At 63.3% G+C, this 55,342-nt stretch carries 56 protein-coding genes, 1 tRNA gene and 1 pseudogene (2 of these 58 only partly in view); 31 read left to right on the forward strand and 27 right to left on the reverse strand.

All coding sequences use genetic code 11. From position 1 onward, the window contains the following. Positions 1-685 carry the 3' portion of a magnesium transporter gene (gene mgtE / locus LB533_RS21740; protein WP_224678218.1) on the forward strand. Its footprint begins 680 nt before the window's first position, so 685 of the gene's 1,365 nt are visible here — the last part of the coding sequence; its start codon lies off the left edge, out of view; its stop codon occupies positions 683-685. A 51-nt stretch (positions 686-736) separates the two neighbouring features. Here mgtE and gor read toward each other — a convergent pair whose 3' ends face one another. The 3 genes from gor to rpiA form a co-directional block, all read right to left on the reverse strand. Beyond that, positions 737-2,128 (reverse strand): glutathione-disulfide reductase, encoded by a 1,392-nt coding sequence (gene gor / locus LB533_RS21745; RefSeq protein ID WP_140638135.1) that lies wholly within the window; start codon positions 2,126-2,128, stop codon positions 737-739. Between the two features lie 118 nt (positions 2,129-2,246). Then, positions 2,247-2,843 (reverse strand): DUF2059 domain-containing protein, encoded by a 597-nt coding sequence (locus LB533_RS21750; RefSeq protein ID WP_140638136.1) that lies wholly within the window; start codon positions 2,841-2,843, stop codon positions 2,247-2,249. Positions 2,844-2,865: 22 nt separating this feature from the next. Beyond that, positions 2,866-3,561 carry a ribose-5-phosphate isomerase RpiA gene (gene rpiA / locus LB533_RS21755; RefSeq protein WP_140638137.1) on the reverse strand — a complete coding sequence of 232 codons (696 nt, stop codon included), beginning with the start codon at positions 3,559-3,561 and terminating at the stop codon, positions 2,866-2,868. 384 nt (positions 3,562-3,945) lie between these two features. Here rpiA and LB533_RS21760 point away from each other — a divergent pair, with 384 nt between their 5' ends. Both LB533_RS21760 and LB533_RS21765 read left to right on the forward strand, forming a co-directional pair. Next, positions 3,946-4,629: a phosphoglycolate phosphatase gene (locus LB533_RS21760; RefSeq protein ID WP_140638138.1), complete on the forward strand. Its 684-nt coding sequence runs from the start codon at positions 3,946-3,948 to the stop codon at positions 4,627-4,629. A gap of 124 nt (positions 4,630-4,753) precedes the next feature. Beyond that, positions 4,754-4,828 (forward strand) — tRNA-Val (locus tag LB533_RS21765). A 107-nt stretch (positions 4,829-4,935) separates the two neighbouring features. Here LB533_RS21765 and LB533_RS21770 read toward each other — a convergent pair. Continuing rightward, the gene (locus LB533_RS21770) at positions 4,936-5,889 is read right to left on the reverse strand and encodes a DUF817 domain-containing protein (RefSeq protein ID WP_224678219.1); all 954 of its coding nucleotides are present in this window, start codon (positions 5,887-5,889) and stop codon (positions 4,936-4,938) included. A 133-nt stretch (positions 5,890-6,022) separates the two neighbouring features. Here LB533_RS21770 and LB533_RS21775 point away from each other — a divergent pair, with 133 nt between their 5' ends. Further along, entirely contained in the window at positions 6,023-6,280 is a 258-nt protein-coding gene (locus tag LB533_RS21775; protein ID WP_140638140.1) for a PepSY domain-containing protein, read from the forward strand. Between the two features lie 168 nt (positions 6,281-6,448). Then, complete coding sequence (locus tag LB533_RS21780; protein ID WP_140638141.1) at positions 6,449-6,958, forward strand: hypothetical protein; 510 nt, start codon at positions 6,449-6,451, stop codon at positions 6,956-6,958. Here the strand turns inward: LB533_RS21780 and LB533_RS21785 are convergent. Further along, entirely contained in the window at positions 6,927-8,825 is a 1,899-nt protein-coding gene (locus LB533_RS21785; protein WP_140638142.1) for a murein L,D-transpeptidase, read from the reverse strand. The genes LB533_RS21780 and LB533_RS21785 overlap by 32 nt on opposite strands. A 210-nt stretch (positions 8,826-9,035) precedes the next feature. Beyond that, positions 9,036-9,245, reverse strand: a complete 210-nt coding sequence (locus tag LB533_RS21790; protein WP_224557241.1) for an SDR family oxidoreductase — start codon at positions 9,243-9,245, stop codon at positions 9,036-9,038. A gap of 46 nt (positions 9,246-9,291) precedes the next feature. On the opposite strand from LB533_RS21790, the gene LB533_RS21795 reads away from it, so the two are divergent. Further along, positions 9,292-9,681, forward strand: coding sequence for a rhodanese-like domain-containing protein (locus LB533_RS21795; protein ID WP_140638143.1), 390 nt, complete (start codon positions 9,292-9,294; stop codon positions 9,679-9,681). A gap of 7 nt (positions 9,682-9,688) precedes the next feature. On the opposite strand, the gene LB533_RS21800 is transcribed toward LB533_RS21795, so the two are convergent. Beyond that, positions 9,689-10,600, reverse strand: coding sequence for an alpha/beta hydrolase (locus tag LB533_RS21800; RefSeq protein WP_140638144.1), 912 nt, complete (start codon positions 10,598-10,600; stop codon positions 9,689-9,691). Between the two features lie 47 nt (positions 10,601-10,647). Between LB533_RS21800 and LB533_RS21805 the strand changes: the two genes are divergently transcribed. After that, positions 10,648-11,100: a MarR family winged helix-turn-helix transcriptional regulator gene (locus LB533_RS21805; protein WP_056587725.1), complete on the forward strand. Its 453-nt coding sequence runs from the start codon at positions 10,648-10,650 to the stop codon at positions 11,098-11,100. A 21-nt stretch (positions 11,101-11,121) separates the two neighbouring features. Here the strand turns inward: LB533_RS21805 and LB533_RS21810 are convergent, their stop codons facing one another. Beyond that, positions 11,122-11,733 carry a pyridoxamine 5'-phosphate oxidase family protein gene (locus LB533_RS21810; RefSeq protein WP_140638145.1) on the reverse strand — a complete coding sequence of 204 codons (612 nt, stop codon included), beginning with the start codon at positions 11,731-11,733 and terminating at the stop codon, positions 11,122-11,124. A gap of 63 nt (positions 11,734-11,796) precedes the next feature. Then, on the reverse strand, positions 11,797-12,150 hold the full coding sequence (locus LB533_RS21815) for a gamma-butyrobetaine hydroxylase-like domain-containing protein (protein ID WP_140561222.1): 354 nt from the start codon (positions 12,148-12,150) through the stop codon (positions 11,797-11,799). A 196-nt stretch (positions 12,151-12,346) separates the two neighbouring features. Here LB533_RS21815 and moaA point away from each other — a divergent pair, with 196 nt between their 5' ends. The 9 genes and pseudogenes from moaA (at position 12,347) to LB533_RS21860 (ending at position 20,026) form a co-directional block, all read left to right on the forward strand. Beyond that, entirely contained in the window at positions 12,347-13,342 is a 996-nt protein-coding gene (moaA, locus tag LB533_RS21820) for a GTP 3',8-cyclase MoaA (protein WP_140638146.1), read from the forward strand. A gap of 179 nt (positions 13,343-13,521) precedes the next feature. After that, the gene (locus tag LB533_RS21825) at positions 13,522-14,442 is read left to right on the forward strand and encodes a DMT family transporter (protein ID WP_140584427.1); all 921 of its coding nucleotides are present in this window, start codon (positions 13,522-13,524) and stop codon (positions 14,440-14,442) included. Positions 14,443-14,624: 182 nt separating this feature from the next. Then, complete coding sequence (gene mobB, locus LB533_RS21830; RefSeq protein ID WP_140638147.1) at positions 14,625-15,134, forward strand: molybdopterin-guanine dinucleotide biosynthesis protein B; 510 nt, start codon at positions 14,625-14,627, stop codon at positions 15,132-15,134. Positions 15,135-15,292: 158 nt separating this feature from the next. After that, positions 15,293-16,078, forward strand: coding sequence for an ABC transporter substrate-binding protein (locus LB533_RS21835; RefSeq protein ID WP_140498631.1), 786 nt, complete (start codon positions 15,293-15,295; stop codon positions 16,076-16,078). A gap of 73 nt (positions 16,079-16,151) precedes the next feature. Then, positions 16,152-16,868 carry an ABC transporter permease gene (locus LB533_RS21840; protein WP_140525212.1) on the forward strand — a complete coding sequence of 239 codons (717 nt, stop codon included), beginning with the start codon at positions 16,152-16,154 and terminating at the stop codon, positions 16,866-16,868. Further along, positions 16,865-17,689: an ABC transporter permease gene (locus LB533_RS21845; RefSeq protein ID WP_140638148.1), complete on the forward strand. Its 825-nt coding sequence runs from the start codon at positions 16,865-16,867 to the stop codon at positions 17,687-17,689. The genes LB533_RS21840 and LB533_RS21845 overlap by 4 nt, the downstream gene beginning before the upstream one ends. Positions 17,690-17,793: 104 nt before the next feature. Then, positions 17,794-18,663 carry an NAD(P)-dependent oxidoreductase gene (locus LB533_RS21850; protein WP_140638149.1) on the forward strand — a complete coding sequence of 290 codons (870 nt, stop codon included), beginning with the start codon at positions 17,794-17,796 and terminating at the stop codon, positions 18,661-18,663. Between the two features lie 7 nt (positions 18,664-18,670). Then, positions 18,671-19,413, forward strand: a pseudogene (locus LB533_RS21855) (DNA alkylation repair protein). Positions 19,414-19,459: 46 nt separating this feature from the next. After that, positions 19,460-20,026, forward strand: coding sequence for a DUF3299 domain-containing protein (locus LB533_RS21860; protein ID WP_140638150.1), 567 nt, complete (start codon positions 19,460-19,462; stop codon positions 20,024-20,026). Positions 20,027-20,072: 46 nt separating this feature from the next. On the opposite strand, the gene LB533_RS21865 is transcribed toward LB533_RS21860, so the two are convergent. From LB533_RS21865 to LB533_RS21880, 4 genes are all read right to left on the reverse strand, one after another. Continuing rightward, entirely contained in the window at positions 20,073-20,564 is a 492-nt protein-coding gene (locus tag LB533_RS21865) for an Lrp/AsnC family transcriptional regulator (protein WP_006205209.1), read from the reverse strand. A 108-nt stretch (positions 20,565-20,672) separates the two neighbouring features. Continuing rightward, the gene (locus tag LB533_RS21870) at positions 20,673-21,353 is read right to left on the reverse strand and encodes a uracil-DNA glycosylase family protein (RefSeq protein ID WP_140638151.1); all 681 of its coding nucleotides are present in this window, start codon (positions 21,351-21,353) and stop codon (positions 20,673-20,675) included. Then, entirely contained in the window at positions 21,293-21,904 is a 612-nt protein-coding gene (locus LB533_RS21875; RefSeq protein ID WP_140638152.1) for a glutathione S-transferase, read from the reverse strand. The genes LB533_RS21870 and LB533_RS21875 overlap by 61 nt, the downstream gene beginning before the upstream one ends. Positions 21,905-21,953: 49 nt before the next feature. Next, positions 21,954-22,577: a thermonuclease family protein gene (locus LB533_RS21880; RefSeq protein WP_140638153.1), complete on the reverse strand. Its 624-nt coding sequence runs from the start codon at positions 22,575-22,577 to the stop codon at positions 21,954-21,956. A 75-nt stretch (positions 22,578-22,652) separates the two neighbouring features. Between LB533_RS21880 and LB533_RS21885 the strand changes: the two genes are divergently transcribed. Together LB533_RS21885 and LB533_RS21890 are read left to right on the forward strand one after the other, a co-directional pair. Next, positions 22,653-24,173, forward strand: coding sequence for a sensor histidine kinase (locus tag LB533_RS21885; protein ID WP_140638154.1), 1,521 nt, complete (start codon positions 22,653-22,655; stop codon positions 24,171-24,173). 34 nt (positions 24,174-24,207) lie between these two features. After that, positions 24,208-24,738, forward strand: coding sequence for a GNAT family N-acetyltransferase (locus LB533_RS21890; protein ID WP_140638155.1), 531 nt, complete (start codon positions 24,208-24,210; stop codon positions 24,736-24,738). Positions 24,739-24,773: 35 nt separating this feature from the next. Here LB533_RS21890 and LB533_RS21895 read toward each other — a convergent pair whose 3' ends face one another. Further along, positions 24,774-25,772, reverse strand: coding sequence for a nicotinate-nucleotide--dimethylbenzimidazole phosphoribosyltransferase (locus LB533_RS21895; protein ID WP_140638156.1), 999 nt, complete (start codon positions 25,770-25,772; stop codon positions 24,774-24,776). Between the two features lie 161 nt (positions 25,773-25,933). On the opposite strand from LB533_RS21895, the gene LB533_RS21900 reads away from it, so the two are divergent. Both LB533_RS21900 and LB533_RS21905 read left to right on the forward strand, forming a co-directional pair. Beyond that, positions 25,934-26,167 (forward strand): DUF1289 domain-containing protein, encoded by a 234-nt coding sequence (locus tag LB533_RS21900; protein WP_140638157.1) that lies wholly within the window; start codon positions 25,934-25,936, stop codon positions 26,165-26,167. A 13-nt stretch (positions 26,168-26,180) separates the two neighbouring features. Next, positions 26,181-26,885, forward strand: a complete 705-nt coding sequence (locus LB533_RS21905; RefSeq protein WP_140638158.1) for a TIGR02281 family clan AA aspartic protease — start codon at positions 26,181-26,183, stop codon at positions 26,883-26,885. 20 nt (positions 26,886-26,905) lie between these two features. Here the strand turns inward: LB533_RS21905 and dusA are convergent, their stop codons facing one another. Together dusA and LB533_RS21915 are read right to left on the reverse strand one after the other, a co-directional pair. Beyond that, entirely contained in the window at positions 26,906-27,904 is a 999-nt protein-coding gene (dusA, locus tag LB533_RS21910) for a tRNA dihydrouridine(20/20a) synthase DusA (RefSeq protein WP_140638159.1), read from the reverse strand. A 451-nt stretch (positions 27,905-28,355) separates the two neighbouring features. Next, positions 28,356-28,658 carry a DUF982 domain-containing protein gene (locus tag LB533_RS21915; RefSeq protein ID WP_140638160.1) on the reverse strand — a complete coding sequence of 101 codons (303 nt, stop codon included), beginning with the start codon at positions 28,656-28,658 and terminating at the stop codon, positions 28,356-28,358. Positions 28,659-28,987: 329 nt separating this feature from the next. Here LB533_RS21915 and LB533_RS21920 point away from each other — a divergent pair, with 329 nt between their 5' ends. Continuing rightward, on the forward strand, positions 28,988-30,445 hold the full coding sequence (locus LB533_RS21920; protein ID WP_224678220.1) for an NCS1 family nucleobase:cation symporter-1: 1,458 nt from the start codon (positions 28,988-28,990) through the stop codon (positions 30,443-30,445). 37 nt (positions 30,446-30,482) lie between these two features. Here LB533_RS21920 and LB533_RS21925 read toward each other — a convergent pair whose 3' ends face one another. From LB533_RS21925 to tpiA, 5 genes are all read right to left on the reverse strand, one after another. Continuing rightward, positions 30,483-31,022, reverse strand: coding sequence for a DUF1697 domain-containing protein (locus tag LB533_RS21925; protein WP_140638162.1), 540 nt, complete (start codon positions 31,020-31,022; stop codon positions 30,483-30,485). Positions 31,023-31,048: 26 nt separating this feature from the next. Continuing rightward, positions 31,049-32,686: a CTP synthase gene (locus tag LB533_RS21930; RefSeq protein WP_140638163.1), complete on the reverse strand. Its 1,638-nt coding sequence runs from the start codon at positions 32,684-32,686 to the stop codon at positions 31,049-31,051. Between the two features lie 213 nt (positions 32,687-32,899). Beyond that, positions 32,900-34,024 carry a L,D-transpeptidase gene (locus LB533_RS21935; RefSeq protein WP_140638164.1) on the reverse strand — a complete coding sequence of 375 codons (1,125 nt, stop codon included), beginning with the start codon at positions 34,022-34,024 and terminating at the stop codon, positions 32,900-32,902. A gap of 336 nt (positions 34,025-34,360) precedes the next feature. Beyond that, the gene (secG, locus tag LB533_RS21940) at positions 34,361-34,816 is read right to left on the reverse strand and encodes a preprotein translocase subunit SecG (protein WP_140638165.1); all 456 of its coding nucleotides are present in this window, start codon (positions 34,814-34,816) and stop codon (positions 34,361-34,363) included. A gap of 171 nt (positions 34,817-34,987) precedes the next feature. Continuing rightward, the gene (gene tpiA, locus LB533_RS21945) at positions 34,988-35,755 is read right to left on the reverse strand and encodes a triose-phosphate isomerase (RefSeq protein ID WP_140638166.1); all 768 of its coding nucleotides are present in this window, start codon (positions 35,753-35,755) and stop codon (positions 34,988-34,990) included. Between the two features lie 143 nt (positions 35,756-35,898). Here tpiA and LB533_RS21950 point away from each other — a divergent pair, with 143 nt between their 5' ends. From LB533_RS21950 to glp, 5 genes are read left to right on the forward strand one after another with little or no spacing between them, the layout of a single operon-like run. Continuing rightward, positions 35,899-37,791: a SurA N-terminal domain-containing protein gene (locus tag LB533_RS21950; RefSeq protein ID WP_140638167.1), complete on the forward strand. Its 1,893-nt coding sequence runs from the start codon at positions 35,899-35,901 to the stop codon at positions 37,789-37,791. Then, positions 37,788-38,798: an anthranilate phosphoribosyltransferase gene (gene trpD, locus LB533_RS21955; protein ID WP_140638168.1), complete on the forward strand. Its 1,011-nt coding sequence runs from the start codon at positions 37,788-37,790 to the stop codon at positions 38,796-38,798. The genes LB533_RS21950 and trpD overlap by 4 nt, the downstream gene beginning before the upstream one ends. A gap of 4 nt (positions 38,799-38,802) precedes the next feature. Beyond that, positions 38,803-39,615, forward strand: coding sequence for an indole-3-glycerol phosphate synthase TrpC (trpC, locus tag LB533_RS21960; protein WP_140548397.1), 813 nt, complete (start codon positions 38,803-38,805; stop codon positions 39,613-39,615). Positions 39,616-39,617: 2 nt separating this feature from the next. Further along, the gene (moaC, locus tag LB533_RS21965; RefSeq protein ID WP_140638169.1) at positions 39,618-40,118 is read left to right on the forward strand and encodes a cyclic pyranopterin monophosphate synthase MoaC; all 501 of its coding nucleotides are present in this window, start codon (positions 39,618-39,620) and stop codon (positions 40,116-40,118) included. Next, on the forward strand, positions 40,118-41,323 hold the full coding sequence (gene glp / locus LB533_RS21970) for a gephyrin-like molybdotransferase Glp (protein WP_140638170.1): 1,206 nt from the start codon (positions 40,118-40,120) through the stop codon (positions 41,321-41,323). The genes moaC and glp overlap by 1 nt, the downstream gene beginning before the upstream one ends. A 36-nt stretch (positions 41,324-41,359) precedes the next feature. Here the strand turns inward: glp and LB533_RS21975 are convergent, their stop codons facing one another. Next, the gene (locus LB533_RS21975) at positions 41,360-42,199 is read right to left on the reverse strand and encodes an alpha/beta hydrolase (RefSeq protein ID WP_140638171.1); all 840 of its coding nucleotides are present in this window, start codon (positions 42,197-42,199) and stop codon (positions 41,360-41,362) included. A gap of 166 nt (positions 42,200-42,365) precedes the next feature. Here LB533_RS21975 and LB533_RS21980 point away from each other — a divergent pair, with 166 nt between their 5' ends. Together LB533_RS21980 and kynA are read left to right on the forward strand one after the other, a co-directional pair. Beyond that, on the forward strand, positions 42,366-43,991 hold the full coding sequence (locus LB533_RS21980) for an AMP-binding protein (protein WP_140638172.1): 1,626 nt from the start codon (positions 42,366-42,368) through the stop codon (positions 43,989-43,991). Then, complete coding sequence (gene kynA / locus LB533_RS21985; protein ID WP_140638173.1) at positions 43,988-44,824, forward strand: tryptophan 2,3-dioxygenase; 837 nt, start codon at positions 43,988-43,990, stop codon at positions 44,822-44,824. The genes LB533_RS21980 and kynA overlap by 4 nt, the downstream gene beginning before the upstream one ends. A gap of 63 nt (positions 44,825-44,887) precedes the next feature. On the opposite strand, the gene kynU is transcribed toward kynA, so the two are convergent. Together kynU and LB533_RS21995 are read right to left on the reverse strand one after the other, a co-directional pair. Continuing rightward, positions 44,888-46,135, reverse strand: coding sequence for a kynureninase (gene kynU, locus LB533_RS21990; protein WP_140638174.1), 1,248 nt, complete (start codon positions 46,133-46,135; stop codon positions 44,888-44,890). 2 nt (positions 46,136-46,137) lie between these two features. Further along, entirely contained in the window at positions 46,138-46,809 is a 672-nt protein-coding gene (locus LB533_RS21995; protein WP_140638175.1) for a TetR/AcrR family transcriptional regulator, read from the reverse strand. A gap of 465 nt (positions 46,810-47,274) precedes the next feature. Here LB533_RS21995 and lexA point away from each other — a divergent pair, with 465 nt between their 5' ends. Further along, complete coding sequence (gene lexA / locus LB533_RS22000; protein WP_140638176.1) at positions 47,275-48,015, forward strand: transcriptional repressor LexA; 741 nt, start codon at positions 47,275-47,277, stop codon at positions 48,013-48,015. On the opposite strand, the gene LB533_RS22005 is transcribed toward lexA, so the two are convergent. After that, a complete protein-coding gene (locus LB533_RS22005) occupies positions 48,009-50,459 on the reverse strand; it encodes a ComEC/Rec2 family competence protein (RefSeq protein WP_140638177.1) in 2,451 nt (816 codons plus the stop codon). The genes lexA and LB533_RS22005 overlap by 7 nt on opposite strands. A 103-nt stretch (positions 50,460-50,562) precedes the next feature. Between LB533_RS22005 and gltX the strand changes: the two genes are divergently transcribed. Both gltX and gltA read left to right on the forward strand, forming a co-directional pair. Beyond that, complete coding sequence (gene gltX, locus LB533_RS22010) at positions 50,563-51,987, forward strand: glutamate--tRNA ligase (RefSeq protein ID WP_224678221.1); 1,425 nt, start codon at positions 50,563-50,565, stop codon at positions 51,985-51,987. Between the two features lie 183 nt (positions 51,988-52,170). Continuing rightward, positions 52,171-53,499 (forward strand): citrate synthase, encoded by a 1,329-nt coding sequence (gene gltA / locus LB533_RS22015; protein WP_140498678.1) that lies wholly within the window; start codon positions 52,171-52,173, stop codon positions 53,497-53,499. A 73-nt stretch (positions 53,500-53,572) separates the two neighbouring features. On the opposite strand, the gene lpxB is transcribed toward gltA, so the two are convergent. Together lpxB and LB533_RS22025 are read right to left on the reverse strand one after the other, a co-directional pair. After that, positions 53,573-54,751, reverse strand: a complete 1,179-nt coding sequence (gene lpxB / locus LB533_RS22020; protein WP_224678222.1) for a lipid-A-disaccharide synthase — start codon at positions 54,749-54,751, stop codon at positions 53,573-53,575. Next, positions 54,744-55,342 carry the 3' portion of an LpxI family protein gene (locus tag LB533_RS22025; RefSeq protein ID WP_411970904.1) on the reverse strand. The gene runs 301 nt beyond the window's last position, so 599 of the gene's 900 nt are visible here — the last part of the coding sequence; its start codon lies off the right edge, out of view — the gene reads right to left on this strand; its stop codon occupies positions 54,744-54,746. The genes lpxB and LB533_RS22025 overlap by 8 nt, the downstream gene beginning before the upstream one ends.

Below are 55,342 nucleotides of genomic sequence, written 5' to 3' on the forward strand. Positions count from 1 at the left end.
CCATGGCAAGATCCTCGGCATCGTCACCATCGACGACATCATCGACACGATGATCGAGGAGACGACGGAGGACGTGCATCGCTTCGGCGGCATGGAGGCTCTCGACGAGCCCTACATGAAGATGAGCTTCCTCGCCATGATCCAGAAGCGCGCCGGCTGGCTGTGCGCGCTGTTCATCAGCGAGATGCTGACGGCCAACGCGATGCAAAGCTATGAGAGCGAGCTGGAAAAAGCGATCGTGCTGACGCTCTTCATTCCGCTGATCATGAGTTCCGGCGGCAACTCCGGCTCGCAGGCGACCTCGCTGGTCATCCGCGCGTTGGCGTTGCGCGAGATCGGCCTGCGCGACTGGTGGCGGGTGGCGCTGCGCGAATTGCCCACTGGCCTCCTGCTCGGGGCGATACTCGGCGTCGTCGGCATCTGCCGCATCGCGCTCTGGCAGTATTTCGGCTTCTACGACTACGGACCGCACTGGCCGTTGATCGCCGCGACGGTCGGAGCGGCATTGGTCGGCATCGTCACCTTCGGCTCGCTGTCGGGCTCGATGTTGCCGTTCGCCTTGAAACGCATCGGCTTCGATCCGGCCAGCGCGTCGGCGCCGTTTGTCGCCACGCTGGTCGATGTCACCGGGCTTGTTATCTATTTCTCGGTGGCGCAGGTGATCCTGCGCGGCACGTTGCTGTAGCAGCTCTGCCCAACTGCGCCGCGGCAAGCATCCTGCCGCGGCGCGTCTGTGTCAGCCGACGCGCTCGCCATCCTTCACGCGGTAAGTCGGCCTGTACATGGTCACAAGCTCTTCCGCGGCCGTCGGATGCACGGCCATGGTGCGGTCGAAATCATCCTTGACCAGCCCGGCCTTCAGCGGAATGGCGAGAAGCTGCGCCATTTCGCCGGCATCCGGCCCCAATATGTGCGCGCCGAGCACCTTCTTCGACGCGCCATCGACCACCAGCTTCATCAGCATCTTTTCGTCGCGGCCGGACAAGGTGTGCCGCATCGGCCGGAATGTCGCGCGATAGATCTCGATGTCGGGGAAACACTTGACGGCTTCGTCTTCCGACAGGCCGACCGTGCCGATCTCGGGTTGCGAGAACACCGCGGTCGCGATCGTGTCGTGGTCCGGCGCGGTCGGGTTGCCCTTGAAGGCCGTCTCGACGAAGCACATCGCCTCGTGGATCGCCACCGGCGTCAGCTGCACGCGATTGGTGACGTCGCCGATCGCCCAGATATTTTCGACGTTGGTGCGGGAGTACGCGTCGACCTGGATCGCTCCGGTCGCGGTCATCTCGATGCCGATGCCTTCCAGCCCCATATTCTCGGTGTTGGGGATGCGGCCGATGGCGAGCATCACCTGGTCGACCGTCAGCGACTGGCCGCCGGTGAGCAACGCGTCGAGCCGGCCGTCCGGCCGTTTGCGGATCCATTCCGACACGGCGGGGCAAAGGATCTTGATCCCCTTCTTCTCCATCGTTTCGTGCAGCATGCGCCGCAGGTCCATGTCGAATCGGCTGAGGATCTCCTTGCCGCGATAGACCAGCGTGGTGTCGACGCCCAGGCCATGGAAGATGTTGGCGAATTCGACCGCGATATAGCCGCCGCCTTCGATCATGATCGACTTGGGCAACTGCTTGAGGTCGAAGGCCTCGTTGGAGAAGATGCAGTGTTCGTGGCCGGGCAATGCCGGGTGCGGCGCCGGACGGCCGCCGGTGGCGATCAGGATCTGGTCGGCGGTGACGGTACGGTCCTGGTCCAGAAGATGCACCACATGCGGGTCGACGATCATGGCGCGCGTGTGAAAGGCTTCGCCGCCGGCGCCCTCGACGTTCCTCTTGTAGATCGCCTCCAGACGGCTGATCTCGCGATCCTTGTTGGCGATCAGCGTGGGCCAGTCGAAACTGGCTTCCGGCACCGTCCAGCCATAGCCGGCGGCATCGGCGAAATGCTCGGGAAATTGCGAAGCATAGACATAGAGCTTCTTCGGCACGCAGCCTCTGATGACGCAGGTGCCGCCGAAGCGGTACTCCTCGGCGATGCCGACGCGCTTGCCGAGCGCGGCGGCGACGCGCGCCGCCCTCACCCCGCCCGAACCGCCGCCGATGACGAAAAGATCATAGTCGTAAGCGGCCATCGCGCGGCTCCTTGAGCTTCGGAAAATGTGAGTGACAGGTAGGCCGCAAAGCATCAAAAGAAAAGCCCGGACAAGCCGGGCTTCACAGATGGCCGCAGGGCCGTTTGAGATGGCAGGATCAGTTCTGCGTGTCGTCGGCAGGGGCCGACCCATCGGCGGGGGCGGCGCCATTCGCGGGCGCAGCCGCATCGGCAGGCGCTGCCGGCGCTTTCGCCTTGGCCGCCGCGGCCAGCGTTTCACCGACCTGCTGGGCGAGGTCACGAGCAAGCCCGTTCTGCCAGATATCGGCCGCCTTCACCAGGTCGCGCGTCACGGCCGGGCCGCTCTCGAGGAGCTTCTTGCCGGAGTCCGAATTGTAGAAGGTCGCGATGTCGTTGAGTTCCTGTTCGGAAAACACTTTCGCATAGGCAAGGGCCGCTTCCTTCTCCAGGTCGGCCCGGCGCGAGGCCAGCGCCAGCGCCTTCTCGCTGATCGTCTTGGCGATCAGCTCCTGCATGTCGGGGTTCTTCTGGATGAGCTGCGATTCGAGGGCGGCGGCGGCCTGCGGCAGGATGTTGTCGAACGGGTCGGTCGCATGGATCGCGGTGACCGCGGCGCGCGCCGCCTTCAGGTGCGCTTCCGTGACGTCCTGCGAGAACGCCGGCGAAGAAAAGGCGAAGACGGCCGAGGCCGCCAGAAGGACGGACAAGCGGCGAACCCGGTTATGCAACATCATGGTCGATAGAACTCCCTGTTTTTCAGGCGGCATGGACGGTTTGGATGCCATCGCCCCCGGCGATGATGGCCGCTGACGCCAGCCCGATGAAAAGACCGTGCTCGACCACGCCGGGAATGGCGTGGAGAGCATTCGATAGCGCTCTTGTATCCGGAATGCGGCCAAAAGATGCATCGAGGATAAAGTGGCCGCCGTCTGTAACAAAAGCCTGGCCGCCCGTCATCCTCAATGTAACCGGACCGGAAAGGCCGAGCCTTGCAGCCGCCTTGCCGATCGCGATTTCGGTTGCGCGCAAGCCGAACGGGTTGACCTCGATGGGCAGTGGAAAACGGCCGAGTGTCTCGACCATCTTGGAGCGATCGGCGATGACGATCATGCGAGCGGAAGCCGCCGCGACGATCTTCTCGCGCAGCAATGCGCCGCCGCCGCCCTTGATCAGCGTCAGCGCCGGGTCGACTTCGTCGGCGCCGTCCACGGTGAGATCGAGTTCCGGCGTCTCTTCCAGCGTCGACAGCGGCACGCCAAGCTCGCGGCACAGCAAGGCGGTGCGCTCGGACGTCGGTACGCCGATGATGGTCAGGCCGGCGGCCACCTTGTCGGCAAGCAGCCGCACGAACTCGTCGGCGGTGGTGCCGGTGCCGATGCCGAGCCGCATGCCGTCGGTGACATGGGCAAGGGCCGCCCGCGCGGCTTCGACCTTCAACTGTCTTGCATCCATGCCGCTTTTACCGCCCCGGAACCTGGTGTTTGCGGCTCCTACCATTTTTGCCGGTCTGGTCAAAGTCCTGCAGCGGCGTAGGTTGATGACGTTCGGCCTCCCGTCAATGGTGTGCCCGCGCGCTCGGCGAGCGATGCGCGGGCAACATTCATAGGAATTTTTTCTTATAAGCCATTGACTGGGTGAAGGCAGTTATGCTACATATTTGCCTATGGTGCAGGTTTGCGCCGGGACCCGCCGCTCTGGCGGGTTTTTCATGCCCGGCGGTTCGTCGCGAATGCCCGGTCCGGGGAGCTTGCTTGCCTGAACGAGCCTGCCCGGCGCTTGCCTTGACGCGCCGCAGCCTTTATCGCCTGCCATTGCATAAACTGCCCAGGATGGATCATGACCCGCCCGATCATCGTGTTCGATCTCGACGGTACGCTGATCGACACAGCGCCGGACCTGCTCGACAGCCTCAACCACAGCCTTGCCGCCAGCGCGCTCACGGCCGTCGACGAAGCCGGCTTCAAACGTTTCGTCGGCCATGGCGGCCGCGTCATGATCGAACGGGCGCACGCCGCGCAGCAACGATCCCTCGACGTCGCGGAACACGACCGGCTGCTGAAACTGTTCCTCGATCACTACACCCTCAACATCCCCGGCAAATCGCGTCCCTACCCCGGCGTCCTCGAGGCGATCGCGCGCTTCGAGAAAGCAGGCTATCTCCTGGCCATCTGCACCAACAAATATGAGGCCAACTCGCTGGCGCTGATCGAAGCGCTCGGCTTGACCAAACACTTCGCCGCGATTGCCGGACAGGACACGTTCGCCTTCCGCAAACCCGACCCGCGCCACCTCACCGAAACCATCAAGCGCGCCGGCGGCGACCCGCACCGCGCCCTGATGGTCGGCGATTCGCAGACCGACATCGACACGGCGAAAGCGGCCGGCATTCCGGTCGTGGCGGTCGATTTCGGCTACACCGACCGCCACGTGCGCGAGTTCGAGCCCTCGGCGGTGATCTCGCATTTCGACGCGCTGACGCTGGATCTGGTAGAGCGGCTGATGACCGCCGCCGCATACTGATGGCTCGCCCGGGATAGGTGCCGAAGACCGGAAATCCGATCCTTGCAAGAACGTCGGACATCGCCTTGACTTACCGCGCCTGCCTCCCTTATATCGCGGCTCGCTTGGCCTTCGGGCAACGAGCGGGCGATTAGCTCAGCGGGAGAGCACACCCTTCACACGGGTGGGGTCGCAGGTTCAATCCCTGCATCGCCCACCATCTCCTTCCTGAATATGTGGACGCCCTCGAGCCGATTGCTGGACGAGCAGATCCTGATGTTGGCAAACGTGCCCAGCGGATCGGCCTCTGAAAACTGTCGTCCGTATTCATCGTCCAGCTTTAGAAGGGAATTTGTGGAGCAATCTTTCGGTGGAAAGGTGTCCCGCAGTAGTACCAACTGTCGTTGGTTGAAAACCCACCGGCAATTTCGTCCCTTGTTTCGGTTGCGGTCGGTGAACAAGCGTGACCAGCACGAACGACAGAATCATCAACAGGTACCAGGCGCCGAGCTTTTGCAGCGACACCGGTGACCAGCCGTTGGACTGACCAGGATAAATCCAGGCGCGGGACCAGGTCCCGATGTTTTCTGCAAACCAGATGAACAGTGCAACGAGAAGAAAGCCGAGAAGCAGCGGCATGCGGTGTTGAAACCGAAAAACGCGGTAATGCACCGTTGTCCGCATATAAAGAAGCGTGGTGATGACAAAGAGCCCGTAACGCAGGTCGATGATGAAATGGTGGGTGAAAAAGTTGGCATAGATGACCGAAGCCAGAAGCATCGTGGCCCATATGGGCGGATAAAAACTATAGCGCATCTCGAAAATGCGCGTTACGCGTGCCAGATATGAGCCGACCGCGGCGTACATGAAGCCTGAAAACAGCGGAACACCATCAATACGAAAGAAACTGGGTTCAGGATACATCCATGAGCCGGCAGATGTCTTGAAGAGCTCCATCAACGTGCCGACGATGTGGAAAATAAGGATGACCTTGGCTTCGGCAAGGGTCTCAAGCTTCGAGACAAGCAGAGAAATCTGGATGGTAAGGGCAGCGAGAAACAGAAAATCATAGCGGGCAAGGCCAATTGCATCAGGCCAATAAAGCTTAGTTGCGATAATCAAAGCCAGGATGGCGCCGCCGAATAGGCAGGCAAAGGCCTGTTTGATACCGAAGACCAGAAATTCCGTCAGCCTGCCAAAAACGCCACTTTCCGGCAACCGGTCGAGCAGTCGGTGCGCGGCGGCATCGATGCGGGCTTCGCGGGTTGTGAACCGTTCCAATTATTTATCCAGCAATCGAGCCACTCGCGTGCCGTGTGATTGCGGTCGAATTGTGAAAATGGTCTTGCGCTCCACATAAGGAACCAACCCGCACACCAGCGAGTTTTTGTGCGTGGAAACTTGAGGGAAAATCATGTCCAGACTTCTTCTGTCGGCCAGCATCGCCGTTCTTCTCTTTGCCGGGCCGGCTCTTGCCGCGGACGACAAGCCGTTGCCGCCACCCAATGCCAAGAAATTGTCCGACATCATCGCCAAGGTCGAACAGCGCGATGGCTTCCGCTATGTCAAAGAGGTCGACTGGGATGACGGCGCCTATACCGTCACCTATTACACCGCCGACAAGGCGAAGGTCGAAATCACCTATGATCCGGTGACGGCCGAGCCCAGGTAGCTTCGTCAGGAGTACCTGCGGGGGCAGGCAACCCGTTCTACGATCCCTCCCCGCGGTGATTACCGGTCCCCATCTGAAAACGCCGAGCCTGCGGCGCGAGATGTGCCCGACCTTGCGCCAATGCATCTTTGATGGCTGATTACAGCGGAGCTTCACAGGAGGGTATGCATGGCGACGGCCAGGCATGTGTTGAAACGTATCTTGATGCTGCTTGCCGGCTATCTCGTCGCCGTGCTGGTCGGCCTGATCGCCATCGTCGCGATCTACGCCGTGTTGAGTTCCCTGCCCAATGCGCCCCGGTATTTCGACCTCATGGGCGTCACGCCGATCGCGGCGCTGGTGGTGCCGCCGCTCGACATGTTCATCTATTTCCTGACGATCGTGCTGACCGGGGCGCAGACATTGGTGTTCGCGTTGATTGCCGAATTCTTCTCGTTGCGCAGCTTCTGGCTGCACATGCTCTTCGGCGGTGCGGCGGCGGTCGGCGGCTTTGCCCTGATCTGGCCGAGCGCGCTGGAGGACATAGCCTCGGAGCGCTGGGCCGATATGGGCATCATCGCCGCTGCCGGTCTGGTCGCCGGGCTTGTCTATTGGCTGATCGCTGGGCGTGACGCCGGCTTCCGGCGCCCTCTCGCAGCGTTACCGATCAAGTCGATGGCGAGCGTGCCGCTTCCGTAGCGTCCAGGGCCTGCTTCAACCGCGTGTCCCGGTCGTAGACGTCGTTGAAGTATTCGACCTTGCCGGACATGTCGGGCCATGCGGTGAAATAGGCGACATAGACCGGGATCGTGCGCGTCACATTCTCGGTCGAATGGCCGTGCTTCAGCTTCTCGGCGATATCGTCGACCGAGGTGCCCAGCACCGCAGCCGCCATGCCGCGCGGATCCTGCAGACGCACGCAACCATGGCTGAGCGCGCGCATGTCGCGCTGGAAGAACGACTTCTGCGGTGTGTCGTGCATGTAGATGGCGTGCTTGTTGGGGAACAGGATCTTCAATTCGCCCAGCGCATTGGCCTCGCTCGGCAGTTGGCGCACGCTGTAGGGGATGTTCGCGCCATAGCCGCCCCAGTTGACCGCCGATGACGGGATGCGCTTGCCGCGCGAATCGGTCACCTCATAGCCGGCCCGGTCGAGATAACCCGGATCGCTGCGCAATCTCGGCAGCATCTCGTTGACGATGATCGACTGCGGCACCCCCCAATAAGGATGGAAGTCGACCTGTTTGATCTGGTCGTAGAAAAAGGCGGTCTGGTTGGTGGTCCTGCCGATGACCGCACGGGTTTTCAGCTTTTCCTCGCCATTGTCGATGTAGCTCGCCGTGAAGGCCGGCTGGTTGATGAAGACACGCGGGCTGCCGAGATCGGATGGCAGCCAGCGCAGTTCTTCCAGCGCCACCTGCACCTTGAGCAGCCGGTCAGCCTTGGACGTTCCGGCCAGTGACGCGACGGTGCGCGGCCCGATGACACCGTCGCCCTTCATGCCCGCCTTTTGCTGCACCGCCTTGATGACAGGGACCAGCTCAGGGAGGTAGACGTCGCTGGTGACGAGCCGCGACAGCACTTCGCCATAGGCGCCGCCTGTCTCGTCGTCGAGATTGCGGGCGATCAGGCTCAGCAGCTTGGGAAGTTCCGGACTGGTTTCGCCCGGCTTCAGCAACAGCTTGGGATCGACGACGATCTCGTTTTCGGCGCTCGCTTGCAGCGACTCCAGTTCGACGCGCAGCGCCTGGTACTCCGCGTTCTGCGGATGCCGCGATTCGAGATAGGTGCGCACTTCCTGGGTGTGCGCCAGCGTCTTCAAAACGCCTTCCATGTCGATCGGCTTGGCGGGGAAGTCATAGTAGCCGGTCATGCGGTTGGGTTCGACGCGGCCGCTTTGGGCATCATGGACATAGCGAAGCACGCGAGCCGACAGCGCCATTTCGAAGCGTACGAACTCCTTCAGACGTGCGGCGGCATCGGCAGTCGACGCAGCGGCGGTCGGCACGTCGACCGTGTAGTCGGACGGTGCCAGGCCGTAGCTCGCCGCCTCGCCAAGCACCCGCACCGCATCCTGCGCGCGGCTGTTGGCGTTCGCTCCGGTCACCCAGATGAAATCCGGATTGGCCGAATAATAGGCGATCAGCGCCTTGGCGATATCGGGCTCCGCATAGAGCTCGTAGTCGCTCAGTCCGGCGATTGCCTCGCGGAAGGCATTGCCGGTGGCCGACGGCACGAAGGCAGCGTCCTGCGGCGTTGCCGGCGGCGGTGCTGCCGTAAGCGCCGAGAAGTCGACGCGCACAAGTTTGTCGGCTTTGTAGGTGTAGTAGGAAGGGCTGCTGATCTTTACGCTGCCGCTGCCGCCGCCGCCGCCGGCAGATACTTTGGGATTTGGCTTGCGCTTTGGCGGCGGAGGGGGAAACTCACCTCGCGGCTCGTGCCTTACGCCGCCGCCGAAAAGCATGTCGAAAAGCCCCTGCGCGCCTGCTTGCGGCGTACCCAGGGCCAGCGTCGCCACGAGCGCTGCAAGCGGCAACGCGGTAGCTTTGTTTCCCGGCAATTTCATGGTCACCCGCTCCAGCCGCAACCGGCTCCGTTCCGCACGCTCGTGCGTCTTGCCCACCGCATGGCGGATGTAAGACGCGACTATACCGATTCATACCGATTTCGTTAAGCTTTCATAAATTTTGGAGCGGCTGTGGCAGAACGGTTTCACAACATCGTGACGGCCGGAGCGGACACACTCGGCTCCGGCCGCCGAAGCGGGGCGGCCACGTCAGGCGTTGGCGCCGCCATCGATGGTCAGTGCGGCGCCGGTCACAAAGCGACCCTCGGGACCGGCGAGCCAGGCGACCATGCCGGCGACCTCATCGGCTTCGCCGAAACGTGGTGTGGCCATGGCGACCGTGGAGGGGGCAATAGCCGCCTGGAAGACGATGGCCGGTACCGACGCGGGATGACAAACGCCGGGCGTTGTGCTCGAAATCCGAACGGACGGAGCGCCAGTCTAAACGGGCCGGGAGGATCGGACGGTGAAAAAGGGTTATCGCGAACTGCTGGATGAGGCGAATGCCGAGATCGAAGTGCTTTCGCCGGAGGAAGCGGCAGCCCTGATCGAGGACGAAGGCACCATCTTTGTCGACCTGCGAGATCCTCGCGAGATTGAACGCGACGGCAGGATTCCCGGCGCCAAACATGTCACCCGTGGCATGCTGGAATTCTGGATCGATCCCGAGAGCCCTTACCACAAGCCGTTCTTCGCTTCGGGGAAGAGCTTCGTCTTCTTCTGCGCCGGCGGCTGGCGTTCGGCGCTCGCCACCAAGACCGCGCAGGACATGGGATTGTCGCCGGTCAAGCATATCCTTGGCGGCTACACCGCCTGGAAGGCGGCCGGACTGCCGGTGGAACCCGGCGAGCCCTGATTGGGGTTCAATGGACCAGCGACGGCTCCCGGTGCGCGGCCACGAAGCTGACGGCGCGTTCCACCACGCCCTTGTCCGCCAGGATGCGGCGATGGCCGAGCCCTTCGGCCCAATGCAGCCGCACATGGTCACCGGCACCGGCATAGCGCCTGGCATGATCGGCCGAGACTTCGCGATCGTCGGGTGCGTGTATGACCAGAGTCGGCACCGGCGCCTGGGCAAGCTGGCGATCGCCGGTGAATTCGCTGAGCGGCCGGCCGGAAAGATGTTCGACACGGTCCGCCATGGCGGCCTGCGAGCGCGGACCGACATTGAGCATGCGGCTGAAGTCGGCGAAGATGGCCGGCAATGAACTGGGCGCGGCGATCAGCACCAGGCGCCCGGCCGCCAGCGGCGCAATGTTCCTGATCGATCCAGCAATTGCATTGGCAGCGACGGCACCGCCGAAGGAATGACCGACCACCGCCGCGAATGGGCCGAACCATTCGCCCGCGATTCGCACCGCATCCACGGCATTGACCATGTTCAACCGCCGGCCATGCGATTGGCCGTGGCCGGGAAGGTCGAGCGAGACGACCCTGTAGCCGGCGGCGCGGTAGCCCTCGATCAGCATGCGCATGTATTCGGTGCGCGAGCGCCAGCCATGGACGACGAGAACCGTGCCGGCGGATGCCCTGCCCGGCTCCGGACGGAATTCATGCGCCATGATGCAGCCGGATCCGGCCTTCAGCCGGTGATGCCGCGCTTCGGCCATGAAATCTGCCGCTCGGTCGACGGCGCGACGTTCGCCCTCGCTCAGCACCCTGGCGTTCGGTGTACGGCAGAACAACTCGAATGCGGCGCGCCCCGTAAGGCGCGGGGCGACATGTTCGGCGGCCCCGAATATACCCCGGATGACCTTCAGTCCGAATGATGCCATAGTGGGAATCCATCCATACGTTCAAGCATGAACATAATAGTTCAAAGATGAACAATAAACAAGAGTTGCCCTGGGACAACCCGCGGTTTCGCAACTGGGTCGCGGTTGCGCGCGCCTGCCATGTGCTGGAGCGCACGCTTGCCGTGAAGCTGGCACCGCTCGATCTGAAACCCGCGCAGCTCGATGTTTTGATGAATCTCTATCGCCATCCCGGCATGTCGCAGCACGATCTCGCCCGCAAGCTGCTCGTCGGCCGCTCCAACATCACCATGCTGTTGCCGCAGCTTGAGGCTCGGGGCCTGCTGCGCCGCGAAGGCGACGAGAAGGACAAGCGCATTCTGCGGCTGGCCCTCACCGAAGCCGGCGAGGCGCTGCTGATGCAGGCGCTGAAGGTGCACATGGCGCTGATCGAGAAAGCGATGAGCCAGTCGACGCCGGAACAGTGCGACATGATCGGCGAGCAGATGCGCAAGATCTACGAGGTGTTGAAGGAAGCCTGACCGCCATTGCGGTCCGGCGGATCACCACATCGTCTTCTTCGCCCGCTCCGGCCATTCCTTGTCATAGGCGGCGCCGTCGATGTTCCTGCGGCTGGTGATCTCCAGGATTTTTCCTGGCGTCGGCAGGGTCTTCGGGTCGACATGCCTTGCGGGGTTCCACAATTCCGACCGCACGATGGCGCGGGCGCATTGGAAATAGACCGTATCGACATCGATGACGGTCACCGAGCGTGCCGGCCTGCCGTCGACCGTGAACGACGCGCAAAGCGCGGCATCCGTGGTGATGTGCGCGCGGCCGTTGATGCGCAGCGTCGTGCCGGAGCCCGGCACCAGGAACAGCAGCCCGACGCGGGGATCGCGAATGATGTTCTTCAGCGAATCGGCGCGATTGTTGCCGCGCCGGTCCGGCATCATCAGGATTTTCGGATCGACGATGCGCACGAAGCCGGCGAGATCGCCGCGCGGCGAGCAATCCAGCCCTTCCGGCCCGCTCGTCGCCAGCGCGACGAAAGGCGAGGCCTCGATGAAGGCGGCGTATTCGGGAATGACGTGGTCGACTTCCTTGACCACCGAGGCTTCGCCGGGCAGGCCATAGAGCGCTTCAAGCTGTTCGACGGTGGTTATGATGGACATTGTCTCGTCTCCCAATCCGCCGCCCCTACTCCGGCTCCATGACATCTTGACGACGCCCGCCGGCTAACGGTCGCGGCTGAGACCCTTTTGCGCAAGCTCGGCAAGGTAGGCATTCCAGCGCGCATCCTTCTCGTGGCCCAACGTGTGCAGGTAATTCCAGGTGAAGATGCCGGTGTCATGGAAATCGTCGAAGGTTATGCGCACCGCGTAGTTGCCGACCGGTTCAATTTTGAGGATGGTGACATCGCGCTTGCCGGGAACAGTCACCCGCTGGTCGGGCGAATGGCCCTGCACCTCGGCCGACGGCGAGGCGACGCGCAGCAGCTCGGCCGGCAGCTCGAATGGCTGGTGGCCGGGAAAGGTCACGGAGAGCAGTTTGCGGTCCTTGGAGACCCGCAGTTCCTTCGGCGCGGTCATGATATTTTCCGTTTCGAACCGCCCTTCCCTACGCCGCTTCGCCGGATTGGAAAAGCCCGTACCAGGCAGCCGACATCCGGTGTCGGTCAGGGAATGTTACCAAAGATCGAGAGCGGCTATCTTGAACAACAGGCCGGATCGTATCACATAGCGATATATAACGCCGTCGTTCACAGCCACGGGAAACGCTTCACGCATGGACATGATCGATCCCTTCGGCCGCACGATCAGCTACCTGCGCGTGTCGGTCACCGACCGCTGCGATTTTCGCTGCACCTATTGCATGGCCGAGGACATGGCTTTCCTGCCCAAGAAGGACCTGCTGTCGCTCGAGGAACTCGACCGGCTGTGCAGCGTCTTCATCGCAAAAGGCGTGCGCAAATTGCGCCTCACCGGCGGCGAGCCGCTGGTGCGCAAGAACATCATGCACCTGGTCCGCCAGCTGTCGCGTCATCTCGAAAGCGGCGCGCTGGAAGAACTGACGTTGACCACCAACGGCTCGCAGCTTTCGCGTTTTGCTGCCGAGCTCGCCGATTGCGGCGTCAAGCGCATCAATGTTTCGCTCGACACGCTCGATGCCGACAAGTTCCACGCAATCACCCGCTGGGGCCATCTCGGCAAGGTCATGGCCGGCATCAATGCGGCGCAGGCGGCGGGACTGAAGATAAAACTCAACGCCGTGGCGCTGAAGGATTTCAACGACGCCGAATTGCCTGAGATGATGCGCTGGGCGCATGGCCGCGGCATGGACCTGACCGTCATCGAAACCATGCCGATGGGCGAGATCGATGCCGACCGCACCGACCAGTACCTGCCGCTGTCGCTGCTGCGCGCCTCGCTGGAGCGCCAGTTCACGTTGACAGACATCCCGTTCAAGACCGGCGGTCCGGCCCGCTATGTCCATGTCGCGGAAACCGGTGGCCGGCTCGGCTTCATCACGCCGATGACCCATAATTTCTGCGAGAGCTGCAACCGCGTCCGGCTGACCTGCACCGGCACGCTCTTTATGTGCCTGGGCCAGGAGGATGCCGCCGATCTCAGGGAACCGTTGCGCGCGTCCGAAGGCAACGACCTGGTCGGCGCGGCGATCGACGAGGCGATCGGGCGCAAGCCGAAAGGGCATGATTTCATCATCGACCGCCGCACCAGCCGCCCCTCCGTGTCGCGGCATATGAGCGTCACCGGCGGCTGATCTTTCCACTGGACGATCTCGGGCAAGGACGGCAACGAGGTATTGGCGCCGAAGACGTACGGTCGGCCATCCGCGGTTGAAATTCTGGGCCGCGATCAAGGCCGTGGCCCAGCCCTTTGTCATTGCTGTTTCGGTCCCGGCTGCTACAGGCTTTTTTCAAAGCAGAACCGGTAGAACTCTTGCCCCTTTCTCCCAATCTTCGCGGTGCGTTGTTCATGGTGGTGGCGATGGCCGGCTTCACCCTCAATGACGCCATCACCAAATATTCGTCACAGTCGATGAACATGGCGCAGGTCATGCTGATCAGAGGCGCATTTGCCTCGCTCTTCGTCGGCCTGCTTGCCTGGCAGCGCGGCGCGCTGGTCCGGCCGCGCTCGATGCTACAGCCGCTGGTGGCGCTGCGCGTCCTTGCCGAGGCCGGCGCGACGGTGACCTTCCTGGTCGCGCTTGCCCATTTGCCGATCGCCAGCGTCTCGGCCGTCCTGCAGGCACTGCCGCTGGCCGTGACAATGGGCGCGGCCCTTGTCTTCGGCGAGGCGGTCGGCTGGCGCCGCTGGCTGGCGATCGCTGCCGGATTTGCCGGCGTGCTGGTCGTGGTGCGCCCGGGCTTCGACGGGTTCAGCATGTTTTCGCTGGTGGCGCTGGCCAGCGTCGCCTGCTGCGCGGTGCGCGACCTCGCCACCAAGCGGATTCCGCAGGCTATCCCCACGCTGCTCGTCTCCACCGCAACGGCATTGGCCATGACCGTGGTCGGCGCGCTGCTGCTGTCCCCGATGGGCGGCTGGACACCGATGACGGGAAAAGCCACTGCGCTGCTGGCGCTCGCAGCAGTGCTGGTGCTCATCGGCTATCAATTCATCATCATGGCGATGCGCTCGGGCGAGATTTCCTTCATAGCGCCGTTCCGCTATACGGCGCTGCTCTGGTCCATTGTGCTCGGCCTGCTGGTCTTCGGCGATGTCCCCGATATGACGATGATCATCGGCGCCAGCACAATCGTGGGCTCCGGCCTTTACGCGCTTTATCGTGAGCGAGTCGTCGGCCGGCGCAGGATCGTCGCGGAAAGCACTGGTCCTGCCATGGCCCCGGACGGCATATGAGAGGCTCGCGGAGAATCCTGTGATTTTCCGCGATGGCGCACGGGCTCGATGATGGTGAGAGACATCGCGGGATTTTGAATTTTTACTGCTGGAAACCGCGGGCCAGGCTGTCGATCCTTTCTTCGACATCAACATGCCCGACGATCTTGCCAAGGCGGCGCGGTTGCTGCAGAGCATCTGAGATGAACAAGCGCCTCTTCGGCATCACCGGCTGGAAGAACTCCGGCAAGACGACCCTCACTGAGAAACTGGTCGCGGAACTCGTTGGGCGCGGCTGGACGGTTTCGACCGTAAAGCACGCCCATCATGATTTCGACATCGACAAGCCGGGCGCGGACAGCTTTCGCCACCGGCAGGCGGGAGCCATGGAAGTCGCCATCGTCTCCGCCAATCGCTGGGCGCTGATGCACGAACTGCGCGGAGAGGATGAGCCGGCGCTGGAAGCGATCCTGTCGCGGCTTGCGCCGTCCGACATCGTGCTGGTCGAAGGCTACAAGCGCGAAGCCCATCTCAAGATCGAAACCCGACGCCTGGACGCGAAGGATCGGACGCCGCTTTCGGCGGGTGATCCCGGGATCGTCGCCATCGCGGCCGACTTCCTCATCGAGGACAAAAGCCTGCCGGCGTTCGATCTCGACGACGTGAAATCGATAGCCGACTTCGTCGAGCGTGCGACCGGCCTCGTTGCTTGAGAAGTAACGTAACGGCAGAAGGACATTGCCGATTTTCGTGGTTTTGCAGTTGCTTTTTTCTTGGAAAGAGTGGGAGTATCGGGCCAGCGGGCGGTCAAAAGCACCGCCCCACAGAGCCGTTTCGGAACGACGGCCGGGACCATAAAGAGAGGATCATTATGCGTATTGCACTGCGTATCGCGCTCGCCGCTTCGGCCGCGCTGCTGACGCTCGGCGTAGCCCAGGCCCAGGAAAAGACCCTGAGGATCGGCACCGAAGGCGCCTATCCGCCCTTTAACAACCTGACCTCGGACGGCAAGCTCGTCGGCTTCGACATCGACATCGCCCAGGCGCTCTGCGACGAGATGAAGGTCAAATGCACCTTTGTCGCCCAGGATTGGGACGGCATCATCCCGGCGCTGCAGGCGGGCAAGTTCGATGCCATCGTGGCCTCGATGTCGATCACGCCGGAGCGTGCCGAGAAGGTCGACTTCACTCACAAATACTACAACACGCCCTCGGCGCTCGCCGTGCCGAAGGATTCGACGCTGAAGGGCGTGACCAAGGAGGACCTCGCCGGCAAGAGTATCGGCGTGGCCACCACGACGACCCATTTCAACTATGCCTCGAAGACCTATACCGACAGCACGATCAAGGGTTATCCGAGCAGCCCCGAGGAACAGGCGGACCTGGCCAACGGCCGCCTCGATGCCATCGAGGATGATATCGTGGTGCTGCAGCAGTGGCTGGATTCGCCTGACGGCGCCTGCTGCAAGATCCTCGGCCAGCCCTCGCCGCAGCCGGTCGAGATTTTCGGACCTGGCGCCGGCATTGCCGTCCGCAAGGGCGAGACCGATCTGGTCAACAAGCTGAATTCCGCGATCGACGCCATCAGGGCCAACGGAAAATACAAGGAAATCAACGACAAGTACTTCAAGTTCGACGTCTACGGCGCCGAGTCCTGATAATCACTCCAAGGGCGGCAGGGTCTCCCTGCCGCCTTACCCGATCTGGGAGCTCTGGAGATAACACCACTCGATGCCAGCCCAAAGCATATGGACACTTCTCAGTTGGGGACCCAATGGCTGGCTTGACGATATCGCCTATGGCGCGGTGGTCACCATCGCGCTGGCGCTCGCCACGCTTCCGATCGGCCTGACGATCGGCTTTTTCATTGCCTGGGCGAAGCAATCCGAAGAGCCTTCGCTGCGGCTGGCCGCGAACATTTACACCACCATGTTTCGCGGCCTTCCGGAGTTGGTGACGCTCTTCCTGTTCTTCTTCGGCATGCCCATCCTGCTGCAATACATCATCCGCTTCTTCAGACCCGAGGCGACGATCGATGTCGACAGCTTCATCGCCGGCATGATCGTGCTCTCGCTGATCTTCTCTTCCTATGCCAGCGAGGTATTCCTTTCGGCCTTTCGCGCCATTCCGAAGGGCCAGTATGAGGGCGGCTATGCGATCGGTCTGTCGAAGTGGCTGACCATGCGCAAGGTGATCCTGCCGCAATTGCTGCGCATCGCATTCCCCGGTCTCGAGAATTGCTGGCTCAGCCTGCTCAAGGACACAGCCCTGGTCTCGGTCGTCAACCTCGCCGAGACCTTGCGCAATGCGGGCGTCGCGGCGCGCGTCACCAAACATTCGTTCCTGTTCTACAGCGTCGCGGCGCTGGTCTTTCTCATCCTGGCAATCCTGTCTTCGATCGCCACCGGCTTCATCTTGCGGTCGCTTGGACAGAGGGAAGCGCGATGAGCGTCACCGACACCATTGCCGTCGATCGGCCGCCGCCGCCGGCGCGCGGCTGGCCGCGTGCCCGTGTCGTGGGATACGCACTCGTCGGTCTCTGGATCCTCTTCGGCTTCGGTATACTGGCCTATCTAGTGTCCGCCTGGGACGGCGAGTTCTTCGCACGATATGCTCCGGCCTACCTGCAGGGACTTGGAACCACCCTGTCGCTGGTGGCGGTGTCGATGGTGGCCGGCGCCATCCTGTCGCTGCCCGTCACCTATGGCCGCATGTCGAGCAACCGGTTGCTGTCGTGGCCTGCCTATTGCTACGTCTATTTCTTCCGCGGCACGCCGCTGCTCGTCCAGGTCTATCTGGTCTATTACGGGGTCGGTTCTTTCCGCGTGCAGCTCGAATCGGTCGGGCTATGGTGGTTCTTCCGCGACGCCTTCAACTGCGGCGTGTTCGCCTTTGCGCTCAACACGGCCGCCTATCAGGCCGAAATCCTGCGCGGCGCCATCGAGAGCGTTCCAAGGGGCCAGTGGGAAGGCGCCGCTTCGCTCGGCCTGCACAAGCTGCAGACGCTGCGCAAGGTCATTCTGCCCCAGGCGATCATCGTGGCCTTGCGACCCTATGGCAATGAACTCGTTCTGATGATCAAGGCCTCCGCCATCGTGGCCATCATCACCGTCTACGACCTGATGGGCAATGCGAAACTCGCCTATGCCAAATCCTTCGATTTCCAGGCCTATGTCTGGGTGGCGATCGTCTATCTGGTGATGGTCGAGATCCTGCGCCACGGCGTCGAATGGATCGAGCGCCGGATCACCATTCACCTGAAACGGTAGGCTTACCTGTGCCAGTCGATGGCTCGGCGCGCGCCTTGACGAATCCGTGGCATGGCCTAGACCTTCCGCAACTGCAATCTCTGTACCCGTCGGAAGGACAAGCCATGGCATCGGTGGCATTTCTCGGTCTTGGCGTCATGGGCTATCCCATGGCCGCGCATCTGAAGAACAAGGGCGGCCATGACGTCACCGTCTACAACCGCACCAGGGCAAAGGCCGAGCAATGGGTCGCCCAGCATGGCGGCGCTCTCGCCCTGACGCCCGCACAGGCTGCCGAAGGCAAGGACTTTGTCTTCTCGTGCGTGGGCAATGACGACGATCTGCGTTCTGTGACGACGGCAAAGGACGGTGCCTTTCAGGCCGTGAAAAAGGGCGCGGTCTACATCGACAACACCACGGCATCGGCCGAGGTCGCGCGCGAATTGGCGGAGGCCGCACAGGAGCGCGGCTTCTCGTTCCTCGACGCGCCGGTCTCCGGCGGCCAGGCCGGCGCCGAGAACGGCATTCTGACCGTCATGGTCGGCGGCGATCAGGCAGCCTTCGACAAAGCCAGGCCCGTCATCGACGCCTATGCCCGGATGGTCGGGCTTATGGGACCGGCAGGCGCCGGCCAGCTCACCAAGATGATCAACCAAATCTGCATCGCCGGGCTGGTGCAGGGACTGTCCGAAGGCATCCATTTCGGCAAGAAGGCCGGGCTCGACATCGAGAAGGTCATCGATGTGATCTCCAAGGGCGCAGCGGGCTCGTGGCAGATGGAGAACCGGCACAAGACGATGAATGCAGGCAAATACGACTTCGGCTTCGCGGTCGACTGGATGCGCAAGGATTTGGGCATCTGCCTTGATGAAGCCGACCGCAACGGCGCGAGGCTGCCCGTGACGGCGCTCGTCGACCAGTTCTACAAGGACGTCCAGGCGATGGGCGGCAGGCGCTGGGACACATCCTCACTGCTGGCACGGCTGGAAAAGTAGAACGCAGATGTCCCTGCCCGGCCCGAGCTGGAGCGCGGACGAGATCGTCGCTCACCTGCGCTCGATCGGCACGCAGGAAAACCGCGCCGGCATGGCCCGGTTCGGCATAAACACCGCGACGGCGCTTGGTGTCGGCAATTCGGATCTGCGGCCGCTGGCGCGCAAGCTGAAGCGCAATCACGAGCGGGCGCTGGCCCTGTGGGACAGCGGTGTTCGCGAGGCGCGGCTGATGGCGGCGTTCACCGGCGAGCCGAAAAGGATCACGGCCGAGCAGTGCCGCCGCTGGGCCAGCGATTTCGATTCCTGGGAGATCGTCGACAGCGTCTCGGATCTCTTTGCCGAAACGCCGTTCCGGCGTGAGTTGATCGAGGAGTTTGTTGCTGACGAACGCGAGTTCGTGCGCCGCGCGGGCTTTGCCAGGTGGCCTGGAGCGCAGTGCATCTGAAGCAGGAGCCGGACGCGACGTTTCTCGCCTATCTGCCATTGATCGAGGCGCATGCCGGCGATCCGCGCAATTTCGTCAGGAAGGCGGTCAATTGGGCGCTGCGGCAGATTGGCAAACGCTCGGCGGCACTGCATGCCCCTGCCCTTACGCTTGCGCAAAAGCTGGCCGGATCATCCGACAAGACGGCGCGCTGGATCGGCCGGGACGCCGTGAAGGAGTTAACGGGTCCAAAGACGCTGGACCGGCTTGCCGAAAGAAATCCGCATGCGGGTTCTCGCCGACATGTGATGCGGGCCGAACGTTGACGTTACTGATGGCAGCGGCTTAATTCGGACCAAAGGGAGCGGCCCAATGAACAACCATCTCAAAACCGCCGCGCTGGCGGTCGCGATGTTCGGGTTCATCGCCGCCGGCGCCTCGGCCGAGACCGCTCATATACTCTGGAAGGATCTGCGGCCCGCCACTCAAGCCGCCGCCGAGGATGCCGGCTTGCCGATGATCGCGGCCAAGGTTCCGGACCACGGCGAGACTTTGTCCCTGAATCTGCAGGACAAGACCATCGAGTTGGCCGGCTACGCCCTGCCCGTCGATCGCGACGGCGACCTCGTCTATCAGTTCCTGCTGGTGCCGTGGACCGGCGCCTGCAGCCACATGCCGACACCGCCGCCCAATCAGATCGTCCTGGTCACCCCGGCTCATCCCTACAAAATGTCGCAGGCCTACCAGCCGGTTTCCGTAACCGGCGCGCTGAAACCGGGCATGGAGAAGAGCCAGCTTTTCATCCTGGACGGCGTCTCGGTCATCCAATCGGGCTATACCGTGCGCAAAGCAGAAGTGACCAGCGTCGACACCGTGCCGGACACAGTCACCCTACCGGTCAACTCGCCTTGGACTTTCCTCAACAAAAAGAACAACTAAGCAAGGCGAGCTTGCGTGACCTTGCATGCACCAAGGTCACGCGCGCTCAGGCCGCGTTCGCACCCGATTCCTTGTCCAGCACCATGTAATCGAGCGGGATTTCGGTCGTGTACTTGATCTGCTCCATGGCAAAGGAGGACGAGACGTCGCGAATCTCGATCTTGGCGATCAGCCGCTTATAGAAGGCATCATAGGCTGCAATGTCGGGGACCACGACACGCAGGAGATAGTCGACATCGCCGCTCATGCGGTAAAACTCGACCACCTCGGGGAACTCCTGGATGACTTCGGAAAAGCGCCGCAGCCATTCATGGCTGTGCGAATTGGTGCGGATCGAGACGAAGACGGTGACCCGCACATTGACCTTTTCATGATCGAGAATGGCGACACGCCGCTTGATGACGCCCTCTTCCTCGAGCTTCTGGATGCGCCGCCAGCAAGGGGTCGTCGACAGTCCCACTTTCTTGGCGACATCTGCGACCGCGAGCGTCGCGTCCTCCTGCAGGAGGCGGAGAATTTTTCGGTCAAGGCGGTCCATCGAATGCTCCTGAAGGAATGGATTGGCCATAATCGGCGTTGTTATAGCCTTTCACAAGAAAAAAATTCTGCTGATTGGCGGAAAAGCCGGTGGTTTCTTGCTGAATGTCTAACCGAGGCGATAGCGGATTTCCGACCTGAGGAAAGGCAGCAAATCCATTTCAAACCAGGGATTCCGCTTCAGCCAGCCGGTGTTGCGCCAGGACGGATGCGGCAGCGGCAGCACCTTCTGGCCAGCGGATTTCTCCCAGATGGAGCGCCAGTCCCTCACCGTTTCCGTCAGGGACGGGCGCCGCGCGGCACCCATATGCCAGGACTGCGCGTAGATGCCGATCGTCAGCACCAGGTCGATCTGCGGCATGAGCCCCATCAACGGCGCGCGCCAGGCCGGCGCGCATTCCCGCCTTGGCGGCAAGTCGCTGCCCTTGGCATCCTGGCCGGGGAAACAGAAGCCCATCGGCACGATGGCGAACTTCTCGGTGTCGTAGAACTCCTCGCTGGTGACGCCGAGCCAGTCCCTGAGCCGGTCGCCCGAAGCATCGGTGAACGGCATGCCCGACAGATGAACCTTGGTTCCGGGCGCCTGGCTGGCAATCAGGATGCGGGCACTCGACGAGGGCCGCAGCACCGGGCGCGGCTCGTGCGGCAGTGGCCGGCCGATCGGATTGTCGACGCAGATGCGGCAGGAGCGAACCGTCGCGGCGAAGCTTTCGAGTTCCGCAGTCATCCTCAGGCCGCGGCACTCGGCCGGCTCGAAACCATCCGATACCAGCGCAACACATTGCCGCACTCGTCCGGCACCTTGATGCGCGCAGGTTTCATGAAATCGATGGCGATCAACCCGGTGATATCGGCGATCGAATAGGCGTCGCCGGCGGCGAATTCGCGGGTTCCCAGCTCGCCGTCGAGAAGTCTCAGGAATTCGATTGCCTTCGGCTTGTTGGCCTCGCCCCATTCGGAGATCTGCGGGATTTCCCATTCCTTCATGGCCGGATGGGTGTGGCGGAAAGCCTGCGCGACGCAGGTCAGCAGGTTGAATTCCATCCGCCTTTGCCACATCTCGACCTGCGCCTTGCCGAGCGCCCCGCGTCCGAACAACGCCGGCTCGGGGTGCAATTCCTCGAAGTAGCGGCAGATGGCGACGGACTCGGTAATGACGGTGCCGTCGTCAAGCTCCAGCACCGGCAGTCGCCGCAGTGGATTGCGCGAGCTGACCGCCTGTTGCCTGTGTTCCAGCGCGCCCATGTCGACGGACACCAGCGGAACCGAGATTCCCTTCTCGGCCAGAAAAACGCGAACCCGTCTTGGGTTGGGTGCTCGGCCGCCGTCGAAGAGCTTCATTCGATCCTCCAGTTCTTGCCGGTAATGGCAGGGTTCAGCTTCCGCCGGCTTACCAGAAGCGGAAAATCTCTCGCACGGCATCGCCGATGGAGGCGAGCGTGCCATGTTTTCTCTCGACGGACTCGCCATGGTGGCTGTCGCGCCAATCTTGCGGCTGGTCGAACGTACCTGCCCAGATGCCGGCCTTGGCGGCACGGGCAACGGCTTCCTCGCTCTCGTAATCGCCGAAAGCGACCGCCCAGCCTGCCTCGACCTGTGCGCGGTTGAGATCGGTGTCCCCGGCCTTGCAATCGCCGAGCAGCCGGCCGTACCGGTCGCGCTGCCAGCCGCTGCAGATGACGGGCCTGCCGGCGATCAGGCGCACCAGAGATTGGCGCGCAAGCGTGCCACAGGAATAGTCGGCGCCGTTCTTGCGGCAGGTCTGGGTGTATTCCGGCGCGTCGATGCCGCGCATGCGGATGCGTTCGGCGCCGAGCGTGATCGAGTCGCCATCATTGATGATGGCGACGCCCTGTGTCTTTCGCGTCTCCACGCGATCGAGGCGCGCCGCAAGCACGATCAGCAGCCCCAGAACGACGACCGTCAACCCATAGTCCAGCAACTTGCGCCATGGGCTTCGCGGGCGCGGCGCAGCGTATCGCCGCCGCGGTCTTTGCGACCAGGAGCGGCTCATATGGCAAACGGTTGGTTAATCATTCGAACGTAGCTTAACACCTTGAAAACGCTGCCCGCATAAATTGAAGTCTTCATGCCTTTGCAACGCTCGAACACAGCGGACAAATTCATTGTGGACCGCAGGAAACGTCATCGCAACAGCGATGTCGCGCGTGCGGTGCGCAAGACGCGCGACCGTCTTTCGCAGCAGGCCGGCAACCTGGATTTCGATCGCGAACTGCTGAAGCTTCATGCCCGCGCGATGACCGGCGGCGGTGTCGCCATTCCTCTGCTCGTTTTGGCGATCGCCGCGGTTGGCCGGCTGGCCGGCATTGGCAACGAGATCATCCTCTGGGCGCTTTTCACCCTGACCTGCTACACGATCGTGACGTTCATGGCGCGGCGCATCGAACGCACGGAAGCGTCCGAGCTCAACCCCTTGCAAACGCGAAGCGAATTCCTGGTAGCCCATTTCGTGTGCGGGCTCGGCTGGAGCTGGTTCGTCTGGCTCGGCTGCGGCACATGCCAGGTCGACCAGTTCCAGGTGATAAAGGCCGTGGTCCTGCTGTTCGCCATGGCGGTAACCGCGGTCATGGCATCGTCACTGAGTGGCGCCCTGCTGGCTACTTTCGCTGTTCCTGTGGCACTTTATGCCTATACCGGGGTCAGGTTGTGGATGCCGGTCGAAGCGGTCATGGCTGCACTGCTGGTCGTGTCGCTGCCTTTCTTCGCCTATGTGGCACGCAACCTCAACCGTTCGTCCTTGATGATGTTGTCGTTCCGCTCCGAGAGGGATGCGCTGGTGGCCGAGCTCGAGACGGCGAAGTCGATGTCCGACGAAGCGCGGCGGCGGGCGGAAGACGCCAATCTGGCAAAGTCGCGCTTCCTCGCGTCGATGAGCCATGAATTGCGCACGCCGCTCAACGCCATTCTCGGCTTTTCCGAGGTGATGGCGAACGAGGTGCTGGGGCCAATGAGCAATCCCACCTATCGCGACTACGCCAATGACGTGCACGAATCCGGCCAGCATCTGCTCGACCTGATCAACGAGATACTGGACCTTTCGCGTATCGAAGCCGGCCGCTACCAGCTCAACGAGGAGCCGGTGATGCTGCTCGGCATCGTCGAGGACTGCTGCCATATGATGGAGTTGAAGGCGCGCAACAAGGATATCCGCGTCATTCAGGATTTCGAACATGCCTTGCCGCGCCTGTTCGCCGACGAGCGCGCGGTGCGCCAGATCACGCTCAACCTTCTGTCCAACGCGATCAAGTTCACCGCGACCGGCGGCGAGATCCGCGTCCGCGTCGGCTGGACGGCCGGCGGCGGCCAATACATCTCGGTCAAGGACAATGGTCCCGGCATACCCGAAGACGAGATCCCGGTGGTGCTTTCGGCCTTCGGCCAGGGTTCGATCGCCATCAAGAGCGCCGAGCAGGGCACCGGCCTCGGCTTGCCGATCGTGCAGGGACTGCTTGCCATGCATGGCGGCGAGTTCCAACTTCATTCCAAGCTGCGCGAAGGCACCGAGGCGATCGCCATCTTCCCGCTGAGCCGGGTGATGGAGGAATTGCCGGCCCTGCCGACCGCGGCGGTCGCCGCGCGGCGGCGTTGAGTTCTCGGCCCGATATGACAGGTCGTTGCCTGCAATGACGATCGCCGGTTGGAATCCAGGCAGCCTCGAGATCAAATCAGGACGCCTCTCCCTCAAGTTGTTTACGCCCAGCGATGCCAATGAGCTTTTTGCCTGCATCACGCCAGCGATCACCCGGTTCATGCAGTGGCAACCGCCTCGATCGACAACTGCTTTCGCCGAGGCATGGCAATCCAGGCTAAAGCCAATCCTCGACGGATCGGATCTGCATTTTGTGGTGCGTTGTTCGCGAGACGATCGCTGTCTTGGGCTCCTCGGCCTGCATGCGACGCTGACGGCATGCCCAGAACTCGGAATCTGGATACGGGAAGAGGCTCAGGGAAAAGGCATCGGCCGAGAGGCAATCGCCGCTGTGGTAGCGTGGGCGTCCGAGAAACTTGAGCCCGATTGTTTCGAATACCCCGTAGCGGAAGAAAACGTCGCCAGCAGAAGAATTGCGGAACACCTAGGAGGTTCGATTGCTGGAAGGCGACCCAATTCAAAATACGTCGCTGTGGTCTATCGCATTCCCAGGCTCCAGAGCTGATCCGATAACCCTCAGCGAAATTCTGCTCATGGCCGTCAGCCGCGAACTGCCGCAGCCATGCCCGAACTGGTCAGCGCGGCTGCCTTGACCATGCCGGCGGCCAGTGCCGCCCCTACTCCCTCGCCGTGGCTCACGCCAAGATCAAGCAACGGGCGAAGGCCAAGGCGCTCGGCGGCCCGCGCGTGCGCGGGCTCCGCCGAGAGGCCGGCGAGCAGGCAATGGTCGAGCGCAGCGGGGTTGGCGGCATGCACAACGGCTGCCGCGGCCGTTGCCGCGAATCCGTCGAGCAGCACTGGTATCTTCTGCATCCGCGCTGCCAGGATGGCGCCGGCGATCGCCGCGAACTCGCGGCCGCCAACCCGCCGCAGCACTTCGAGCGGATCGTCGAGATGAGCGCCGTGGAAGGCGAGTGCGACATCGACCACCTCGGCCTTGCGCGCCTGCATCGCCGCGTCGGCGCCGGATCCCGCGCCGACCCAGTCGGTGCCCTTGCCTCCGTAAAGGGCCGCGAACAGGGCGGCGGCGATGGTGGAATTGCCGACGCCGAGATCGCCGAGGCAAAGCAGGTCGGCGCCGCCGGCGATCGCCTCCATGCCGAAGGCCATGGTGGCCGCGCAGCCTCGCTCGTCGAGGGCCGCATCCTCGGTGATGTCGGCTGTCGGGATATGAAGGGCGAGGTCAAAGACCTTCAGCCCCAGATCGTTGGCGATGCAGACCTGGTTGACCGCAGCACCTCCAGCCGCGCACAGCTCGACGGCGTTGGCCGTCGCCGCCACTGGCCGCGGCGAAATGCCGTGCCTGAGAGCGCCATGGTTGCCGGCAAAGACCGCGACCAGAGGCCGAGTCACCGCCGGCGGCGCGCGGCCGCTCCATGCGGCCAGCCAGGCAGCGATGTCCTCGATGCGACCAAGCGAATTCCTCGGCTTGTCGGCCTTGGAAAACAGCATGCGCACACGGGCCTCGGCTGTCTTGTCGGCCATCGGCAGGGCGGCCAGCAGGTTGCGGAAATCGTCCAAGGGCTTTGCGCTGGTCATGTCGTTGATTTCGTCCTTGCAGATTGGCCAGCGGCATAGCCGCCTTGATGCGCCTGCACAACCTCCTGCCCTGCCGTAAAAGCGGCTGCGGGCGCCGCATTCCCTAGGGCTTGCAAAGGTCACGCCGTTGCACCATGTGGAAGTCAGCCAAGGAAAGGTCCATGACGGCCATCGAATCCCCATGCATTCTGGTCTGTTCGATCGATACGAAAACCGGCTTCTGCTTCGGTTGCGGTCGCACACGCGACGAGATCGGCGCCTGGATCGGCATGACGGCGCAGGCGCGCCGCGATGTCATGGCCGAACTGCCGGCAAGGCTGGAGACGGTCGAGCGCCGGCCGCGCCGCGAAACCCGCCGCACCCGCATGGCACGCGAACGCAACGCGCTCTCGTGAACGGATTCCCGACATGAACCGCCTGTTCTGGATCCTGATGCTCGTCATCGGCGTCGGCGCGGTGCTGCTGATGTTCAACGATTCCGCCGGCAACACGCTCGGCGTCGAGAACGATGATTTCGGCCGGCTGATCTGGCTTGGCGCCTTCGGCGCGCTCATCGGCGCCGGCTTGCTCCGGTCAGGCCGCCCGCTCGGCGCCATGGCGCGCAACCTCGGCGCCTGGGCGGCGATCGCACTGGCGCTGGTCGCCGGCTATCAATATCGCTACGAATTGCAGGATTTCGCCAGCCGTGTAACCGCTGGCCTCGTTCCCGGCAGCCCGCTGGCGCTGGGCATCGAGGACGGCCATACCACGGTGACGCTCGACAAGGCCGACAATGGCCATTTCGAGGCACGTATCCTGATCAATGGCGCGCCCGTGCGCACCGTGGTCGATACCGGGGCGACCAGCACCGTGTTGACGTCGCAGGACGCCCAGGCAGCCGGAATCAATCCGGCCACGCTCGATTTCACCATACCGGTCTCGACCGCCAACGGCATGGCGCGCGCCGCGGCTGTGAAAACCAGAGAAATGGCGATCGGCGGGATCGTGCGCAAGAATATGCCGGTGATGGTCGCGGCACCCGGTATGCTCGGTCAGAGCCTGCTCGGCATGAACTTCATCGGTTCGCTTTCGGGCTTCGACGTGCGCGGCGACCGGATGATCCTCAGGGACTGAGGCTCGGGTCGAAGGGGGCGTCAGGCCGCCTTGTCCACCGCTCCGCTGAGGTCGACCGCAGCGAACGCCGTCTTCAGCACCTGCGGCCCGGCGCCGGGGCGCGTTGCATCCGTGGAGAGTATCTGGCGGTAGCGGCGCGCACCGGGCAATCCGTGGAACAACCCGACCATATGGCGGGTGACGTGGCCGAGCCGCCCGCTCTGTTCGATATGGCGTGCGGCGTAGCCGGCCATGACATCGATCAGCGCGGCGAAATCGAAGGGACCGGCCCGCTCTCCATAAAACATCGAATCGATGCCGGTCAGAATGCCTGGAGTATGATAAGCGGCACGGCCGAGCATGGCGCCGTCGAGGTGATCGAGATGCGTCCGCACCTCTTCAAGCGACTGAATGCCGCCATTGATACCGATGAATTCGTTCGGCTTTCTCGCCTTCAACCGATAGACGCGGCCATAGTCGAGCGGCGGGATGTCGCGGTTTTCCTTGGGGCTCAGTCCCTCCAGCCATGCCTTGCGCGCATGCACCCAAAGGGCGTCGGCGCCTGCCGCGAAAACGCCGTCTGCAAGCGCATCCAGCGCCGGCTCGGGATCCTGCTCGTCAACGCCGATGCGGCATTTGACGGTTACGGGAATGGCCACCGCCGCCTTCATCGCCGCGACACAGTCGGCGACGAGATCAGGCGCCTTCATCAGGCAAGCGCCGAACGTACCGGACTGGACGCGGTCCGACGGGCAGCCGACATTGAGGTTGATCTCGTCATAGCCGAAAGCCTCGCCGATGCGCGCCGCCTCGGCCAGCTTCCCCGGATCGGAGCCGCCGAGCTGCAGCGCGACCGGATGTTCCGCATCATCAAAACCAAGCAGGCGTTCGCGCGCGCCCTGGATGACCGCGTCCGCCACCACCATCTCGGTGTAGAGCAACGCACGGCGCGTCAGTTGGCGATGGAAGAACCGGCAATGGCGGTCCGTCCAGTCCATCATCGGGGCGATTGCCACCCTATGCTCTTGGCATCTCGACATTTTTAGCGTCAATTGGTTGGTTGATGCGGGCGGCATGGCCACCGACCCTCATATCGGCGACATATGCGAAGTAGGCAAGCCCCTCGCTCGAGCAGTAAGTCTGAAGGCGGTCCTTCTGCGCCTGCCAAATCCTGTAACCTGAAGTGCTGTCTTCTCATTTTTTCGAGTGCTGGGCGAAATCGCGCCAAGAAATCGGAAGCTTGCACCCCTTGCTACACCGCAGGAAAGTTGCACGCTGTTTTGCGACCGGGTCGCTGCTCTTTCAACTGCGGCGAACAAGACGGGGGGCGCCTTTCCAGGATTGGCTGCTTTCCGAACTTGCCGACCACAAGCGGATGGTAGCCATCCTGGGCCGCGCCGCACAGGCGTTCGCAGACACAATGGCAGACGGACAAACAGTCAAATCGGCGCCGGGGGCCGGCGCCGTTTCGACTACAGTCGGTCCTGAACGTTACCGCCGCAGCGCGTACACGCGCCCCGCTGGCTCGTTGCCCACCGACAAGGCCATGTCGTCATCCAGAAGCCGCGTGATCCGGGCGAAGCCCGTGAACGCCTTCCTGGCTTCTTCAGCCGACATCTGCCCCGACAGGGCGGCCGCGCAGCAGTTCAGCGCGCATTGATAGACGGGGCCACGTCGCCCGGTCGGCCATTTACGCAAAAACACCATGGCCTCGGCAACAGTGTCGATTTCTTCGATAGGGTGTCCCTGCCCGCGTGAGATCCGCACGGGCGAAAAAAAATGCAAATAATCCATCGTATCCTCCCGCTCGGTCGCGACGTGTTCGACCGAACCCCATCAAACGCGCCATCATCCACTTGGTTCCATAAAAAAACGGACGCTTGGCAAAAAAAGACGGGTTTACCCGCTGCGACTGCGATGTCGTCGCGCCGGCGCTTGAAAGCGTCGCGAATCGGAGTCGCCGATCAGAGCGGCAAGTATCGTGCCGCGCGATAAGCGCGATCCCCATTGAATATCTTTAAGGCCAAAGCCGGCAAATCAGCCGATTGCCCCTTCCCTCGCGTCAGGCGTAACCTCGACGGTCAACGCGTGAGGGCGCGTGCTGCAAGAAGGGGACAATTGCAATGACGATACAAGGCGCATCGCCGGATCTATATAACGAAGATCTCGCACCGGCCAAGATACGAAACTGGGGACCATTCTCGATCTTCAACGTCTGGACCTCGGACGTCCACAGCCTCTGGGGTTACTATCTCGCCGCCAGCCTTTTTCTGTTCTGCGGCGGCTTCGTCAACTTCATCATCGCCATCGGCATCGGCTCGCTCGTCATCTACGCGCTGATGAACATGGTCGGCTATGCCGGCGTGAAGACCGGCGCGCCCTACCCCGTGCTCGCCCGCGCCTCATTCGGCATCTGGGGCGCCAACATACCGGCGCTGGTGCGCGCCATCGTCGCCTGCTTCTGGTACGGCGCACAGACGGCGGCCGCTTCCGGCGCCATTGTCGCGCTGCTGATCCGCTCGCAGTGGTTCGCCGATTTCAACGCCAACACCCATTTCCTCGGCCACTCCGGGCTGGAAGTGATCTGCTTCGTGGTCATCTGGGCGCTGCAGCTGCTGATTATCCAGAACGGCATGGAGACGGTGCGCCGCTTCCAGGATTGGGCCGGCCCGGCCGTCTGGGTGATGATGCTGATCCTGGCCGTCTATCTCTGCGTCAAAGCCGGGACTTTCGCCTTCACCAGTGACATTCCGATGGATGTGCTGCTCGAAAAGACCAAGGATGCGGGCGTGCCAGGCACGCCGGGATCGTGGACGTCGCTGTTCGCCGTCGCCGCGATCTGGGTGACCTATTTTTCGGCTCTCTATCTCAACTTCTGCGATTTCGCCCGCTATGCACCGGACAAGGCATCGCTGCGCAAGGGCAATATCTGGGGCCTGCCGGTCAATCTCATCCTGTTCTCGCTGGTCGCTGGCGTTACCACCATTGCCGCTTACGATGTCTATCACGAGGTGCTGCTGCACCCCGACCAGATATCGGCGAAATTCGGCAGCTGGTTCCTGGCCGCGCTCGCCGCCTTGACTTTCGCGGTGGCGACGCTCGGCATCAATGTCGTGGCCAATTTCGTCTCGCCGGCCTTCGACTTCTCCAACGTCTTCCCGCGCCAGATCGACTTCAAGAAGGGTGGCTACATCGCGGCACTGATCGCGCTCGTACTCTATCCCTTCGCGCCCTGGGAAGGCAGCGCTGCATCCTTCGTCAACATCATCGGCGCGACGATGGGGCCGATCTTCGGCGTCATGATGGTCGACTACTACCTGATCCGGAAGGGCGAGGTCGACGTCGAAGCGCTTTATCGCGAGGATGGCGAGTTCCGCTTCCAGGGCGGCTGGCATGTCAATGCCTTCATCGCCGCCGGCATTGGCGCCCTCTTCTCCTCGATCCTGCCGAACTTCACCAACTGGCTGCCATCCTGGTGGGGCGTCTATGGCTGGTTCTTCGGCGTCGGAATTGCCGGCATCATCTATTACATGCTGCGCACCGTGGCCGTGGGTGCCGGCGCCAAGACGGCGAAGGCTTGATGTGATGTCGTCTGGGGCGGCGCAACGCCGCCCCAGATTAGGATCTTACCATCTCTGCCAGCTTGCGAACCGTGTTCCAGTTGCGCGACGTGCCGATGCCCATGCGCTTGTGGTTGGCGGCCGCAAGCAACCGCGAGCTTGGCCTCTCTCGCGAGAATACGAGCCATATGTCGCCGTCGACCAGGACCACCTTCTCGTCCTCGGCGGCATGGGCCTGAAGCCCCGATATCGCATCTCTGGCTACAGCTTTGCGCATCACTCGCACCGCGACCTGATCGCCGGCTTCCGCCGATTCGGCTGGGAAGGGATTGCAGGCCGCAAGTTTCAGCCAATCTCCGGCGCCACGGACAATGATGTCGACATGGCGGCCAAAGGCCTTTTCGAAGGCGGCCTCCAGTCGGTTCTCAAGCGCGGCGATTGAGATCTTTTCACTATCGAAGACAAGATTGCCCGTCGCCACGAGCGTACGGACATTCTTCAGCCCGAGGCCTTCCGCCATCGCCTTCAGTTCGGACATCACGACCCGGCGCCCTTCTCCCAGGACGATGCTGTAGAGAAGGGCGACATAAATCTGCATCGGATGCCGAACCCCGCCTGGCGCGCCTACACCAGGCGCGATTGTTCGACCGCCGCCTCGATGAAGCTGGCGAACAGCGGATGCGGGTCGAGCGGCCGGCTCTTCAGCTCGGGGTGGTATTGCACGCCGATGAACCAGGGATGGTCGGGGTATTCGACCGTTTCGGGCAGCACGCCGTCGGGCGACATGCCGGCAAACACCAGGCCGCAATCCTCCAGCCGCTGCTTATAGTCGATATTGACCTCGTAGCGGTGGCGGTGACGCTCGGAGATCTGCGTGTCGCCATAGATATCGGCGATCTTGGAACCCTTGGCGAGCTCCGCCTGATAGGCGCCGAGCCGCATCGTGCCGCCGAGATCGCCGGTTGCCCGGCGCTTCTCCAGCATATTGCCCTTCAGCCACTCCGTCATCAGGCCGACGACCGGCTCCTTGGTCGGGCCGAACTCGGTCGAGGAGGCCTGATCGACCCCGGCCAGAGATCGCGCCGCCTCGATACAGGCCATCTGCATGCCGAAGCAGATGCCGAAATACGGCACCTTGCGCTCACGCGCGAACTTCGCCGCCAGGATCTTGCCCTCCGAGCCGCGCTCGCCGAACCCGCCGGGCACCAGGATGCCATGCACCTTTTCCAGCCACGGCGCCGGATCCTCCTTTTCGAAGATCTCCGATTCGATCCAGTCGAGCTTGACCTTGACGTGGTTGGCCAGGCCGCCATGCGACAGCGCCTCGATCAGCGATTTGTAGGCGTCCTTGAGGCCGGTGTATTTGCCGACGATGGCGATGGTCACCTCGCCTTCCGGATTGTGGATGCGGTTGGACACGGCCTGCCACGGCTCCATGCGCGGCTTCGGCGCTGGGTCGATGCCGAACGCGGCCAGCACTTCCGAATCGAGCCCTTCCTTGTGGTAAGCCATCGGCACGTCGTAGATGTGAGGCACGTCGAGCGCCTGGATGACCGCGCTTTCCCTGACATTGCAGAACAGCGACAGTTTTCTGCGCTCTTCCTTGGGGATGGCCCGGTCGGCGCGGACGAGCAGGATGTCGGGCGCGATGCCGATGCCGCGCAGCTCCTTGACCGAATGCTGGGTCGGCTTGGTCTTCAATTCGCCCGCAGTCGGGATATAGGGCATCAGCGTCAGATGCACATAGACGGCGTTGTTGCGCGGCAGGTCGTTGCCGAGCTGGCGGATCGCCTCCAGGAACGGCATCGCCTCGATGTCGCCCACGGTACCGCCGATCTCGCACAGCACGAAATCATAGTCGTCATTGCCGTCGAGGACGAAATTCTTGATCTCGTCGGTGACGTGCGGGATGACCTGCACGGTGGCGCCGAGATAATCGCCGCGCCGCTCGCGCTCGATGATGTTCTTGTAGATGCGGCCGGTGGTGATGTTGTCCTGCTGGTTGGCGGAACGGCCGGTGAACCGCTCGTAATGACCAAGATCGAGATCGGTCTCCGCGCCGTCATCGGTGACGAACACCTCGCCGTGCTGATACGGCGACATCGTCCCTGGATCGACATTGAGGTAGGGATCGAGTTTTTTGATGCGTGCGCGATAGCCCCGCGCCTGCAAGAGAGCCCCGAGGGCCGCTGCGGCAATGCCTTTTCCAAGTGAGGAAACCACGCCGCCTGTGATGAATACATATCGCGCCATGGGAGTCATCGCTTAACGCGGCCGGATTGATTCCGCCAGAGAAAAAACCGCCGCTAAGGCTTTTTCCCAAGAAGGCGCTCGAACCATGATCCGAAAAATGGGATCCGGTTTTCGGATAGGCCCATGTCGAACGGGCTGGCCCGTTCCACTGGAACGCAACCGGGAGCGAGGCAAAACAAAAGGGCCGGCTGAACCGGCCCTTTTGGCAAGCTGTTGAAAACGTCAGATAATGACGACCTTGGTGCCGACCTTGACGCGGCTGTAGAGGTCCATGACGTGCTCGTTCATCATGCGGAAACAGCCATTGGAAGCGCTGGTTCCGATCGACTGCGGCGCGATGGTGCCGTGGATGCGCAGATGCGTGTCCTTCTTGCCGTCATAGAGATAGATGGCGCGGGCGCCGAGCGGATTCTGACCGCCGCCGGGCATGCCGTCCTTGTACTGGGCATAATGCTTGGGCTCGCGCTTCTGCATGTCCAGCGTCGGGATCCAGCGTGGCCACTCCTGCTTGTCGCCGACCGCCACGGTGCCCTTGAACTGCAATCCTTCGCGGCCGACCGCGATGGCGTAGCGGCGCGCGGTGGACGATGATTCCACCAGGTAGAGCCGGCGGGCACTGGTATCGATGACGATCGTGCCGGCCTCGTAGCCGGTGAATTCCACGTCCTGTGGGACGAACTCCGGCTTTACCTTGAACGGCTTCTTGGCGTTTTTCCTGGCGAGCGCCGAATCCAGCGCACGGGTCTCAGGCAGATAATTGATCGAGGACGATGCCATCTGGCCGCCAAACAGTCCGGCGAACAGGCCGCCGCCGGTGCGCTGCTTCTGGCCAGGCAGCTCGCTGCGCAATTCGCCATTATTGCCGGTCAGCGCAACGTTCATCACCTCGGCCGATTCCGGTTCGGCCGAAGGAATCGGCTCGATCGGCGTCAACGGCTCGATGATCTTCGTGATCTTCTTGACCGACTTGGCCGCGGCCACTTCGGTCGCCGGGGCAGTCTTGCCTCTCTTGGCCAGGAACGCCTGCCGTTCCGCCTCGGCCTTCGCCTTCGCCGCCTCGCGCATCGCCATCTTCCTGGCTTCCAGCGCCTTGGCCTTGGCAGCTTCTTTGTCGGCAACGATCTTGGCCTCGATCTTTTTGATCTGGGCGAGATCGTCCGGTGTCGGATTTTTCTTCTTCTTGAGAAGCCTCAACTGCGCCGCATCGCTCTTGGCTGCGACGTTGATGGCGTCGGTCTTGCCGACCGACTGATTGGCGGCCAGATTGGCTGGCACGCCGGCGAAAGCCGGGGAGCTCATGCCGAGTGCGGCGCAAAGTCCCAGGAAGATGAAGCTGCGAAGCTGCATGGCGAAGATCCGATCGTTCAATATTTGTTGCCCACGGCGTCGCCCGGCGTCCCCCAAGGACACCGAAAATGCCGCGCGCAATCTATAGTCGAATAAGCGCGGGCGCCTCAAGCGCGAGGCCGCTGCACTTCCCGTCGAATCTTCGTGATGCCGCCGCATTTGCCGCGACTGTGGTCAAACGACAACAGATCGGCTTATGAAGATCAGAGCGCCGAGAGCCTGGCCGCGAGAACCCGAACTGAAAGCAGTTCGGTTGCGACGGCCGCGAGCGCCGGTAGCCGGCGTTCACACGCCGGCACTACCTTGCCGTCACATAGTCTTGAGAAGGAGCCCAGACTATTGGTTCGGAACCTGCGGGGCTGCGGGCGCGGTGCTGGTGCCGTTGGTCGCTGGCGGCGTGGCCGGAGCATTGGCTGGCGGCGGCGTCGCGGCTCCGTTGCCGGAAGGCGGCGTCGGCGCGGCGTTGCCTGAAGGCGGCGTCGGGGTGGTCGTGCCCGGCAATTGGTTGAGTACGCCCTTGCCGGCGCCGTCCGATGTTGCGGGAACGCGGTCGAGAATGTCGATCGGCTTCTCGCCGTAGCGGGCAATGATCGACAAGGTCAGCGACGTCACGAAGAAAGCGGCCGCCAGGATCGCCGTCGCCCGGGTCAGCGCATTGGCGGCGCCGCGCGCCGTCATGAAGCCGGATCCGCCACCAATACCAAGGCCGCCGCCTTCGGAGCGCTGCAGCAGCACAACGCCGACAAGGGCCAGAACGACCATGAGATGGATGACGATCAGTACGGTTTGCATAGTTTATCCTGGCAATGCCCTGCCCGGCCGCGGACACGACCGGGGAATTGGAGGCGGCTCAATACAATGCTTTCACGGCATTTCCAAGCCCGTGGCCGGAATATGGGAAGCAAGGCGTCCTTTACAACGATTTCCCGTGCGCCGCGCCCGCTTCGGCGCCGCGCTAAGTCATCAGGCGATGCTGCGATAGGCTTCCGCGATGCCCAGGAAGTCGGCCGCTTTCAGGCTGGCGCCGCCAACCAGCGCGCCGTCGACATTCCTGACCCCAAGCAGTTCCACTGCATTGGACGGCTTGACCGAACCGCCATAGAGAATGCGCATCTTGCCCGCGGCGGTGCCGAGTTTCTCCGACAGTTTTTCGCGAATATGCGCATGCGCCTCGGCTACATCGGCGACGGTCGGCGTCAGGCCGGTGCCGATCGCCCACACCGGCTCATAGGCAACGATCGTGTTGGACGCGGTAGCGCTTGCCGGCACCGAACCGGCAACCTGGCGTGACAGCACGTCCAGCGTCGCGCCCGCTTCGCGCTCCTGCCGCGTCTCGCCGATGCAGACAATGGCCACAAGCCCGGCGCGCCAGGCTGCGGAGGCCTTGGCCTGAACTGTCGCATCATCCTCGCCGCGCTGTTCGCGGCATTCGGAATGGCCGACGATGACGTGGGTCGCGCCCGCATCCTTCAGCATCTCCGCGGAGATGCACCCGGTATAGGCGCCGCTCTCCTTGGCGTGGCAATCCTCACCGCCGGCATGAACCGGCGTACGCGACAGAATCTCGGCGGCATGGGCGAGCAAGGTCGCGGGAACGCAGACCAGCGCCTCGGTGTCTGCGTCGAGCCCGCTCATGAAACCGTTGCCGATCATCCTGAGTTCGTTGAGCGAGGCGCTGGTACCGTTCATTTTCCAGTTGCCTGCGACGAGCGGGCGAATTCCTGGCGTCATCGTTTGCTTCTCCGGGTGACATTCGGCTGGCGTTCTCACTACCAAAATCAAGCCACAAAGCAATCGACAGTGGACCGGAAGGGCGCTATTGCGCTTGTTTCAGACTCGGCGCATCCGAAAATGCGCATAAATCGGAAGTAACGATGCTTGGTATATTGAGAAGCGCGGCGGGCACCTGGGTCGCGAAGTTACTGCTTTCGCTGCTGGTGGTCAGTTTTGCGGTCTGGGGCGTATCGGGACGGCTGATGGGTGGCCTTGCCGGCCACGACTCCGTCATCACGGCTGGCGGCACCAAGGTGTCGATCAACGAATACCGCCTCGCCTATGACCGCCAGCTCGCCGTCATGTCGCAGCAATTCGGTCAGCGCCTCACCCACGAACAGGCAAAGGCGCTCGGCGTCGACAACCAGGTGTTGGCGCAGCTTGTTTCGGGCGCGGTCCTCGACGAACAGGCTCGTAAGCTCGGCCTTGGCCTGTCCAAGGACCGGCTGGCCGAACTCACCCGCGAGGATCCGGCGTTCAAGGGCCCCGGCGGACAGTTCGATCGGAGAGCCTTCGAATACAGGCTGCGTGAGGTCGGCATGCGCCCGGAGGACTATTTGAAGAATCGGGCCCAGGTCGCGGTGCGCCAGCAGATCGTCGAGGCGGTTTCGGACGGCCTCAAGGCGCCTGACACCTTCTTCAAGGCGGTAGCCCTGTACCGTGGCGAGGATCGTACGGTCGACTATCTGACCTTGCCGAAGGCGCTGGTCGAACCCATCGAGGCGCCGAGCGACAGCGCGCTGCAGGCCTATTTCGAGGCCAACAAGAAGACCTATGCCGCGCCCGAATACCGCAAGTTTTCCTATGTCAGGCTCGAGCCGCAGGACATCATGGATACGAGCTCGGTGACCGACGCCCAGGTCAGCGACGACTACAACAAGAACAAGGCGCGCTACACCACTCCGGAGATGCGCACCATAGAGCAGCTTGTGTTCAAGACGCCGGACGAGGCCAAGGCCGCGCTCGATTCGTTGAAGTCCGGCGCAACCTTCGACAAGCTCGTCACTGCGGAAGGCAAGACCCCGGCCGACACGCTGCTCGGAACGCTCGCCAAGGACAAGATCGCCGACAAGGCGGTCGCCGACGCTGCTTTTGCGCTCAACGTCAATGAGGTGAGCCCTGTCGTGCAGGGTGCCTTCGGTCCCGTGCTGCTGCGCGTCACCGAGATCAAGCCCGAAGTCGTGAAGCCTCTGGCCGAAGTGTCGGACCAGATCCGCAAGGACCTGGCGCTGGGCGAGGCAAGCCGCATCCTTCTGGACGTGCACGACAATTACGAGGACAGTCGCGCCGCCGGCAGTTCGCTGGCCGACGCCGCCGCCAAGCTGAAGCTGAAGGTCGTCACCATCGACGCGATCGATCGCAGTGGCCTGCGGCCCGATGGCTCCATCGTCAAGGACCTGCCGGAATCGCCTGCTCTGATCAAGGCTGCCTTCGAAGCCGAACCGAATACCGAAAACGAGGCGCTGACCACGGCCGATAACGGCTTCATTTTCTATGAAGTGGCTTCGATCACGCCGGCCCGCGACCGCACGCTGGACGAAGTTCGCCAGAAAGTCGTTGCCGACTGGACTGCGGCCGAGACGGCCAAGCGGTTGACCGCCAAGGCGCAGGAGCTGGAAAAACGGCTCAAGGCCGGCGCAACGCTCGACGTCATCGCCGGCGAGCTCAAGCTGGAAAAGCAGACCAAGCGTGGCCTGAAGCGCGAGGCCGACGACGCCGATTTCGGCAAGGAAGGTGCAGCGGTGATGTTCGGCGTCGGCGAAGGCGGCACCGGCCTGATCCCCTCTCCCACCAGCGACGCCCAAATCCTGTTCAAGGTCGCCGAGGTGTTCGAACCCGCCGGGGCCGACGCCAGTTCGGTGCCCGAGGACGCGCGCAAGTCCTTCACCGCCGGCATGTCGGACGACCTGCTCGACCAGTTGGTGGCGCAGTTGCAGACGCAGTACGGCGTCCGCGTCGACCAGGCTGCCGTTGCCCAAGCCTCGACAAGATGAGCGCGCTGAAAACCCATATCGCCAAGGTCGCGACCGGCACCGCCCTGTCCTTCGACGAGGCGCGCGAGGCCTTCGACATCATCATGTCGGGCGATGCTACGCCCGGTCAGATCGGCGGCTTCCTGATGGCGTTGCGTGTGCGCGGCGAGACGGTGGACGAGATTTCGGGCGCCGTCGCCACCATGCGCGCCAAGATGCTTCGCGTCGACGCACCTGTCGGGGCCATCGACATCGTTGGCACCGGCGGCGACAATTCGCACTCCGTCAACATCTCGACGGCATCCGCTTTCGTCATCGCCGCCAGCGGGGTTCCGGTCGCCAAGCATGGCAATCGCGGGTTGTCTTCGCTGACCGGTGCGGCCGACGTCCTGACCGCGCTCGGCGTCAAGATCGACCTCACGCCGCAGGCCATCGGCCGCTGCATCCACGAGGCCGGTGTCGGCTTCATGTTCGCGCCGGCACATCACCCGGCGATGAAGCATGTCGGCCCGACCCGCGTGGAGCTCGGCACCAGGACCATCTTCAACTTGCTCGGTCCGCTCTCCAACCCGGCCGACGTGCGCCGGCAGATGGTCGGCGTGTTCATGCCGGAATGGATCATACCGGTGGCCGAGACGCTGAAGGCGCTGGGCACCGAACATGCCTGGGTCGTTCATGGTGACGGCTACGACGAGATCACCACCACGGGCGAAACGCATGTCGCCGAACTGATCGGCGGCGAGATCCGCACCTTCACCTTGACGCCCGAAGCGGTTGGCCTGGCCCGTCACACCAAGGAAGAACTGCGCGGCGGCGACGCTGCCTACAACGCCGAGGCCTTGCGCGCTATGCTGGGTGGCGCCGTGGGCGCTTTTCGCGACACAGTGCTGATGAACGCCGGTGGCGGCCTGGTGGTGGCTGGCAAGGCGACGACGCTCGCCGACGGCATGGCAACGGCGGTGCAAGCCATCGACAGCGGTCGGGCGCTGCAGGTGCTCGACCGGCTGGTCGAGATTTCGAACGGTTAGACAGATGTCGGACATCCTGCGCAAGATCGAGGCCTACAAGCGCGACGAGATCGCGACGGCCAAGGCGCGCGTGCCGCTGGCCGAGATCAAGGCGCGGGCGAAAGACACTGACGCGCCGCGCGGCTTCCTCGCGGCACTTGAGGCGAAGCGCAGATCCGGCGGCTTCGCTCTGATCGCCGAGATCAAGAAGGCAAGCCCGTCCAAGGGCTTGATCCGCGCCGACTTCGATCCGCCAGCGCTCGCGCGGGCCTATGCAAAGGGTGGCGCCGCCTGTCTTTCGGTGCTGACCGACGCACCGTCCTTCCAGGGCGCGCCGGAATTTCTCACCAAGGCAAGAGCCGCCGTCACCCTGCCCGCGCTGCGTAAGGATTTTCTGTTCGATCCTTATCAGGTCCATGAAGCTCGCGCCTGGGGGGCGGACGCCATCCTGATCATCATGGCCAGCGTCGATGACGATTTGGCGAGCGAGCTTGAAGCGACGGCATTCGAACTCGGCATGGATGCGCTGATCGAGGTCCACGACGAGGCCGAGACGGAGCGCGCACTGAAGCTGTCGTCGCAATTAATCGGCATCAACAACCGTAATCTGCGGACATTCGAGACCCGTCTCGAAACCTCGGAACGACTGCGGGCGATGGTGCCGGGTGGTTACTTGCTGGTCAGCGAAAGCGGCATCTTCTCTCATGACGACTGCCTCAGATTGCAAAAGAGCGACATCGGCACGTTCCTGGTCGGCGAAAGTTTGATGCGCCAGCAGGATGTGACCGCGGCAACGCGCGCGCTGCTCACCGGCAAGGCAGCGGCCGAGGCTGTCTGACGATGACGGCCGCCCTCACCCATCTCGGCGCGCAGGGCGAGGCCAACATGGTCGATGTCGGCGGCAAGGACGAAACGACGCGCACCGCCGTCGCCGAGGGTTTCGTTTCGATGCGGCCCGAGACGCTGAAGATGATCCTGGCCGGCAATGCCAAGAAAGGCGATGTGCTGGGCACCGCGCGCATAGCCGGCATCATGGCAGCGAAGAAGACGCATGAGCTGATCCCGCTCTGCCATCCGCTGCTCTTGACCAAGGTCTCCGTCGACATCGAGCCCGATCCTGCCCTGCCCGGACTGAAGATCATTGCGCTGGCGCGCGTCACCGGCAAGACCGGCGTCGAGATGGAAGCGCTCACCGCGGCTTCGGTTGCCTGCCTGACCATTTACGACATGGCCAAGGCGGTCGACCGCGCCATGGTCATCACCGGCATCCGGTTGGTCGAAAAGACCGGCGGCAAGTCGGGCGACTACAAAGCCGCTGGCGAAGATGGGGCGGTCGCCTGATGGCGCTGCTTCCGGTCGCAGCAGCGCTCGAACGCCTGCTGGAGGGTGCTGCGCCGCTTGCGAGCGAAAGCGTTTCGCTCCTCGAGGCCGTGGATCGCGTTCTCGCGGAGCCGGTGGTGGCGTTGCGCACCCAACCGCCCTTCAACGCCTCTGCCATGGACGGATACGCAGTCCGCGCCATCGATGTCGCGTCCGTGCCGTCCCGGCTTTCGGTGATAGGCATGGCGGCGGCCGGGCGCGGCTTTGACGGCGCCGTCGGCAAGGCGCAGGCCGTGCGCATCTTCACCGGTGCTCCGCTGCCGCAAGGTGCAGACACCATCGTCATCCAGGAAAACGTTCGTGACCTCGGCGGCGGCAGCATCGAGGTGGTCGAACCGACCGCCGAGGGGCGCAACATCCGCCGCTTCGGGCTCGATTTCTCGGAGGGCGACACCCTGCTGGAAAAAGGCCGGGTGCTCGATCCGGCAGCACTGTCGCTTGTCGCCTCGGCCAACCATCCCCGGGTGGGCGTCGTGAAGCGGCCGCTGGTTGCCATCATCGCCACCGGCGACGAGCTGCTGCCGCCCGGCAGCGAACTGGGCCCCGACCAGATCATTTCGTCAAACGCCTACGGCGTCGCCGCCGCCGCGCAATCGGTCGGTGCGCATGCGCTTGATCTCGGCATTGCCGCTGACCGCGAGGAAGCCATCGCGGCGCTGGTCAGGAAAGCGGTCGCGGCCGGCGCTGATGTCATCGTCACGCTCGGCGGCGCCTCGGTCGGCGACCACGATCTGATCCATGACGTGCTGACCGGCGAAGGCATGACGCTCGGTTTCTGGAAGATCGCCATGCGTCCCGGCAAGCCGCTGATGTTTGGCCGCCTCGGCGACATCAGGTGCATCGGCCTGCCCGGCAATCCGGTGGCGAGCCTCGTCTGCTCGCAACTGTTCCTGAAACCGCTCCTGGCACGCCTCGGCGGCCGCAATTTCCGGCAAGATATCCGTCAGGCACGGCTGGGCGCCGCTATGCAGGCCAATGATCTGCGCCAGGACTATGTGCGGGCGGTGGTCAGGCAAAAGGCCGACATCCTGGTTGCAACCCCTTTCAGCATCCAGGATTCCTCGATGCTGAGGATGCTGGCCGACGCCAACGGACTGATCGTGCGCGAACCATTTGTATCCGCTGCGGCTGCAGGAGACGCTTGCAGCGTTCTCATGCTGAGGTGAATATTTCCCGTATAACCAGCTGATTCTAGCGACAAATCAGATCGTTGATTCCGCTAGCAAAACTCGTGTCAGCGGATGCGCCGGATCGGCCAGGCCTTCGACAATGTCGTAATGATGTCGGTCCGGCTCGACCACCGCGCTCGTGACGGCACCAAGCCCTGTCCAGATATTGGCCAGCAAGGCGTTCTGGCGCAAGAACTCGGACCGCTCGCCGCCTCCGGCCCAGCACGTGATGCGCGCGCCATCCATGGGCCGCAGCAGCGCCGGGCTTTCCGTCAGCGCCTCGGCTTCATCGATTTTCAGCGCCGCATTCATGCCGGTGCGCATGAGCGGACGCAGGTCATGCAGGCCTGAAATCGAAACGACGTGGCGTACGCGCCTTGCCACGCCGGCTGCCAGGGGCGTTGATGTCGTCGCCATGCGGCTGGCGAGATGGCCGCCGGCCGAATGCCCGGTCAGCATAAGCGGTCCCCCGACCATCGCCGCCGCCTTGCCGATCGCTGCGCCGATCTCGTGGGAGATGCCGGCGATGCGTATGTCGGGGCAGAGCGTATAGGACGGCATCGCCACGGCAAAGCCGCTGTCAACCGAGCCCCTGGCGAGATGCGACCAGGTATCCTTGTCGGACTCCAGCCAGTAGCCGCCATGGATGAACACGACGAGCCCCTTGGGCGTGGCGGCGGGAAGGAAGAGATCGAGCCTGTTGCGCGGCCTGTCGCCATAGGCGATGTCGAGCTGAGCCCTGCCCTTTGCCGCAAGCGCATCGCGAAATGCCTGCGCCGGCTCGACCCATGCAGCCGGCCAGCGATCGCTGCCGGCGATGTTGGCGCCGTTGGCGTAGGCATTGTCCCAATCGGCAATGCGATGTTCGAGCATCGGCACCCTCCCCCGGACGGCATCGTTTCAGCCGCTAGCAATGACGATCGACAGAGGCAACGTCAATGCTCCGGGGCAAAACATTTTAGGCTTGAAACAAATTTCGACTGGTGCGATCCTGTGCCTTGTTCAGCGATGGGCGTGAGGCAGACAGGGGCAGCCGAAAATGCTTGGGCCATCAGCGCATATCGACACATTCACGCGCGATAACCTGCCGCCACCGGATCAATGGCCGGACTTCCTGCTTGACGGCTTCGACTATCCCGAACGGCTCAATGCCGGCGTCGAACTGACCGACAGGCTGGTCGAGAAAGGCCTCGGCGACCACACCGCGCTGATCGGCAATGGCCGCCGCCGCACCTACAAGGAATTATCCGACTGGACGAACAGGCTGGCGCATGCGCTGGTCGAGAATTACGGCGTCAAGCCAGGCAACCGGGTACTGATCCGCTCGGCCAACAACCCCGCAATGGTGGCCTGCTGGCTGGCCGCCACCAAGGTCGGCGCCGTCGTGGTCAACACGATGCCGATGCTGCGCGCCGGCGAACTCGCCAAGATCGTCGACAAGGCCGAAATCACCACAGCGCTGTGCGACACCAGGCTGATGGACGAGATGACCGCCTGCGCCAAGGACAGCGCGTTCCTCAAGCAGGTCATCGGCTTCGACGGCACCGCCAACCACGACGCCGAAATCGATCGCGCCGCCCTCGACAAGCCGGTCACCTTCACCGCCGTCGAGACCGGGCGTGACGACGTCGCCCTGCTCGGCTTCACCTCAGGCACCACGGGCGTGCCGAAGGCGACGATGCATTTTCACCGCGACCTCCTGATCATCGCCGACGCCTACGCCCGCGAGATCCTGCAGGTGACGCCCGACGACATCTTCGTCGGCTCGCCGCCGCTGGCCTTCACCTTCGGCCTTGGCGGGCTCGCCATCTTCCCGCTGCGTTTCGGCGCCGCGGCGACGCTGCTGGAACAGGCCACGCCGCCCAACATGGTCCAAATCATCGAAACCTACAAAGCGACGATCTCCTTCACCGCGCCCACCGCCTATCGCGCAATGCTCAAGGCCATGGACGAAGGGGCCGATTTATCGTCGCTGCGGGTCGCGGTTTCAGCCGGCGAGACCTTGCCCGCGCCGGTCTTCGAGGAATGGACTGAAAAGACCGGCAAGCCGATCCTCGACGGCATCGGCGCCACGGAAATGCTCCATATTTTCATTTCCAACCGTTTCGACGACATGAAGCCCGCTTCCACCGGCAAGGCCGTTGGCGGCTATCAGGCGCGCATCGTCGACGACGAAATGCGTGAAGTGCCGCGCGGCACCGCAGGCAGGCTCGCGGTGCGGGGACCGACCGGCTGCCGCTACATGGCCGATGCCAGGCAGAGCGACTATGTCCGCGACGGGTGGAACCTCACCGGCGACACGTTCTGGCAGGACGAGGACGGTTTCTTCCACTTCGCCGCGCGCTCCGACGACATGATTGTCAGTGCCGGCTACAACATCGCCGGCCCAGAGGTCGAAGCGGCGCTGCTGGCGCATGCCGATGTCGCCGAATGCGCGGTGGTCGGCGCCGAGGATGCCGAGCGCGGCCAGATCGTCGAGGCGCATGTGGTGCTCGTGCAAGGCGTGGCGCCGGACGCAATGACCGTCAAGCGCCTGCAGGACCATGTCAAGGCGACGATCGCGCCCTACAAATACCCGCGCTCGGTAAAATTCATCGCCGCTTTGCCCAAGACGCAGACCGGCAAGATCCAGCGCTTCCGGCTGCGCGCGGAGAAGATCAATTGAGCAAGCCCTACGACCCTTCCACCGAGGGCGCGGAAATGTCGTTCAAGGAGCGCATGTCCTACAGCGACTATCTGCATCTGGAAAAGGTGCTCGAGGCGCAGGAGCCGCTTTCGTCAGCCCATGACGAGATGCTGTTCATCATCCAGCACCAGACGTCGGAACTCTGGATGAAGCTCGCGCTGCACGAAATCGGCGCCGCAATCCGCTCCATCCGCGCAGACCGTCTCGAACCGAGCTTCAAGATGCTTTCGCGTGTCGCGCGCATCTTCGAGCAGCTCAACAATGCCTGGGACGTGCTGCGCACGATGACGCCCAGCGAATACACCGAGTTCCGGGACGCGCTTGGCCAGTCCTCGGGCTTCCAGTCGTGGCAGTACCGTGCCATCGAGTTCATGGCCGGCAACCGCAATCTCGCAATGCTTGGACCGCACAAGCACCGGCCAGACCTCAGCGAGAAACTGGAGGCGATCCTGGCGCAACCGTCGCTCTACGACGAGGCGCTGCTGCTGCTCGCCCGCAACGGCTTCGACATCGGTGGCGACGCAAGGCGTACGGACTGGCGCGAAGCGCGGACCGAGAACGAAGAGGTCCTTGTCGCCTGGCAGACCATCTACCGCGACCCGCAACGCTACTGGATGTTCTACGAACTCGCCGAGAAGCTGGTCGACTTCGAGGATTATTTCCGCCGCTGGCGCTTCAACCACGTCACCACGGTCGAGCGCATCATCGGCATGAAGCGCGGCACCGGCGGCACATCAGGCGCGTCCTACCTGAAGAAGATGCTGGAGGTCGAACTATTCCCGGAGCTGTGGAAGGTTCGTACCCGGCTCTGACGTAGCTTTGCCGAGTGCAGATCGTTATCTCGAAAACGCTGCGCTTTTCTGAGCGACGGGCTCTTAAGTCACCGCCGCCTTGACGGCGAAACGCGCCTCCTGCCAGGCGTCCGTGCGCAAAATGTCTTCCAGCACCTCGACCGCCTGCCAGACATCGACATAGCCGACATAAAGCGGCGTGAAGCCGAAGCGAATCGTGGATGGCGCGCGAAAATCGCCGATCACGCCGCGCTCGATCAAGGCCCGCATCACCTGATAGCCGTGCCGGTGGAGGAACGACACCTGGCTGCCGCGCTCATTGCCGTCGCGCGGACTTTCGAGTTCGAGGCCGTAGGCGCCGCATTTTGCCTCGACGAGCTGGATGAACAGATCGGTCAATGCGATGCTCTTCCTGCGCACCTCTGCCATGTCGACGTCGTTCCAGACATCGAGCGCCCCTTTGAGCGCGCGCATCGACAGCACAGGCTGCGTGCCGCAGAGAAACCGGCGAATGCCGGTGCCGGCAGCAAAACCCTGTTCGAAGGCGAATGGCCGCGCATGGCCCCACCAGCCGCTGAGCGGCTGGCGGACATCGCCATGGTGGCGCTCGGCCGCGTAAATGAAGGCCGGGGCACCCGGGCCGCCATTGAGATATTTGTAGGTGCAGCCGACGGCGAAATCGGCGTTCGAACGGTCGAGCTCGACGAGCAAGGCGCCGGCGGTATGGCAGAGATCCCAGACGATCAGCGCGCCGGCTTCATGCGCCCTGCGCGTCAGCGCGACCATGTCGCGCAGCTGCCCGGATTTGTAGTTGACGTGGTTGACCAGGATGACCGCAACCCGCTCGTCGATCAGTTCTTCTATGGACGGCGCATCGACACCCTCGAGCCGCAGCACCGTGCCCGGCCGTGTCGAGGCAACGCCCTCGGCCATATAGAGATCGGTCGGAAAGCTGTCCCCCTCGGCGACGACGACCGACCTGTCCGGCCGCATCCCGAGTGCCGCATGCAGCACCTTGTAGATGTTGATCGAGGTGGTATCGCAGACCACCGTCTGGCCGGCGGCGGCCCCGATCAGGCGCCCGAGCTGGTCGCCGAGTTCGACCGGCATGTCGAACCAGCCGGCGGTGTTCCAGGCGCGGATCAGATCCTGCGCCCACTCCTGCGTGGCGGCCTTCTGCAGCTCGCCGAACACGGCGGGGGAAGCGGCGCCCAGCGAATTGCCGTCGAGATAGATCACCCCTTGAGGCAAGGTGAAGCGGTCACGCATGGCACGCAGCGGATCCGCGGTGTCCATTGCCTCGATCGCTGCGAGATCGGGAATTTTGCTCATGGTCACGATGTTCCTCGGTGAGAAGAGCGCCCCGGAAACGGGCCGGCTGTTTTGCCGCCGGGGCAAGGGCTGGCCGCATAGAGGCGCAAGAACAGGGTGAACGCCCGGTTCGATCTTTGCTCGATTTCCGGCCGAGGCAACTCCTCGAGCACCCCGACGATCCGGCGAACCTGGAGATCGCCGATCAAAAGACTGATGTAGATGTCGGCGGCTTCGACAGGATCGTCACAGGCGATCAGGCCGGCCCGACTTGCGGTTCGAAGCAGGTCGCCGACAAGCGGCATTATGGTATTGCGGCCGAATTGCGCGATCGATTGGCCCAGCGTGCCTGTATCGTTGACGTCGCCGGCTGCGGCGCGATTGAGCGCCACCGCCTTGTCGCCCGTCACAAGGGTCAGCAGGACTGGCCCGAGCGAATTCAGGGTTTCGAGTGGATCGCGCGCTTGGTGAAGAGCGTCCTCCAGCAGCTTCCTTGCTTCTCCCGCATTGGCTTCGATCAAGGATCGAAACAGGACCTGCTTGTTGCCGTACCAGTTGTAAAGGGTTTCGTTCGAGGCCGATGCCCGCTTGGCGATGGCAAGCAGGGAGGCGCTTTTGTAGCCGGTTTCCCGGAGCACCGCATAGGCGGCCTCCTCTATCCGTTCGCGTCGCGCGGCCTGCTTCGGCGTGGTCATTGGTGTTCCTCTTCGAAAACCGTACATTATTATACGGTTTAGTCAAGCGAACGGGAAGCAAGGAGCGAACGAACGCAGCCCGTCGCGTCCGGTGATGTCTGGCCACTTTCCGGCAGGAAGTTGGCATTTTGGTTTCGTTTCGTTCACGAGCCGCGGAGATTTTGATCCGCCCCGAAAGGCAGCCGGCACCTGCCGGTCACACAGTTTTCAGGCTTGTACCAAGAGTGGAGATCGGCCGGGCCACAGGCCATTAACCAAAATAGTTTCAAAGAGCCTGAGAGCGCATTGACGACGGATCGCGTTGGCAGGATGCTGGCTGCGGGAGGGCGTTTCGTTTCCGCCGCCTTAACAAATTCATTAAACTTTAAATGGTTGCGGAACACAACTGGAACAGATAGTGTTTGTTCTGGGTTTGTTTTCTGATTCTGGTTCCAGACCCTTCGTGCAATGCCTTTGGGGGCCGCCATGCTCACGCGCAAGCAACATGAACTCTTGATGTTCATCCATGAACGGCTGAAGGAAAGCGGCATTCCGCCGTCCTTCGACGAGATGAAGGAAGCGCTGGACCTCGCCTCCAAGTCGGGAATTCATCGGCTGATCACAGCGTTGGAGGAGCGCGGCTTTATTCGCCGCCTGCCCAACCGGGCGCGCGCACTGGAGGTGCTGCGCCTGCCGGACTCGATCGCGCCGGGTCTTAACGCGGCAAAGAAGTTCTCCCCGAGCGTCATCCAGGGCAGCCTCGGACAGGGCAGCCCTAGCCGGCAGATCAAGCCGGCGACGTCTTCGCGTCTGCCCGCTGCCGGCAATGACGACGACGCGGTTTCAGCGGTGTCGATCCCGGTCATGGGCCGTATCGCTGCGGGCGTGCCGATCGACGCTATCCAACATCAGACGCATTCCATTTCGGTGCCGCCGGACATGATCATGGGCGGCGAGCACTATGCGCTGGAGGTCAAGGGCGATTCGATGATCGAGGCCGGCATCTTCGACGGCGATACGGTCATCATCCGCAACGCCGACACCGCAAGTCCCGGCGAGATTGTCGTGGCCCTGGTCGACGAGGAGGAAGCGACGCTGAAGCGCTTCCGTCGCAAGGGCGCCTCGATTGCGCTTGAGGCCGCCAATCCGGCCTATGAAACACGTATTTTCGGACCGGACAGGGTCAAGGTGCAAGGCAAGCTGGTCGGACTGATCAGGCGCTACTGAGCGGGTTCGGCGGTGGGCTTTTCGGGTTTACGGTAAGGCGGCAGTCCCCTTGCCTCACGTGAAAATTTTCGCTGTTCGTGCCAGGGCCGATATGGCCTGTCGACGGCAAAGCTGACCTGGGCCGGTGCCGTCGCCGATTGCTGGTCGAAGAATACGGCGGCACTTCCCTTGCGAGCGAGCTGCCGCTTGGTGATGACGAGAACCAGCGGATTGTGGCAGGGGTCGTAGCCCCCGGGGTCGTTGATGACGATCAGATCCGCATAGGCGCAGGCCCTCCAGGCATCCTTGCGATCCTCCACCTGCGCAATGATCGCCCCGGAGGGATGCCGGGCCATGCACAGGCCGGTGAAACAATAGAAAGGCGCTCCCGCCGGAAGTTGCGCGGGATCGAAGATGTCGAACTGTCCGTCTCCGCTGCCGAACAGCTCCGGCGCAACGATGGTTTCGGATTTCAGCGCGCGTTTCCAGTTGTCGACCGTGAATTCGTTCGGGCGCGCCCGGTTGATCGCGAGCTCGCCGCCGCCGATCGGCAGCGCCACCAAGCGGGCATCCTCCGAAATCAGCACGTCCGGCGTGCGCGTGTCCGAGACGGTCAACAGGCCGGCGAGCGCGAAGGGAAGTGCCGCCAGCCGCAGCCATGTCGTGGCCATCGTCGCGATGACCAGGGCGATCGCCACCAGAAGAACGGATTGCTGCGAAATCAACCCGACCGCGTCGACCGGCGAGCGTTGCGAGATCCATCCCGATATGGCGATCATCGCGGTCAGTCCCTTGCCCATCAGATAAAGCGATGGTCCATCGAACCCGAACGGCATCAGCAGCGCACTGGCAACCGCAAGAAACATCACGACGGAAACGATCGGCATGACTGCAAGATTGGCGAACAGGCTGAGCGGCGACACGCGCTGGAAATGCCAGATGGCGAAAAGCGCCGTGGCGCTTCCCGCGATGATCGAGGTCATTGCCAGCCCACCTGTCGCCAGCAGCAGTTTTCGCGTCAGGAGGCCGGGCAAGGTCCGTTGCGGCGGCGGGGTCCGCGCTTTGTCGGCTTTGCGATCCGACCAGCCGGCATAGGCGCCGACCAGGGCCGCGGTGGCGGCGAACGACATCTGGAAGCTCGGCCCTACCACCTCGTGCGGCGACACCACGATGACGGCGATCGCCGAAATCGCCAGGTTGCGCATGGTGAGTGCCGCACGATCGAACAGCACGGCGATCAGCATCACCGCCAGCATGATGAAACTCCGTTCGGCGGCAACGACGACGCCTGAAATGACGAGATAGGCAGCGATCGAGAAAAGGGCGGCTGCGGCCGCGTATTTCTTGACCGGCCGACGGGAAGAGAAGTTCGGGAACAAGGCGAAGCCGCCGCGCAGCAGACCCATGACTGTGCCGGCGACCAGCGCCATGTGCAGCCCGGAGATGGAAATGATGTGATAGATGCCGGTGCGTCGCATCGCTTCGTTGATCTCGTCGGGAATACCTGCACGCACACCCACGATCAGCGCCGCGGCGATCTCGCCCTCGGCGCCGCCGATGCTGCCTCTGATATGGTCGGCAATGGTTTCGCGAGCGCTCTCGATCGCGGCTGAAAGGCCAGCCAACAGCGGCCTGTCATCGGCCGAGACGATTTTGGGGTTGCCGAGAAAGAAGCCGCTGGCGCCGATGCCGGCGAAGTAGCTGTCGAAGGAAAAGTCATAGCTGTCCGGCCGCACCGGTCCGGTTGGCGGCAACAGCCTGGCATAGCCGGTCACGAGGGACCCGGCGGTCACTTCAGCCGGCACCTTGCGCGCCGAAAGGCGAACGCGCTCCGGCGCGTAGCGCAGTTTCGGCCGCGCGGTCGATGTCACGTCGATGGTCAGCCGGATGCGGCCGGTCTCCATCTGGTCGACCGAAACGACGCGGCCGGTCACTTGCGTGGAGATTTCCGAGCCCAGCATCCGCGTTCCCGCCCGCCAAGTCTCGACTTTGCCGGCGAGCATGCCGAGCGCGCACAACAGCGCCGCCATGAAGCACAGGTGCGTTTTCGGCCATGAGCGCGAAACGAGCGCGCACAGTGCCATCAGGATCGCGACCGCGACGGGCTTGGCAAAGCCCGGCTCCGCCGCCAACGAAAAATAGGCAATCGATCCGCACGCCAGGAACACCGGGACGAGCAGGAAGGCTATGCCCCGATCGAGTTCGAGCTCGGCGGCTCTGGCCACGCCGTTGCGCAGGCGAGGCCATGAAGCACGACCGAACTCCCGGCGCAGGCGCGAGGCCGCGCGGACAGCAGGGACGCCAGGCGGCGCGGAAACATCCGGCGGCATCGACTTGCCGGGCTGCTGTAAGGGCGACGGCGCCAGCGGCAATGAGGCCGGCGCGGGCATGACAAAGAGAGAGCGTTCGCTGACGCCGGTAACGACGTCCTCGCCTTCCTCCGCGCCCCGGCCCGCTCCAGCCATCGGGTCTGCCCCTTGCGCCCTCGACACCCTATGCTACATGAACGCGCGACGCGCGAAAGTGCGCGTGATCCGCACCTCGCTCCAGACGTTTCCCGAGAGTTGTATGTCCGACAAGGTTGTCACCCGTTTTGCCCCCTCGCCCACCGGCTACCTGCACATTGGCGGCGCGCGTACGGCGCTCTTCAACTGGCTCTACGCCAGGCACACCGGCGGTACTATGCTGCTGCGCATCGAGGACACCGACCGCGAGCGCTCCACCGATGCGGCAACGGCCGCCATCCTGGACGGCCTTTCCTGGCTCGGTCTTGGCTGGGACGGCGAGGCCGTCTCGCAGTTCGAGCGCGCGCCGCGCCATCGCGAGGTGGCCGAGGAGCTGGTGCGCATGGGCAAGGCCTATTACAGCTACGAGACTCCTGCCGAGCTTGAGGCAATGCGCGAGGCGGCCAGGGCCAAGGGCCTGCCGCCGCGCTATGACGGAAGCTGGCGTGACCGCGACCCTTCGCAGGCGCCTCCTGGCGTCAAGGGCGCGATCCGCATCAAGGCGCCGACCAAGGGCGAGACGGTGGTGCATGACCGTGTCCAGGGCGACGTGCGCTTTCCCAACAAGGATCTGGACGACTTCATCATCCTGCGCTCGGATGGCAATCCGACCTACATGCATGCCGTCGTCGTCGACGACCACGACATGGGCGTCACCCACATCATCCGCGGCGACGACCACCTGACCAATGCCGCCCGCCAGACCGTGATCTACAACGCCATGGGCTGGGATGTGCCTTCAATGTCGCACATACCGCTGATCCACGGCGCCGACGGCGCCAAGCTGTCGAAGCGGCACGGCGCGCTGGGCGTGGAGGCCTACCGCGCCATGGGCTACCTGCCCGAAGCGCTGCTGAACTATCTGGCTCGGCTCGGCTGGAGCCACGGCGACGACGAGATCATGTCGATCCAGGACATGATCGCCTGGTTCGACATCGGCGACGTGAACAAGGGCGCCGCCCGCTTCGATTTCGCCAAGCTCGAGGCGCTGAACGGCGTCCATATGCGCCGCATGGACGATGCCGAGCTGTTCGACATCTTCATCGCCACCCTGCCCTATCTCGAGGGCGGCCCGGCGATGGCCGCACGCCTCGACGACAGGAACAGGGCGCAGTTGCTGGCAGCGTTGCCGGGGCTGAAGGAGCGCGCCAAGACGCTGGTCGAGCTTGTCGACGGCGCAGCCTTCCTGTTTGTCGCGCGGCCGTTGCCGATCGACGAGAAGGCAGCCCTGCTGCTCAATGACGATGCGCGCAAGGTTCTGCGTGGCGCTCACGACGCCCTCAAGGCGGTTTCAGGCGACTGGACGGCGGCCTCGGCTGAAGCCGCGATCCGCGACTATGCGACGGCCGGCGGCCACAAGCTCGGCGCCGTCGCCCAGCCCTTGCGCGCCGCCTTGACCGGCAAGAGCACCTCGCCCGGCGTGTTCGACGTTCTCGCCGTACTTGGTCGCGAGGAGAGCCTGGCGCGCATCGCGGATCAAATCGATTAGGAGCGATCTGGCCCAAGAAGATTGGCATTGAAAGGCGCGTTTCGCAGTGCAACATTGGGCCTTGGCCCAATCTGGCACGCACCCCCTAAAATGCGGTCGCGAAATACGCGCATTCGGTGACTTCGACGTGTCGCTTTGCAGAATTTGCCTTTGCCGGCATGAGGAAACAAGAAGGAGTTTGCAATGACCGAAGCTGCGACAAGACGGGAACTGGGCGGCAAGACCCAGGAAGCCACGGCAAAGCTGGAATTCGCCGGCAAGACGCACGAATTCAAGGTGCGAAGCGGTTCGGTCGGGCCTGACGTCATCGATATCGCCACGCTCTACAGCACCACCGGCGCCTTCACCTACGATCCCGGCTTCACTTCGACGGCAAGCTGCGAGTCCGAGATCACCTTCATCGATGGCGACGCCGGCATCCTCCTGCATCGCGGCTATCCGATCGACCAGTTGGCCGAACATGGCGACTTCCTGGAAGTCTGCTATCTCCTGCTCTATGGCGAACTGCCGACCAAGGCGCAGAAGGACGATTTCGACTACCGCGTGACGCGCCACACCATGGTGCATGAGCAGATGTCGCGCTTCTTCACCGGCTTCCGCCGCGATGCGCATCCGATGGCGGTGATGTGCGGCGTGGTTGGCGCGCTGTCGGCCTTCTACCACGACTCCACCGACATATCCGACCCTTACCAGCGCATGGTCGCGTCGATGCGGCTGATCGCCAAGATGCCGACCATTGCGGCGATGGCCTACAAATACCATATCGGCCAGCCCTTCATTTACCCGAAGAACGAGCTGAATTTCGCCGCCAACTTCCTGCATATGTGCTTTGCCGTGCCCTGCGAGGAATACAAGATCAACCCGGTCTTGGCACGCGCCATGGAACGCATCTTCATCCTGCACGCCGACCACGAGCAGAACGCCTCGACTTCGACCGTGCGGCTCGCCGGCTCGTCGGGCGCCAATCCGTTTGCCTGCATCGCCGCCGGCATCGCCTGCCTGTGGGGTCCGGCGCATGGCGGCGCCAACGAAGCGGCGCTGAACATGCTGGGCGAGATCGGCCATGTCGATCACATTCCCGAATTCATCGCCCGCGCCAAGGACAAGGACGATCCGTTCCGGCTGATGGGTTTTGGCCACCGTGTCTACAAGAACTACGATCCGCGCGCCAAGATCATGCAGAAGACCGCGCACGAAGTGCTGGGCGAGCTCGGCATCAAGGACGATCCGCTGCTCGACATCGCCATGGAACTGGAGAAGATCGCGCTCACCGATCCCTACTTCATCGAGAAGAAGCTCTATCCCAATGTCGACTTCTACTCCGGCATCACGCTGAAGGCGCTGGGCTTCCCCACCACCATGTTCACCGTGCTGTTCGCGGTCGCCCGTACCGTCGGCTGGATCGCGCAGTGGAAGGAGATGATCGAGGATCCGCGCCAGAAGATCGGCCGCCCCCGCCAGCTCTACACCGGCGCGCCGGAGCGAGATTACGTGCCGATCGCGAAGCGGTAGGATAAGGCAGTAGTGAGTAGTCAGTAGTCAGTAGGGAAAAGAGCGGCATTTCCTACTCACTACTCACTACTCACTACTCACTACTCACTCTTTTGATGTACCCCATCACCACCTGCGCGGCGATGTCGCCTGACGGCTTGGCGGTTGTCATGCGCCGCGCGATCTCGGCGAACCCGTCCTTCTGCCATCTGCGCATGCCTGTGTCGGCGAACAGCGCTTCGAGCTGGCGGGCCAGATTGTTCGGCTTGACATACTCGTTGTAGAATTCCGGGATCAGCGCCCGGTCCGATATCAGATTGGGCAGCAGCGCCGACCAGACCGAAACGAGATATGGCGCCACGATGCGCGCAACAGGGTCCAGCCGGTAGCAGGAGATCATCGGCACATCGGACAGCGCCAATTCAAGCGAAACCGTGCCGGACGCAATCAGCGCCGCGTCGGCCTTGCCGAAGGCCTGCCACTTTCGCTCAGCGTCGAGGATGATCTCTGGTTTCTCGTCCCAGCGAGCGACCGCGGAGCGCACGACATCGGCGACATGCGGCACGGTCGGCAACATCAGCCGCAGGCGATGCCCGCGTGCCCGCAGCATCGACACGGTCTCCCCAAACGGCTCGAGCAGCCGCCGCACTTCGCTGCGTCGCGAGCCGGGCAGCACAAGCAGCGTCTTCACGCGATCCGGCGAAAGATCCCGCGGCTGCGCCTGCGCCCTCGCCGCCGAGAGCACGCCCGCGTCATGGGTGAGACGATGTCCGACATAGGTGCCTGGCGGTCCGCCGAGCCTGCCTAGCTCCTTTACCTCGAACGGCAAGATGCAGAGGATGTGGTCGATATAGGGCTTCATCGCCACCGCCCTGCCCGGCCGCCATGCCCAGACGCTGGGGCAGACATAGTGGATGATCGGGATGGACGGGTTGGCCGCGCGCACTTTCCTGGCCACGCGCAGCGAAAAGTCGGGACTGTCGATGGTTATGAGGCAGTCGGGCTTCTCATCCGCGACCATCCTGGCCAGGTGGCCGATCCGCCGCATCAGCCTTGGCAGGTCGCGCAGGATGGCACTGAAGCCCATGAGCGCGATCTCGCCGGCGTCGAACGGCGAGACCAGCCCGAGCGCCTGCAGATGGCGGCCGCCGAGACCGACGAGCTGCACCTCCCGGCCCGTCGACTGCTTGATCGAACGCGCAATGTCGGCGCCAAGCAGGTCGCCGGATTCCTCGCCGGCCACGATTGCGATCTTCAGGGCCTTGTCAGCCATGCGCCGGCTCCGCCGCTGGCAGCCCGACGATGAACAGGCCGAGCGCGTTCGCCCGCGACAGCGTGGCGGGTCCCTCCAGGATCAGCGAGCGCCCCGCTTCGACGGCAATGCCGGCAAGCCCCGCCGCATGGGCTGCTTCCACGGTCTGCGGCCCGATCGACGGCAGGTCGGCCCGCAGCTCCTGGCCGGGTTTGGCGCATTTGACCAGCACCCCGCGGGCCTTTCCAGCAAGCCTGCCATGGCCACGCAGCGCGCGCGCTCTTTCGAGCAGGCCGCTCGTGCCCTCAATGCCTTCCAGCGCGATCGCCCGGCCTCCGATCGCAATCGCCGCCTGCCCGATATCGAGCGCGCCGATGGCCTTGGCGGCCAGCCTGGCCGCCTCGATGTCACGCCAGTCCGATTGCTTTGGTTTCGCCGTGGTCAGCGTGCCTTCGCCGGCCGCCAGTTCGGGAACGACCTCATGCGCTCCGACCACTTTGATGCCCCGCTTCTCCAGGCCGCGTGTCACCACCTTCAAAAGTCCGTCATCGCCGCGCGCCAGCGCCATGATCACCGATGGCACGATCGCCAGCAGGCCAAGGCTCGGGCGGA

This window comes from Mesorhizobium sp. BR1-1-13, from assembly GCF_020165515.1.
GTDB lineage: Bacteria > Pseudomonadota > Alphaproteobacteria > Rhizobiales > Rhizobiaceae > Mesorhizobium.

What these genes read in the sequence shown, in the direction of transcription:
- gor (WP_140638135.1), bottom strand. Translation starts at nt 2,128, where the DNA reads ATGGCCGCTTACGACTATGATCTTTTCGTCATCGGCGGCGGTTCGGGC.
- LB533_RS21750 (WP_140638136.1), bottom strand. Translation starts at nt 2,843, where the DNA reads ATGATGTTGCATAACCGGGTTCGCCGCTTGTCCGTCCTTCTGGCGGCC.
- rpiA (WP_140638137.1), bottom strand. Translation starts at nt 3,561, where the DNA reads ATGGATGCAAGACAGTTGAAGGTCGAAGCCGCGCGGGCGGCCCTTGCC.
- LB533_RS21760 (WP_140638138.1), top strand. Translation starts at nt 3,946, where the DNA reads ATGACCCGCCCGATCATCGTGTTCGATCTCGACGGTACGCTGATCGAC.
- LB533_RS21775 (WP_140638140.1), top strand. Translation starts at nt 6,023, where the DNA reads ATGTCCAGACTTCTTCTGTCGGCCAGCATCGCCGTTCTTCTCTTTGCC.
- LB533_RS21780 (WP_140638141.1), top strand. Translation starts at nt 6,449, where the DNA reads ATGGCGACGGCCAGGCATGTGTTGAAACGTATCTTGATGCTGCTTGCC.
- LB533_RS21785 (WP_140638142.1), bottom strand. Translation starts at nt 8,825, where the DNA reads ATGAAATTGCCGGGAAACAAAGCTACCGCGTTGCCGCTTGCAGCGCTC.
- LB533_RS21800 (WP_140638144.1), bottom strand. Translation starts at nt 10,600, where the DNA reads ATGGCATCATTCGGACTGAAGGTCATCCGGGGTATATTCGGGGCCGCC.
- LB533_RS21805 (WP_056587725.1), top strand. Translation starts at nt 10,648, where the DNA reads ATGAACAATAAACAAGAGTTGCCCTGGGACAACCCGCGGTTTCGCAAC.
- LB533_RS21810 (WP_140638145.1), bottom strand. Translation starts at nt 11,733, where the DNA reads ATGTCCATCATAACCACCGTCGAACAGCTTGAAGCGCTCTATGGCCTG.
- LB533_RS21815 (WP_140561222.1), bottom strand. Translation starts at nt 12,150, where the DNA reads ATGACCGCGCCGAAGGAACTGCGGGTCTCCAAGGACCGCAAACTGCTC.
- moaA (WP_140638146.1), top strand. Translation starts at nt 12,347, where the DNA reads ATGGACATGATCGATCCCTTCGGCCGCACGATCAGCTACCTGCGCGTG.
- mobB (WP_140638147.1), top strand. Translation starts at nt 14,625, where the DNA reads ATGAACAAGCGCCTCTTCGGCATCACCGGCTGGAAGAACTCCGGCAAG.
- LB533_RS21835 (WP_140498631.1), top strand. Translation starts at nt 15,293, where the DNA reads ATGCGTATTGCACTGCGTATCGCGCTCGCCGCTTCGGCCGCGCTGCTG.
- LB533_RS21840 (WP_140525212.1), top strand. Translation starts at nt 16,152, where the DNA reads ATGCCAGCCCAAAGCATATGGACACTTCTCAGTTGGGGACCCAATGGC.
- LB533_RS21845 (WP_140638148.1), top strand. Translation starts at nt 16,865, where the DNA reads ATGAGCGTCACCGACACCATTGCCGTCGATCGGCCGCCGCCGCCGGCG.
- LB533_RS21850 (WP_140638149.1), top strand. Translation starts at nt 17,794, where the DNA reads ATGGCATCGGTGGCATTTCTCGGTCTTGGCGTCATGGGCTATCCCATG.
- LB533_RS21860 (WP_140638150.1), top strand. Translation starts at nt 19,460, where the DNA reads ATGAACAACCATCTCAAAACCGCCGCGCTGGCGGTCGCGATGTTCGGG.
- LB533_RS21865 (WP_006205209.1), bottom strand. Translation starts at nt 20,564, where the DNA reads ATGGACCGCCTTGACCGAAAAATTCTCCGCCTCCTGCAGGAGGACGCG.
- LB533_RS21875 (WP_140638152.1), bottom strand. Translation starts at nt 21,904, where the DNA reads ATGAAGCTCTTCGACGGCGGCCGAGCACCCAACCCAAGACGGGTTCGC.
- LB533_RS21880 (WP_140638153.1), bottom strand. Translation starts at nt 22,577, where the DNA reads ATGAGCCGCTCCTGGTCGCAAAGACCGCGGCGGCGATACGCTGCGCCG.
- LB533_RS21885 (WP_140638154.1), top strand. Translation starts at nt 22,653, where the DNA reads ATGCCTTTGCAACGCTCGAACACAGCGGACAAATTCATTGTGGACCGC.
- LB533_RS21890 (WP_140638155.1), top strand. Translation starts at nt 24,208, where the DNA reads ATGACGATCGCCGGTTGGAATCCAGGCAGCCTCGAGATCAAATCAGGA.
- LB533_RS21895 (WP_140638156.1), bottom strand. Translation starts at nt 25,772, where the DNA reads ATGACCAGCGCAAAGCCCTTGGACGATTTCCGCAACCTGCTGGCCGCC.
- LB533_RS21900 (WP_140638157.1), top strand. Translation starts at nt 25,934, where the DNA reads ATGACGGCCATCGAATCCCCATGCATTCTGGTCTGTTCGATCGATACG.
- LB533_RS21905 (WP_140638158.1), top strand. Translation starts at nt 26,181, where the DNA reads ATGAACCGCCTGTTCTGGATCCTGATGCTCGTCATCGGCGTCGGCGCG.
- dusA (WP_140638159.1), bottom strand. Translation starts at nt 27,904, where the DNA reads ATGTCGAGATGCCAAGAGCATAGGGTGGCAATCGCCCCGATGATGGAC.
- LB533_RS21915 (WP_140638160.1), bottom strand. Translation starts at nt 28,658, where the DNA reads ATGGATTATTTGCATTTTTTTTCGCCCGTGCGGATCTCACGCGGGCAG.
- LB533_RS21920 (WP_224678220.1), top strand. Translation starts at nt 28,988, where the DNA reads ATGACGATACAAGGCGCATCGCCGGATCTATATAACGAAGATCTCGCA.
- LB533_RS21925 (WP_140638162.1), bottom strand. Translation starts at nt 31,022, where the DNA reads ATGCAGATTTATGTCGCCCTTCTCTACAGCATCGTCCTGGGAGAAGGG.
- LB533_RS21930 (WP_140638163.1), bottom strand. Translation starts at nt 32,686, where the DNA reads ATGACTCCCATGGCGCGATATGTATTCATCACAGGCGGCGTGGTTTCC.
- LB533_RS21935 (WP_140638164.1), bottom strand. Translation starts at nt 34,024, where the DNA reads ATGCAGCTTCGCAGCTTCATCTTCCTGGGACTTTGCGCCGCACTCGGC.
- secG (WP_140638165.1), bottom strand. Translation starts at nt 34,816, where the DNA reads ATGCAAACCGTACTGATCGTCATCCATCTCATGGTCGTTCTGGCCCTT.
- tpiA (WP_140638166.1), bottom strand. Translation starts at nt 35,755, where the DNA reads ATGACGCCAGGAATTCGCCCGCTCGTCGCAGGCAACTGGAAAATGAAC.
- LB533_RS21950 (WP_140638167.1), top strand. Translation starts at nt 35,899, where the DNA reads ATGCTTGGTATATTGAGAAGCGCGGCGGGCACCTGGGTCGCGAAGTTA.
- trpD (WP_140638168.1), top strand. Translation starts at nt 37,788, where the DNA reads ATGAGCGCGCTGAAAACCCATATCGCCAAGGTCGCGACCGGCACCGCC.
- trpC (WP_140548397.1), top strand. Translation starts at nt 38,803, where the DNA reads ATGTCGGACATCCTGCGCAAGATCGAGGCCTACAAGCGCGACGAGATC.
- moaC (WP_140638169.1), top strand. Translation starts at nt 39,618, where the DNA reads ATGACGGCCGCCCTCACCCATCTCGGCGCGCAGGGCGAGGCCAACATG.
- glp (WP_140638170.1), top strand. Translation starts at nt 40,118, where the DNA reads ATGGCGCTGCTTCCGGTCGCAGCAGCGCTCGAACGCCTGCTGGAGGGT.
- LB533_RS21975 (WP_140638171.1), bottom strand. Translation starts at nt 42,199, where the DNA reads ATGCTCGAACATCGCATTGCCGATTGGGACAATGCCTACGCCAACGGC.
- LB533_RS21980 (WP_140638172.1), top strand. Translation starts at nt 42,366, where the DNA reads ATGCTTGGGCCATCAGCGCATATCGACACATTCACGCGCGATAACCTG.
- kynU (WP_140638174.1), bottom strand. Translation starts at nt 46,135, where the DNA reads ATGAGCAAAATTCCCGATCTCGCAGCGATCGAGGCAATGGACACCGCG.
- LB533_RS21995 (WP_140638175.1), bottom strand. Translation starts at nt 46,809, where the DNA reads ATGACCACGCCGAAGCAGGCCGCGCGACGCGAACGGATAGAGGAGGCC.
- lexA (WP_140638176.1), top strand. Translation starts at nt 47,275, where the DNA reads ATGCTCACGCGCAAGCAACATGAACTCTTGATGTTCATCCATGAACGG.
- LB533_RS22005 (WP_140638177.1), bottom strand. Translation starts at nt 50,459, where the DNA reads ATGGCTGGAGCGGGCCGGGGCGCGGAGGAAGGCGAGGACGTCGTTACC.
- gltX (WP_224678221.1), top strand. Translation starts at nt 50,563, where the DNA reads ATGTCCGACAAGGTTGTCACCCGTTTTGCCCCCTCGCCCACCGGCTAC.
- gltA (WP_140498678.1), top strand. Translation starts at nt 52,171, where the DNA reads ATGACCGAAGCTGCGACAAGACGGGAACTGGGCGGCAAGACCCAGGAA.
- lpxB (WP_224678222.1), bottom strand. Translation starts at nt 54,751, where the DNA reads ATGGCTGACAAGGCCCTGAAGATCGCAATCGTGGCCGGCGAGGAATCC.